54 protein-coding genes (2 of these 54 only partly in view) are annotated in these 57,671 nt (G+C 34.6%); 48 read left to right on the top strand and 6 right to left on the bottom strand.

What is annotated here, in order from left to right; all coding sequences use genetic code 11:
- From ACXR6G_RS07035 to ACXR6G_RS07010, 6 genes are all read left to right on the top strand, one after another.
- Positions 1-2,212: the 3' portion of a glucosamine-6-phosphate isomerase gene (locus ACXR6G_RS07035; RefSeq protein WP_458360705.1), read on the top strand. Its footprint begins 116 nt before the window's first position; only the last 2,212 of its 2,328 coding nucleotides appear in the window; the start codon falls outside the window, past its left edge; the stop codon is at positions 2,210-2,212.
- Between the two features lie 95 nt (positions 2,213-2,307).
- Complete coding sequence (locus ACXR6G_RS07030) at positions 2,308-2,949, top strand: carbohydrate-binding family 9-like protein (protein WP_458360704.1); 642 nt, start codon at positions 2,308-2,310, stop codon at positions 2,947-2,949.
- Positions 2,950-2,951: 2 nt separating this feature from the next.
- On the top strand, positions 2,952-3,602 hold the full coding sequence (locus ACXR6G_RS07025) for a tetratricopeptide repeat protein (protein ID WP_458360703.1): 651 nt from the start codon (positions 2,952-2,954) through the stop codon (positions 3,600-3,602).
- A 598-nt stretch (positions 3,603-4,200) separates the two neighbouring features.
- A complete protein-coding gene (gene hcp / locus ACXR6G_RS07020; RefSeq protein ID WP_458360702.1) occupies positions 4,201-5,841 on the top strand; it encodes a hydroxylamine reductase in 1,641 nt (546 codons plus the stop codon).
- Positions 5,842-5,852: 11 nt separating this feature from the next.
- Positions 5,853-6,032, top strand: coding sequence for a (2Fe-2S)-binding protein (locus ACXR6G_RS07015; RefSeq protein ID WP_458360701.1), 180 nt, complete (start codon positions 5,853-5,855; stop codon positions 6,030-6,032).
- A gap of 162 nt (positions 6,033-6,194) precedes the next feature.
- Positions 6,195-6,797, top strand: coding sequence for a hypothetical protein (locus ACXR6G_RS07010; RefSeq protein WP_458360700.1), 603 nt, complete (start codon positions 6,195-6,197; stop codon positions 6,795-6,797).
- Positions 6,798-6,952: 155 nt separating this feature from the next.
- Here ACXR6G_RS07010 and ACXR6G_RS07005 read toward each other — a convergent pair whose 3' ends face one another.
- Positions 6,953-7,270 carry a winged helix-turn-helix transcriptional regulator gene (locus ACXR6G_RS07005; protein ID WP_458360699.1) on the bottom strand — a complete coding sequence of 106 codons (318 nt, stop codon included), beginning with the start codon at positions 7,268-7,270 and terminating at the stop codon, positions 6,953-6,955.
- A gap of 162 nt (positions 7,271-7,432) precedes the next feature.
- Here ACXR6G_RS07005 and ACXR6G_RS07000 point away from each other — a divergent pair, with 162 nt between their 5' ends.
- The 4 genes from ACXR6G_RS07000 to ACXR6G_RS06985 all read left to right on the top strand — a co-directional run bounded on the left by ACXR6G_RS07000 (position 7,433) and on the right by ACXR6G_RS06985 (position 13,137).
- Complete coding sequence (locus ACXR6G_RS07000) at positions 7,433-8,035, top strand: NAD(P)H-dependent oxidoreductase (protein WP_458360698.1); 603 nt, start codon at positions 7,433-7,435, stop codon at positions 8,033-8,035.
- A gap of 1,360 nt (positions 8,036-9,395) precedes the next feature.
- Positions 9,396-10,952, top strand: coding sequence for an acyl-CoA carboxylase subunit beta (locus tag ACXR6G_RS06995; protein ID WP_458360697.1), 1,557 nt, complete (start codon positions 9,396-9,398; stop codon positions 10,950-10,952).
- Positions 10,953-10,991: 39 nt separating this feature from the next.
- Complete coding sequence (locus tag ACXR6G_RS06990) at positions 10,992-11,180, top strand: hypothetical protein (RefSeq protein ID WP_458360696.1); 189 nt, start codon at positions 10,992-10,994, stop codon at positions 11,178-11,180.
- 52 nt (positions 11,181-11,232) lie between these two features.
- Positions 11,233-13,137 carry a pyruvate carboxylase subunit B gene (locus tag ACXR6G_RS06985; protein ID WP_458360695.1) on the top strand — a complete coding sequence of 635 codons (1,905 nt, stop codon included), beginning with the start codon at positions 11,233-11,235 and terminating at the stop codon, positions 13,135-13,137.
- A gap of 105 nt (positions 13,138-13,242) precedes the next feature.
- Here the strand turns inward: ACXR6G_RS06985 and ACXR6G_RS06980 are convergent, their stop codons facing one another.
- Positions 13,243-13,683, bottom strand: coding sequence for a hypothetical protein (locus ACXR6G_RS06980; protein WP_458360694.1), 441 nt, complete (start codon positions 13,681-13,683; stop codon positions 13,243-13,245).
- 829 nt (positions 13,684-14,512) lie between these two features.
- Between ACXR6G_RS06980 and ACXR6G_RS06975 the strand changes: the two genes are divergently transcribed.
- The 11 genes from ACXR6G_RS06975 to ACXR6G_RS06925 all read left to right on the top strand — a co-directional run bounded on the left by ACXR6G_RS06975 (position 14,513) and on the right by ACXR6G_RS06925 (position 22,629).
- A complete protein-coding gene (locus ACXR6G_RS06975; RefSeq protein ID WP_458360693.1) occupies positions 14,513-15,580 on the top strand; it encodes a right-handed parallel beta-helix repeat-containing protein in 1,068 nt (355 codons plus the stop codon).
- A gap of 83 nt (positions 15,581-15,663) precedes the next feature.
- Positions 15,664-16,242 (top strand): DUF4255 domain-containing protein, encoded by a 579-nt coding sequence (locus ACXR6G_RS06970; protein ID WP_458360692.1) that lies wholly within the window; start codon positions 15,664-15,666, stop codon positions 16,240-16,242.
- A 145-nt stretch (positions 16,243-16,387) separates the two neighbouring features.
- Positions 16,388-16,735, top strand: a complete 348-nt coding sequence (locus ACXR6G_RS06965; RefSeq protein WP_458360691.1) for a hypothetical protein — start codon at positions 16,388-16,390, stop codon at positions 16,733-16,735.
- Positions 16,736-17,125, top strand: coding sequence for a hypothetical protein (locus tag ACXR6G_RS06960; RefSeq protein WP_458360690.1), 390 nt, complete (start codon positions 16,736-16,738; stop codon positions 17,123-17,125).
- Positions 17,126-17,157: 32 nt separating this feature from the next.
- Positions 17,158-18,420 (top strand): PD-(D/E)XK nuclease family protein, encoded by a 1,263-nt coding sequence (locus ACXR6G_RS06955; protein WP_458360689.1) that lies wholly within the window; start codon positions 17,158-17,160, stop codon positions 18,418-18,420.
- Positions 18,421-18,606: 186 nt separating this feature from the next.
- Entirely contained in the window at positions 18,607-19,020 is a 414-nt protein-coding gene (locus tag ACXR6G_RS06950) for a hypothetical protein (protein ID WP_458360688.1), read from the top strand.
- A 341-nt stretch (positions 19,021-19,361) separates the two neighbouring features.
- Positions 19,362-19,841 carry a hypothetical protein gene (locus ACXR6G_RS06945; RefSeq protein WP_458360687.1) on the top strand — a complete coding sequence of 160 codons (480 nt, stop codon included), beginning with the start codon at positions 19,362-19,364 and terminating at the stop codon, positions 19,839-19,841.
- A 77-nt stretch (positions 19,842-19,918) separates the two neighbouring features.
- Entirely contained in the window at positions 19,919-20,671 is a 753-nt protein-coding gene (locus ACXR6G_RS06940; RefSeq protein WP_458360686.1) for a uracil-DNA glycosylase family protein, read from the top strand.
- 267 nt (positions 20,672-20,938) lie between these two features.
- Positions 20,939-21,508, top strand: a complete 570-nt coding sequence (locus ACXR6G_RS06935; protein ID WP_458360685.1) for a hypothetical protein — start codon at positions 20,939-20,941, stop codon at positions 21,506-21,508.
- Between the two features lie 48 nt (positions 21,509-21,556).
- Complete coding sequence (locus ACXR6G_RS06930) at positions 21,557-21,811, top strand: hypothetical protein (protein ID WP_458360684.1); 255 nt, start codon at positions 21,557-21,559, stop codon at positions 21,809-21,811.
- 44 nt (positions 21,812-21,855) lie between these two features.
- Positions 21,856-22,629 (top strand): metallophosphoesterase, encoded by a 774-nt coding sequence (locus tag ACXR6G_RS06925; protein ID WP_458360683.1) that lies wholly within the window; start codon positions 21,856-21,858, stop codon positions 22,627-22,629.
- Positions 22,630-23,137: 508 nt separating this feature from the next.
- On the opposite strand, the gene ACXR6G_RS06920 is transcribed toward ACXR6G_RS06925, so the two are convergent.
- Positions 23,138-24,349 (bottom strand): site-specific integrase, encoded by a 1,212-nt coding sequence (locus tag ACXR6G_RS06920; protein ID WP_458360682.1) that lies wholly within the window; start codon positions 24,347-24,349, stop codon positions 23,138-23,140.
- A gap of 831 nt (positions 24,350-25,180) precedes the next feature.
- Between ACXR6G_RS06920 and ACXR6G_RS06915 the strand changes: the two genes are divergently transcribed.
- Together ACXR6G_RS06915 and ACXR6G_RS06910 are read left to right on the top strand one after the other, a co-directional pair.
- Positions 25,181-29,080, top strand: a complete 3,900-nt coding sequence (locus tag ACXR6G_RS06915) for an NACHT domain-containing protein (RefSeq protein ID WP_458360681.1) — start codon at positions 25,181-25,183, stop codon at positions 29,078-29,080.
- A 24-nt stretch (positions 29,081-29,104) separates the two neighbouring features.
- Complete coding sequence (locus tag ACXR6G_RS06910; RefSeq protein WP_458360680.1) at positions 29,105-29,311, top strand: hypothetical protein; 207 nt, start codon at positions 29,105-29,107, stop codon at positions 29,309-29,311.
- A 99-nt stretch (positions 29,312-29,410) separates the two neighbouring features.
- On the opposite strand, the gene ACXR6G_RS06905 is transcribed toward ACXR6G_RS06910, so the two are convergent.
- The gene (locus ACXR6G_RS06905) at positions 29,411-29,611 is read right to left on the bottom strand and encodes a hypothetical protein (protein ID WP_458360679.1); all 201 of its coding nucleotides are present in this window, start codon (positions 29,609-29,611) and stop codon (positions 29,411-29,413) included.
- A gap of 107 nt (positions 29,612-29,718) precedes the next feature.
- Positions 29,719-29,868: a zinc ribbon-containing protein gene (locus ACXR6G_RS06900; RefSeq protein WP_458360851.1), complete on the bottom strand. Its 150-nt coding sequence runs from the start codon at positions 29,866-29,868 to the stop codon at positions 29,719-29,721.
- Positions 29,869-30,723: 855 nt separating this feature from the next.
- Between ACXR6G_RS06900 and ACXR6G_RS06895 the strand changes: the two genes are divergently transcribed.
- From ACXR6G_RS06895 to ACXR6G_RS06775, 25 genes are all read left to right on the top strand, one after another.
- Positions 30,724-31,293 carry a Crp/Fnr family transcriptional regulator gene (locus ACXR6G_RS06895; protein WP_458360678.1) on the top strand — a complete coding sequence of 190 codons (570 nt, stop codon included), beginning with the start codon at positions 30,724-30,726 and terminating at the stop codon, positions 31,291-31,293.
- A gap of 104 nt (positions 31,294-31,397) precedes the next feature.
- The gene (locus ACXR6G_RS06890) at positions 31,398-31,958 is read left to right on the top strand and encodes a Crp/Fnr family transcriptional regulator (RefSeq protein WP_458360677.1); all 561 of its coding nucleotides are present in this window, start codon (positions 31,398-31,400) and stop codon (positions 31,956-31,958) included.
- A gap of 97 nt (positions 31,959-32,055) precedes the next feature.
- Complete coding sequence (locus tag ACXR6G_RS06885; RefSeq protein ID WP_458360676.1) at positions 32,056-32,232, top strand: hypothetical protein; 177 nt, start codon at positions 32,056-32,058, stop codon at positions 32,230-32,232.
- A gap of 76 nt (positions 32,233-32,308) precedes the next feature.
- Positions 32,309-33,037, top strand: coding sequence for an NAD-dependent epimerase/dehydratase family protein (locus tag ACXR6G_RS06880; RefSeq protein WP_458360675.1), 729 nt, complete (start codon positions 32,309-32,311; stop codon positions 33,035-33,037).
- Between the two features lie 386 nt (positions 33,038-33,423).
- Positions 33,424-34,014 carry an HD domain-containing protein gene (locus tag ACXR6G_RS06875; RefSeq protein ID WP_458360674.1) on the top strand — a complete coding sequence of 197 codons (591 nt, stop codon included), beginning with the start codon at positions 33,424-33,426 and terminating at the stop codon, positions 34,012-34,014.
- Between the two features lie 799 nt (positions 34,015-34,813).
- Positions 34,814-35,377, top strand: a complete 564-nt coding sequence (locus ACXR6G_RS06870; RefSeq protein WP_458360673.1) for an RNA polymerase sigma factor — start codon at positions 34,814-34,816, stop codon at positions 35,375-35,377.
- Positions 35,374-36,231: a FecR family protein gene (locus tag ACXR6G_RS06865; protein ID WP_458360672.1), complete on the top strand. Its 858-nt coding sequence runs from the start codon at positions 35,374-35,376 to the stop codon at positions 36,229-36,231. Before ACXR6G_RS06870 ends, ACXR6G_RS06865 begins: the two co-directional genes overlap by 4 nt.
- A 196-nt stretch (positions 36,232-36,427) precedes the next feature.
- Positions 36,428-38,821 carry a TonB-dependent receptor gene (locus ACXR6G_RS06860; RefSeq protein ID WP_458360671.1) on the top strand — a complete coding sequence of 798 codons (2,394 nt, stop codon included), beginning with the start codon at positions 36,428-36,430 and terminating at the stop codon, positions 38,819-38,821.
- Positions 38,822-39,000: 179 nt separating this feature from the next.
- Entirely contained in the window at positions 39,001-39,561 is a 561-nt protein-coding gene (locus tag ACXR6G_RS06855) for a hypothetical protein (protein ID WP_458360670.1), read from the top strand.
- A 245-nt stretch (positions 39,562-39,806) separates the two neighbouring features.
- Positions 39,807-40,379 (top strand): helix-turn-helix domain-containing protein, encoded by a 573-nt coding sequence (locus ACXR6G_RS06850; protein ID WP_458360669.1) that lies wholly within the window; start codon positions 39,807-39,809, stop codon positions 40,377-40,379.
- A gap of 95 nt (positions 40,380-40,474) precedes the next feature.
- Entirely contained in the window at positions 40,475-40,843 is a 369-nt protein-coding gene (locus tag ACXR6G_RS06845) for an HYC_CC_PP family protein (protein WP_458360668.1), read from the top strand.
- Between the two features lie 99 nt (positions 40,844-40,942).
- Entirely contained in the window at positions 40,943-44,740 is a 3,798-nt protein-coding gene (locus ACXR6G_RS06840; RefSeq protein ID WP_458360667.1) for an efflux RND transporter permease subunit, read from the top strand.
- Between the two features lie 12 nt (positions 44,741-44,752).
- Positions 44,753-46,000 carry a TolC family protein gene (locus ACXR6G_RS06835; RefSeq protein ID WP_458360666.1) on the top strand — a complete coding sequence of 416 codons (1,248 nt, stop codon included), beginning with the start codon at positions 44,753-44,755 and terminating at the stop codon, positions 45,998-46,000.
- Between the two features lie 67 nt (positions 46,001-46,067).
- Positions 46,068-47,873: an efflux RND transporter periplasmic adaptor subunit gene (locus ACXR6G_RS06830; protein ID WP_458360665.1), complete on the top strand. Its 1,806-nt coding sequence runs from the start codon at positions 46,068-46,070 to the stop codon at positions 47,871-47,873.
- A 285-nt stretch (positions 47,874-48,158) separates the two neighbouring features.
- Entirely contained in the window at positions 48,159-48,686 is a 528-nt protein-coding gene (locus ACXR6G_RS06825) for a hypothetical protein (protein ID WP_458360664.1), read from the top strand.
- Between the two features lie 10 nt (positions 48,687-48,696).
- Positions 48,697-49,005: a hypothetical protein gene (locus ACXR6G_RS06820; RefSeq protein ID WP_458360663.1), complete on the top strand. Its 309-nt coding sequence runs from the start codon at positions 48,697-48,699 to the stop codon at positions 49,003-49,005.
- Between the two features lie 162 nt (positions 49,006-49,167).
- A complete protein-coding gene (locus ACXR6G_RS06815; protein WP_458360662.1) occupies positions 49,168-51,633 on the top strand; it encodes a copper-transporting P-type ATPase in 2,466 nt (821 codons plus the stop codon).
- A 110-nt stretch (positions 51,634-51,743) separates the two neighbouring features.
- The gene (locus tag ACXR6G_RS06810; protein WP_458360661.1) at positions 51,744-52,262 is read left to right on the top strand and encodes a DUF2231 domain-containing protein; all 519 of its coding nucleotides are present in this window, start codon (positions 51,744-51,746) and stop codon (positions 52,260-52,262) included.
- Between the two features lie 17 nt (positions 52,263-52,279).
- Positions 52,280-52,744 carry a hypothetical protein gene (locus ACXR6G_RS06805; protein WP_458360660.1) on the top strand — a complete coding sequence of 155 codons (465 nt, stop codon included), beginning with the start codon at positions 52,280-52,282 and terminating at the stop codon, positions 52,742-52,744.
- A gap of 5 nt (positions 52,745-52,749) precedes the next feature.
- Positions 52,750-53,208: a heavy-metal-associated domain-containing protein gene (locus tag ACXR6G_RS06800; protein WP_458360659.1), complete on the top strand. Its 459-nt coding sequence runs from the start codon at positions 52,750-52,752 to the stop codon at positions 53,206-53,208.
- A gap of 37 nt (positions 53,209-53,245) precedes the next feature.
- Positions 53,246-53,614: a heavy-metal-associated domain-containing protein gene (locus ACXR6G_RS06795; RefSeq protein ID WP_458360658.1), complete on the top strand. Its 369-nt coding sequence runs from the start codon at positions 53,246-53,248 to the stop codon at positions 53,612-53,614.
- 223 nt (positions 53,615-53,837) lie between these two features.
- Positions 53,838-54,062 (top strand): helix-turn-helix domain-containing protein, encoded by a 225-nt coding sequence (locus ACXR6G_RS06790; protein ID WP_458360657.1) that lies wholly within the window; start codon positions 53,838-53,840, stop codon positions 54,060-54,062.
- Between the two features lie 294 nt (positions 54,063-54,356).
- A complete protein-coding gene (locus tag ACXR6G_RS06785; RefSeq protein WP_458360656.1) occupies positions 54,357-54,728 on the top strand; it encodes a hypothetical protein in 372 nt (123 codons plus the stop codon).
- Between the two features lie 1,412 nt (positions 54,729-56,140).
- A complete protein-coding gene (locus ACXR6G_RS06780) occupies positions 56,141-56,518 on the top strand; it encodes a hypothetical protein (RefSeq protein ID WP_458360655.1) in 378 nt (125 codons plus the stop codon).
- 17 nt (positions 56,519-56,535) lie between these two features.
- Complete coding sequence (locus tag ACXR6G_RS06775; protein ID WP_458360654.1) at positions 56,536-56,670, top strand: hypothetical protein; 135 nt, start codon at positions 56,536-56,538, stop codon at positions 56,668-56,670.
- A 144-nt stretch (positions 56,671-56,814) separates the two neighbouring features.
- Here ACXR6G_RS06775 and ACXR6G_RS06770 read toward each other — a convergent pair whose 3' ends face one another.
- Positions 56,815-57,671, bottom strand: partial view of a site-specific integrase gene (locus ACXR6G_RS06770; RefSeq protein ID WP_458360653.1) — the 3' portion only. It continues 361 nt past the right edge of the window; 857 of the gene's 1,218 nt are visible here — the last part of the coding sequence; its start codon lies off the right edge, out of view; it ends in the stop codon at positions 56,815-56,817.

The raw sequence follows: 57,671 nt of genomic DNA, 5'->3' as shown, positions 1-57,671 counted from the left end.
AATGGCTTCACTTCGTTTTTTGGAGTGGGCAGAGCAAAATCCTCAGGGAGTTATCAGTTTACCTACAGGGAAAACACCTGAGTATTTCATTAAATACACGCAGTACCTTTTAGAGAACTGGAATAATAATAAAGGACTTGATATCCGTAGTAAGTATGGTTTGGGCAGTATGGCTAAACCAGATCTTCGTGGATTGGAATTCGTTCAAATTGACGAGTTTTATCCAATTGATCCTGCTCAGCACAATAGTTTTTACAACTATGTAATGAACTATTATATCAAAGGTTTTGGTCTTGAGAAAGATAATTCTTTATTGATCAACTCTAACGAGATTCCATTGGTTGATAATAAGCACTTCTTAGAAGTTTTCCCAGATTACAATATCGATTTATCCTTACGTTACCGCGATCCGAAGAGTGTTGTTGAGGAGATGCAGCAAAAATCAATCTTTATGGTTGATAACTGGTGTACAGGTTATGAGCAGCAAATTCGCGAAAAAGGTGGCATCGGATTCTTCTTAGGTGGAATTGGACCCGATGGTCATATTGCCTTTAATACACGTGGTTCTGACCACTATTCAACCACACGTTTGACTAAGACGAATTTCGAAACTCAAGCTGTAGCTGCTGGAGACTTAGGAGGTATCGAAGTTTCAAGAACTCGTTTGGTTATTACCATCGGTTTGGATACAATTACGCATAACCCAGATGCAGTATCTATCATTTTTGCTGCAGGTGAGGCTAAGGCTGATATCGTAAAAGGCTCATTGGAAAGTGAACCAGATGCTATTTATCCAGCAAGTGTATTACAACGTCAAAAAAACAGTCGTTTTTACTTAACGACAGGAGCCGCTTGTAAATTAACTGATAGTGTAAACCGTTATTATAAGTCAGGCGATTGGTCGCACACCAAGACTGAGAAGTCGATTATCGATCTGTGTAACAAATCGAATACCTATGGTCATCACCTAACTCTTGAAGATTTAAAGGCTGATCCATATACAAGTCAAATTCCTAATCTAAATGAAGGAACAGTTCAAACTGTTGTTGAATCGATTAAAGGAAAACTTGACAAGGGAATGAAGCCTGATGAAAATGAAACAGTTTATCATACAGGACCTCATCATGATGATATCATGTTGGGAATTATGCCATACACGAATCGTCAAATGCGTTCGGCAAGTAACGATATTCACTTCTCGGTTCTGACTTCAGGTTTTACAGCAGTAACCAATCGTTTTGTAATTGATGTTTTAAAGGAATGTCAAGATTTCATTGTAGATGGAAAGATTGAAATGTTGAATTATCCTGACTTTTTTGTAGAAGGATACAATAAGAAATGGGATAAGGATGTTTATCATTTCTTGAATTCAGTTGCAGATCGTAATACCAGTGGAAAACGAAGAGGTTTATGTCACCGTTTGATTCGTGCCATTGTTGACACATGGAAAGTTACTGATAAGGAAAACCTTGATGTGACTATAGAGAGTATTATCAATGATCTTGAGTCTTGTTACGATGGAGGAAAAAATTCTCCTGAAGTTCAGAAGATGAAGGGAATGATTCGTGAGTTCGAAGAAGAGCTAGTTTGGGCTCATTTTGGAACGCCTGTTAAGAATGTTCACCATTTACGATTGGGATTCTATAAGGGAGATGTATTTACTGAAAGCCCAGAAAAGAATCGTGATATGCTTCCTGTTCTTGAAGAATTTAGAAAGCATAAGCCTACGACCATTAGTTTGGCGATGGATCCTGAAGGTTCTGGACCAGATACTCACTATAAGGTACTACAAGCCATTGCAGGTGCTGTTAAAGAGTGGAAAGAAGAGGAAGATCTTTCGAAATTACGTATTATTGGTTACAGAAATGTTTGGTTCAAATACCATCCTGCTGAAGCTGATACCATTGTACCGGTTTCATTGAATGCTTTAGATGTTCTTGAGAATTCATTTACGGAATCGTATATGAGTCAGGTCAACGCATCCTTCCCAAGTTATGAGTACGATGGGAAATTTAATGAGTTGACACAGAAGGTTTGGGTCGATCAGTTGAAACAAATTCAGATGCTATTGGGTAAGAACTTCTTCTACGAGAATAATCATCCTTTGGTTCGTGCCACACACGGACTTGTATATATGAAAGAAATGTCTGCTGACGAGTTTGTAGCTATGGCTCAAGACTTGGAAAAAGCAGTTGAAGAGAATCCGTTTTAGATCCACACTCTAAAATGGAATGGGGTTGGAGGATTTGGTTCCTTCAACCCTTTTTTTACTTTTACAAATTGATTTTTATCTATTCAATACTTACTATGAACACATATAGCGTAAGACAAATAGCATCCAATCAACTTATTCTTGATGGAAACACAATGAATCCTATATGGGATAAGGCGAATATAACGGATGATTTTTCATTCCCATGGGAGGATAAAACACCACCTAAAACGAGCTTTAGAGCCTTGTACGATAATGACTATTTTTATTTTAGGTTCGATGTCGAGGACGATCATGTTTTAACCCATGTAAAGGATAATCATAAAATGGAAGTGGTCGATTCTGATCGTGTTGAGATCTTTTTCAGACAAGATGAAAAATTGAATCCTTATTATTGTCTGGAGATGGATGCCCGAGGACGTGTATTGGATTATGTAACCCGATACTATCGTGACTTTGATTACGAGTGGCAGTGGCCTGGAACTGATAATCTCGACGTAAAAGCTTCAGAGAACAAAGACGGCTATGTGGTAGAAGGATCGATTCGTTTAAGTTCATTAAAAGAATTGGGCTTATTGAAAAATAACGTTTTAGAAGCTGGTCTGTATCGTGGCTATTGTATGCAACTTCCAAATCCAGAAGCAGAATTAAGATGGATCTCGTGGGTGAATCCTTCAGTTAAGGAGCCCGATTTTCATATTCCATCATCGTTTGGGATCTTGAAATTGGTAGATTAATTTTGACCTTTTGTAGTGGACTTATATATGCTCAAGACAAAACCGTTGAGAATGATTTGTTATGGAAATTTGTTAAGAGTAATTTGAGATTCCCAATTAAATCTCAAATCGAAAAACATGAGGGAACCCTTGTTGGTGGTATTATTTTTAAAGAAGGGAAATCAAAATTTATTCTGCTCAATTCTTCAGAGAAAAGCTTGAATTTGGAATTCAAAAGAGTAATGGCCCGTATGATGAAGAAATTTCAGATTTCGGGAGTCGATACGCTTTTATTTCATGTGGAATATAAGCATACCGACCATAATTACCTGGTTGACTTGACCAATAAGCCTGACATGATTCAGAAGCCAATAATTATGAAGTCAAGAGGGAAAATTGGTAACTCCTCAAAGAAAAGAGTCAGTTCTAACCCTGTGGATTATGAAAAGTCCAAATTAGTAAAGCTTAGAAAGTATGTTGATAAGGAGAAATACAAGAAAGCTGTAAGTCTTGTAAATAGTATGATCAGAAGGAATCCTTATGTGCCAGAATTCTATCACCTAAGAGCCTTGTGTTATTCCAATCTTGGTAGACAAGCAGAAGGTGGAAAACGATTCAATCGAATGATTACACTCCTAAAGTATAAAGGATATAAAGAGGATTTTGTAAATTAAATTGATTTGTAATGACTTAGAAGATCCATTATGCCTTTAGCCTATATGAATATTCATAAGACTTAATATCTGGAGAATTCTATTTCTTCACTAAAGGTATTTGATCAAAAAAGATACGATTAAGTTGAGTAAATAGCTTTTACCAACCAGGACTTAAAGTTTGCTGCCATTTTGGGAGCAAGCTTTTTTTTTGCCCCATTCGTTTCAATCTAATTATTGAAATGATGATAAGTCACTTTTGCGGACACAACAAGGGGAGGGCCGGATTGAAAAAAACAGGCTAGTTTTATTTCTGATATTGAAGGTTGATGGAAGTATCTGTTTGTGCAGTTAAGTTTAATTAAATCAAATACGAATAGCATTACAAGCTGTTTAAACGATAAATGGGGCTGTGTGATTCGTTAATTAAGTCTTAACTTACTAACTCTGTTTAATATTGGGCAATTAAACGACCCGAAAATCAGCAAGATAACTCAATTATTGACCTTTACTTCAGATTGAAATTGTAGAATCAAATTATTGAGTATTTATCTTTTATTACGAGCACTCTATTATCATAATATTGTTTTAATTTATTAATATTAAAAAAAATTGGGATATGGCTATGTTTTGTAATCAATGTCAGGAGACAGCTAAAAATACTGGCTGCACAATAAAAGGCGTATGTGGTAAAACTGAAATCACTTCTAACCTTCAAGATTTACTAATGTATTCTTGTCAGGGGCTTTCTTTTGTAGCAATTGAAGCTCGAAAAAAAGGTATTAATACCAATGTAATGGACAAGCATATCACAAACTGTTTGTTTATTACTATCACCAATGCCAATTTTGATGATCTTGCTATCATTAAAGAGATAAGAAAAAGCAATAAATTACGTGATGAATTAAAAGGAAAAGTTCAGCTGAATGAAGATCATTCATCAATCAGTTGGGCAGCAGGTAGCGATGATGAATTGAACAAGAAAGCACTAGAGGTTAGTATTCTTAGCTATGATAAAAATGAAGATTTAAGAGCTTTAAAACAGTATATTTTGTTCGGATTAAGAGGAATCTCAGCCTATTGCGAGCATGCCTTTAATCTTGATTTTGAAGAACAGGATATTTATAATTTCATGCAGAAAGCCTTAGTATCTTTAACAAAAGATTTAAGTGCCGATGAATTGCTTGATATCCTAATGGAAACAGGTAAAAATGGGGTAGCGGTAATGGCTTTATTGGATAAGGCAAACACAGAAACATTTGGTATACCTGAAATATCTAATGTAAATATTGGAGTAGGTACAAATCCTGGAATTTTGGTGAGCGGGCACGATTTAAAAGATATCGAGCAATTATTAATTCAAACCGAAGGTAAGGGGATTGATATTTACACCCATTCGGAAATGCTACCGTCGCATTCCTATCCGAATTTAAAAAAATACAAGCATCTGGTTGGTAACTACGGAGGTTCATGGTACAAGCAATTAACCGATTTTGAAAGCTTTAACGGACCTGTTCTGTTTACCACAAATTGTCTTGTTCCACCTAAAAAAACGACTACATATAACGATAGAGTATTTACAACAGGCGCAGCAGGAATGCCTGAGTGGAAGGCTATTGATAAGAAATTGGCAAACGGACATAAAGATTTTTCTGAAATTATTGACTTGGCAGCAAAATGTCCACCTCCAACCGAAATTGAAACAGGTGAATTAACCATTGGTTTCTCTCATAATCAGGTATTACCGCTTGCAGGTAAAATTTTAGATGCTGTAAATTCGGGAGCTATTAAAAGATTAGTGGTAATGTCGGGATGCGATGCCAGACAAAAATCGCGGGAATATTATACCGAATTCGCAAAAAATCTTCCAAAAGATACAGTAATACTTACTTCGGGTTGTGCAAAATATCGTTACAATAAACTTGGTCTTGGCGATATTGGTGGAATACCTCGAGTTTTAGACGCAGGACAGTGTAACGATAGTTATTCGTGGGCATTTGTGGCATTAAAATTAAAAGAAGTATTGAATTTAGATGATATCAACCAGCTGCCTATCACTTTTAATATTGCATGGTACGAGCAAAAGGCCATTATTGTTCATCTTTCGCTATTATATTTAGGTGTTAAAAATATGCACGTAGGACCAACTTTACCTGGTTTTATAACTCCAAATATTCTAAAAATAATTCAGGATAAATTTGGTGTACAAACCGTTCAAACAGTTGAGGAAGATTTAAAATTATTCGAGTTAGACTATTAAATTGATTTAAAATGGAAGAAGATATTTTAATTTGTTCCTGTATGGATTTATACAAAAATGAACTGGTGAAAGTCATAAAAGAAAAAGACTTGAAAACAGTTGAAGAAGTTGGTGATGAAACTCAAGCAGGCACTATTTGTGGAGAATGTGTAGATGATATACAAGCAATTCTTGACGATCTTAATGCATAGTGTTGCTATAAATTATTAAAGCAAGACGCCTTCCAATTGGGAGGCGTTTTTTATTTTGCCTAGTGTCTCGTCCTGAAATAGATTGAATACAAGTGAACTAGCTTGCTGAACAATGACTTAACTTTAATTGGAACTCGTATTGTTGAACTAAAAAGATATGTGATGGGACGTTTAAGTAATAGAATAAGTTCATCAGGATTAATCCTGGATATTTCATCAATGAGAAACTTTGCTAGACAGCTAATTGGGAAAGGGAAGGGCTATGATGACTTGTTGAGATTTTTAGTAGCAAACGACTATTATTACGATGAAGATCTTCCTCTTCCAAAAATGAAGGATATTCAGGAGCAATTGAATATTCCCTACACAAAATTGAGAAAACAATTACTGAAGATTTACAATGAGCTCATTGAAGCTTCTTATGAAGACGGTTTCAATTTTAAAGAGCTGGAGTATTTCTTTAGTATGAGCTATTTCGATGAATATATGTCTTTCACCATAAGGAATCTTCCAGTAGCTCCGAGAGTTGGTGAAAATATAGAGATCCCTTTCTTTAAAGAAAAATTAGGAACGAGAAATTTTTATGTAGAATCAATTGAGCACGAATTGGGCGATGGAAAACAATGCATACATGTTCGTTTAAAAAATGGAAGGTATAATAGATTTTGGGATATAAGGAAAGGAGAAGCTGATTTAAATCAGGGAACTCCTTTTGTTGTGATATCTTATGATTTTAATTTAAATCCAGGTCCAGATCATTTATAATGTATTTTGACTGTTCAATGGTTTTAAAGCTAGCTACAATGCTCATTTATGGCTTTGGAACTACTGAGTTAGGTGTGAATTCAAGTTCTATCCATCAGACCATCAATGTTACGATTAACAATGTCATAGGTTTATTCGGAACATGGATCATGTTTTCATGACTGATCAACTTGATTAGTCATTTCTATGTTATCTAGTGTGTTAGCGGCATGGATTCCCCACTTTTCTATTGCATCTAAAAGAGGAGATAGGCTTTTGCCAAATTCAGTTAAAGAATACTCGACTTTAAGTGGGGGTTTTGACGTAAAAACCTTCCTCTTGATTAAGCCATCTTCTTCCAATTGTTTTAACTGCAGACTTAGTGTGCGCTCAGTAACCAAGGGAATCATCTTTCTCAATTCATTGTACCGTTTGGCATCATCTTGCAGATGAACCAATATGACTGTTTTCCATTTGCCCCCAATAAATTTCATAGTGAGACTTGTACAGCAGGGATAAACTTTATCTTGAATCTTATACATGGTTTTGTGAGTGTTTTGATATAAACTAATACTATCCTTTTTGACCGTTATTGCAAATGTATATAACTATACTTAGATTTGCAACTATAATTTTTATAGTAATATAATAAGCTAATGATGAGTTTTTTAGAATTAATGCAGGGTCGTTACACAACGAAGAAATACAATCCATCAAAATTGGTATCTGAAGATAAGATTGCCCAATTAAAAGAGATTTTACAATTAAGTCCATCTTCAATTAATAGTCAACCCTGGAGATTTACTTTTGTTTCAGATAAAAAAACCAAAACAGCTTTAGCAGAAGCGTCTTATTTTAATGCAAACAAAGTTCTGGATGCCAGTCATATAGTCGTGTTTAGCATTCTTGATGATATCAGTGTATTTGAAAATCAAATGCAGGAAAATTTACCTGAAGCAGCTTTAGGATATTACAATCAGTTTTTGAAACCTAAAAAAGAGGAAGAAATAAAAGCCTGGATGTCTCACCAAGTCTATTTATCACTTGGCTTCTTTTTGAGTGCAAGCGCCAGTATGAAAATAGATTCAACATCAATGGAGGGAATTATCCCAGAGGAGTATGCTTCAATCCTAAACCTTGATAAGGAAAAGCCATTGTTTGCAGTAGCTATTGGTTATAGAGATACTGATGATGGAAATCAAATGCCACAAACACCCAAATCAAGATTAGAATATAATAAAGTGATAAAATCTATCTAGTCTTTTGGAATAGTATATTATTGATATATTAACTCAAAATTAAGAAAAAGCTGTAATCTAGAGATTACAGCTTTTTCTTGTTTGGTACAAAGGCATCCTCTCCTTTGGCTGCAGCAAAAAGTTAGGCATGGGCTTCCAAAATCCTATTGGCTGTTCCATTGTATTCAAACCTCATCCTTTTTACTTTTTTCTAAACAGGTTACACAGCCAACAGGCATTTGTTCTTTGTACTTGCTGCTGCGCCCCTGTCATGTTTTTTGATCTACAACATGTGTTATTTACTGAAGTTTATCGAATCAAAGAAGAAGTAGAAAAAGAAATGGTGTGATTCGTGACTGAAATGTCGAAATTCTAATGAAAACCTATCGTGTTAGATAAATAGTTGATATATAAAACGAATCCCCTTAATATCTAAAAGCTTACATTTTAGATTGCTGAGCGAGAGGGGGAGCCTTTTTAATATGTGATAAGTCTTGATTTATTATTGCTTATAGATGTGTGCTTATTTGTGTTCGCCTGAGAGTTCACCTATAGGTAGGGTGTTAAAATCACATTAAATTAGAACGACTAGCTTTTGGTACTATCATCGAACTTCAATTGAAGCATAAAACGTAAAATTGATTTTACTGATGATGTCATCTTTCCTTCACCTGCGAAAAGATGAATGTATTTGGCATTTAATAAAGAAAAAAATCTCTATATGTATGTTACCTTACTAAGGAATCCAACTAAACTTTACCTTGTGCTCTAAATCTTTTTTTTGCTAGCCATAATTCGTGATTTTTTAATCAAGCTGCTAAATTATTCGCTTCATCCTTATAAGCTAATAGACACACTGGAGTGATTCTTATATGTATAAAATATCAATCATTAGCAATTTAATATTAATGAGTAACTATACTGATTTAATCGGTAGTTTGTTGGTTCTTAGTTGCTGTTCGAATGAAATATTAGAAGGAGAATTATTTGTATATATTCTTTCCATGATAGAATATGATATCGGAAAATCTTTACTATGGGTGTTTTCACCCATTTGCTATATGTTGTATAGTATTTCTTGTAAAATTTTGATCTTATATGATAAATGTCATCTATTGCAGCTTAATAGGCTGTAAGATAGGGTGATGTGTGAATGTAGCTATTGGGGTAAATTGATATACAAACGTTTACGTAGATAAGGTGCTGTTTTTAAACAGTTTCTTATCTATAATGAAAGTATTATATTCGTCCATCAATAATGAAAAAATTCTTTAAACTAGATTAGAATTTAATCAATCAGGTTTTAAATTGAATAGCAATTGAAGTAAATTAGAAATTCCTTGAGATTTTCGTAGCAAATTACTTGAAAAAAAATATAAAGATGAAGGTATCTGAAAAGTTAGATCTCTTAAAGAAAAAAAGAGAAGAAGTTAAAAAGATGGGCGGAGAAGCTCGTATTGCTAAGCAACATGACAAGGGGAAGCTTTCAGCACGAGAAAGAATAAACTTGCTTTTTGACGAAGGAAGTTTTAGAGAATTGGATATGTTTGTGGAACATCGTTGCGTAAACTTTGGTTTTGAAACAACAGAAATTCCTGCTGATGGCGTAATTACGGGTCATGGTTTAGTCAATGGACGATCAATATTTGCTTACTCTCAGGACTTTACTTCTCGAGGAGGTTCTTTAGGTGAAATGCATGCTGCTAAAATCTGTAAGATAATGGATTTGGCAGTAAGTGCTGGATCTCCTATTGTAGGACTTAATGATTCTGGTGGAGCGCGTGTAGAAGAGGGTGTTGATGCACTAAAAGGATATGGAGACATATTTATGCGTAATTCAAGAGCATCCGGAGTAATCCCACAGATTTCTGCTATAATGGGGCCTTGTGCCGGTGGTGCCGTATATTCTCCAGCAATGACTGACTTTGTATATATGGTTAAAAAGCAAAGTCACATGTTTATTACTTCTCCTTATGTAATTAAAACTGTAACAGGTGAAGAAACTACTTTTGAAGAACTTGGTGGAGCTATGGCTCACAATACCAAAAGTGGTAATGCACATTTTGCCTGTGATTCAGACGAAGAAACAATTGAGTCTATTCGCGATATTTTAAGTTATTTACCTAATAATAATTTAGAAGGAACGCCTCAAATACAAATGGGAGACGATCCTGAGCGTGTTTGCGAGGAACTGGATACAATAATTCCAGATGATCCTAAAACACCTTACGATATGAAAGGTGTCCTTGAATCAGTTCTTGATCAAGGGGAGTTTTATGAAGTACACGAACTCTATGCAGAGAATGCTATTGTCGGTTTTGGTCGTTTAGACAATCAATCGGTGGGTATTATCGCAAATCAACCAATGATTCAGGCGGGTTGTTTAGATATTGATGCTTCTGATAAAATCAGTCGTTTTGTTCGTACTTGTGATGCTTTTAATATTCCATTGATCACATTTGTTGATGTTCCAGGATACCTTCCAGGCGTTCAACAAGAACTTGGTGGAATTATTCGTCATGGTGCGAAATTACTATGGAGTTATGCTGAAGCAACGGTTCCTAAATTTACTGTGGTAACACGTAAAGATTATGGTGGAGCTTATTTGGCAATGTGTTCTAAGCCATTAGGAGCTGATATGGTATTTGCATGGCCAACTGCCGAAATTGCAGTAATGGGTGCTAAGGGAGCTGTAGAAGTTATTTCTTCTTACAAAAAAGAAATTGCTGCAGCTGATGATAGACAAGCTAAAACTAATGAGAAAATTAAGGAATACGAAGATGCATTTAGCGTACCTTATTTGGCAGCTCAGCGTGGACATATCGACGATGTCATTCTTCCTAGCGAAACTCGTGCAAGATTGATTGATGCATTGAGAGCTATGCATACAAAAGCAGAGGTTTTACCAGCTAAGAAGCACGGAAATATTCCATTGTAAAAAAGACTTTTAACAAATTAATTATTAATACCAATAATTATGACACGAGAAGAAAAGATTAAAAAAGCAGCTATAATAGCAGTTGCTCACCATATAGCCTTAGAGAAAGCTGAAGCATTAAAAGTTGAAAGTTCTACTAATGGTTCTTGGGCACGTACTGGCATTAAAATGATGATGACCAAACGTAAGATGATACAGCTACGTGGTCGAAGTCTACGAAGTGCATAATTCATTTTTCCTGTAAACTGGGAAAAGTATTAATTCAAAAAAATATAATATAATGATATACGATAAGCACGGGGTTTTACAAATGACCCAAGTAAATTACGACACTGATCGTCCGAAAGCTGCAAATCCAATTAAAATTAATGACGTAAGTTTACGTGATGGTCACCAGTCGCTTTTCGCTACACGAGGTCGTACAGAAGATATGCTACCTGTTGCAGAAATGATTGACGACGCAGGCTATCATTCTGTTGAGACATGGGGTGGTGCTACTTTTGATACCATGCACCGTTTCTTGGGTGAAGATCCATGGGAGCGTTTGAGAGTCTTAAAAAAGCATATGCCTAAAACACCATTCTCTATGCTTCTTCGTGGGCAGAATGTGGTAGGATACCGTAACTATGCTGATGATGTCGTTCAAGCTTTTGTTCAGAGATCAATCGATAATGGTATGGATATCTTCCGTTGTTTCGATGCATTGAATGATTTCAGAAATTTCGAAACTGCAGCTAAGGTTATTAAGGATAACGGTAAACACTTGCAAGGTGTTGTATGTTATACGCTTAACGAGCCTCGTTTAGGTGGAGAAGTCTATAATATGGACTATTACCTTAATAAGGTAAAAGACCTTATCGCATTTGGTGTAGATTCAGTTTGTATCAAGGATATGGCTGGATTGGTAGCTCCTTATGATATTTATAATTTAGTACGTGAAATCAAGAAGTTTACTGATACACCAATTAACCTACATACTCACTTTACTTCTGGTATGGGTGACTTAGCTATTTTTAAAGCTATAGAGGCAGGTGTTGATATTGTTGATACATGTATCGGGCCTTATGCTTACCGTACTTCTCATCCTGCTGTTGAGCCAATGATTATGTCATTATTAGGCACAAACCGTGACTCGGGAATGGACATTAAGAAGATTAATGCGATTGCTGGTGAAATGGAGAAATACATTCCTAAATATAAGCACTTAGACAATAGCCCTAAGTATGCTACTACTGATATTAATGTATTATTACACCAAACACCAGGTGGAATGCTTTCTAACTTAGTAAATCAGTTGAAAGCTATGGATGCATTGGATAAATTACCAGAAGTATATCGTTTACTTCCTAAAGTTCGTAAAGATCTAGGTAATATTCCATTGGTAACTCCAACGTCTCAAATTGTTGGTGTACAAACAGTAAACAATGTATTATTCGATTCTTATGAAGGAGAATATGCACAAATTACTAAAGAAGTAAAAGACCTTTGTTACGGGTTGTATGGTAAAACGACTCATCCAATTAATCCTGAGGTTCAAAAGAAAGCTCTTAAGGGTTATCCTCGAGGAGAAGAGCCTATTACAGTTCGTCCAGGATCTATTCTTGAGCCAGAGATGGACGCTGTTAAAACTGAATTCGGAGATCTTGCCAAAGATATTGATGACGAAGTTTTATGCGCACTTTATCCTATTACAGGAAAACGCTTCTTGAAATGGAAATACGGTTTGGAAGAAGTACCAGCAGATGTCAAAGCTAAAACTATGGCAGAGGTTGAAAAAGAAGAAGAGCTTGTAAGAAAAGCCCTTTCTGGAGAACTTACTTCTAAAGGAAAAGGTAGCGGTCGTGAGCTTGAAGTTACTGTTGATGGCGAAACCTTTACTGTAGAAATCAATGATCCTAACGCTTCTTCTGCACCTCAATTTAAAGGTCGTAAGAAAAAGGACGCTTCAAAAGACGAATTTGCCACAGGAAGCCTTGTTGCACCAATTCCAGGTATGGTTATTGAGTACAAAGTAAAAGTTGGTGATGAAGTAGAAGTTGGAGATGCACTAGTCGTACTTGAAGCAATGAAGATGATGAATAGTCTTGATGCTAAAACAGCAGGTACTGTAAAAGAGATTAAATGTGAAACTGGCGATTCTGTTGCTAAAGGCGATTTGCTTTTAGTAATTGAGCCAAAAGCCTAATGACTATTTAATAATTGAGTTTTGACTACCCCCTGGATTTATCCCCAGGGGGTATTTTTTTGCTTTATTTTAAGTTCCCAAATGTAGACTCCAAATCTGATTGAGTTAAGCCCCAAACATATAAAATAAATATATTTCAAGCATCGTTTTCAATAAAAACAGGACGGAGAGGGAGTTTTCTGTATGTGTAAAGAAAGTGACTTCATACAGACCAGGAGCTTGAACAGTTGTGAGTACATGAAGGGTTTTTAAGGCATTGCTTAAACGATCCATATTTTTCTCTTCATTGATAAGCTCTTTAAGCCTGTTCAGGGCAAGGTTTTTAATATGAAGTGTCTTTTCGATCAATTCCCCTTCTCTCATTAGTCCAATCTCTCTGAATTTGATACCTTTCTCTGCGATTTCATCTTCCTTTAGTTTGAATCTTTCTAGAAGTGGCAGATTAGAACGGTAGTCGTCTCTCCATTTAGAAAGGGTAACGCGCGTAACCTTAGTGGCTTTACTGGTCTTATAAATATTGTAATCGTTCATTCGAAGGACTTCCATAACCTTAGTGATTTTCTCCTGAGAGTACCCCTTTAATCTTTCTGTGGCTTTCCTTTTCGTTTGTTTTATTCCTTAAAATTAAGGCGTTATCAGATTGATCTTCATTTATTATAAACTGAAAAACGTTTATAATATTAATGAGTACATTTTTCTTTTGCAGCATCATAAATGTCCTAATGGTCTCTTAGTGATTTTTGATTGTTTCCAAATCTGTTACATCGAATCATCTTGAGTAATTTATGTGTCTTGATTTTACTCAAATATTTTTATTAAAGTCCTTCAAAATTTTGGTCAAAAATCATTCAGTAAGTAAGTCTATAAACTTCAGACTTTTTAAAGAAAGAAAAAGATTATTCATCTATTATTTATACCATTTAATAAAAAGGAAGAATTGTTTTTAGCATAGTATTTTTTTTTATTAATAAAAATAGAAGAGTTATGATATTGGTTGTGAGTTACTAATGTTGTAACTTATGATTTCTAATTGGTGTTTGTGTGTAAGCTGATGGTAATCAGTTATCCTCTTCTCATAATTCTTTGTACATAAACTCCATTGTTTATTAATCTCAGCTTCCTTTAAATGTGGGTAAGCAGGCGAAGCTTTGCCAACCGCAGTATATTTTTCACTCCTCATTTGGTAATTGGACTTCAGACGAAATAGAAAAGATCAATTAACGAGTGTTGATCGAAAAATAAATAGTTGTTTTCCCACTAAAACGAATCTCATCTGAAATCCATTTTTTAATGGTATTTATTGTCTAGTATGGTCCTTAAAAGGGAGCATAATACTTAACGGAGAATTGTAATCTCACCTAAAAAACAGAAGAAAATGATTGAAACAAGAAAAATGTCGTATCAAAAAAAGATTATTAAACTTTTTATTTTTTTAGTTGGGATTTTTTTGATCGGTTGCAGTGGTGACGATGGTAAAGATGGCATGGATGGTCTCAATGGTCTCAATGGTAACACCGGTCCTGCTGCAGTCCTAATTGTGCCAGATGAAATCGAGGATATACAAGAAGCCATTGATTTAATATCAACTAATGGCGGAGGAACGGTCTACATTAGAGCCGGAGAATATGCGCTAAGCAAAGGGATTCATATTAAGAATTCCAATATCACCATTTCTGGTGAGCAGGGAACCATACTCACCTTGGAAGCGGGAGTGAACCAACCTGTGATTTTAATCGGAAGCGATACTGAAACCCCATCTAACACAATTGAAAACATTAAGATTGAAAGCCTTGAGATTGATGGAAATATGGCAGCTCAGAATTCTGTGACAGACCCTAACAGGCCATGGATCCGAAACAATGGAATTGATGTTAGAGCAGTGAATGACCTTTACTTATCGGAGCTTGATATTCACCATGCCCGTAGTGGAGGTCTTGTGGTAAGTGGGAACTCCAGTATAATCTTTATCGATAAATCCTCCTTCCATCATAACTATTTTGATGGAATTGCACTGTATGCCAGTGAGGATATTCAGGTGTCCAACTTTTTTTGTTACGACAATCAAGCAGCTGGTTTAAGTCTGGATAATGATCTTAAATATGTCATGTTTTCTACAGGTTCCATAAGGAATAATGGTGATGTTGGAATATTTGCCAGACATTCAAAAGAACTGAAATTTCAAGATTTACTAATTGCAGACAATCAGAGTCATGGTTGTTTTCTTTCCCATGAATCAATGGGTACAGGTACAGGCGTAAATGGATTAATTTTTAATAGTTGTTCATTTACCTCAAATGATGGATATGGATTTTGGCTCGCTTCCCCAGCATCTGAATCGTCTAAGATTTCTACTATTGGCTGTTTATTTTCCAGCAACATTCTGGACGCTGTTAACTTAGACGTAAATGGCGAATTGTATATGACTGGCTGTATATTTCAATAGCAGAAATGACAGTCATCCGGGCTTGATGTGAAACTAACTGTAGTGTGCGAGAATATGATGAGCTAACCACAGAAAAAAATAATATGATTTATAGTGTGTTCAAATTGGTTTCTGAAAAGTTGAATGAGCATTTGAAAGGAAAGTACAATACGCCTGAGGATATGGTTGTTGTTTCTACAATGAATCAAGCTCAAAGTGTCGATATGCTTGAGGTTCATAATAAAATGGTTTTGTCACTTGTAAATGTGGAACGGGAGACAGCCATGGGAATTCGTTCAGAGCACAGCCGAATGTCTTTAGATTTGGTGAATAAAAACCGGCCTCCCTGGCATCTGAACCTAATTTTTGTAGTTGCAGCTGTATTTAGTGAGAAACAGTACTTACAATCTCTAAAAGTTCTTTCCAGTACACTTGAATTTTTCCAGGCCAGAAATGTGTTCTCTTTTACATCAGAAACTGAAAATAGAAGGGAATGGCGAATAAATATTGAGCCGGTGAATGTTAATTTACAGGAACTGACCAATTTGTGGACCGTATTGGGAGGGAGTTACTATCCCTCGATGGTGGGTAAAATAAGAATTTTGACCATTGATGCCAATGAGGTCGATTCCATGAGCAGAACAATTACTGAAACCCAGCTTGACCTGACTAAGGATGAGTAAATATGAAGTAAAAGAATTGGACAACGACTTTTTTGAAGAAGATTAACAAAATAAAACTATGCATAACCATGTGTATAGTGCATAGCACCCTACGTGATGCTACAACACCATACACTAACCGTTAGCGTCAAGTTAAATAAAACACATGATAGAAATTAAAGCGATAATAGATTGGACTAATGAAAATGCTGGATTTGTTTCAATCTTGCTTTTTTCGACTTCTATTTTATTAGCCTGGGGTACTGGGTTGTTTAAATTGTTAAAAAATAAACCAAAACTTAGAATTGAGGTAATCTCTCACAGTTCTTTTGGTTCAATCTTTGACTTGAAAAGAAGTCATGAAGGTTATCCTGTTAACAAAACAGCTTTTGCGATATATTTGCGCGTGACAAATGTTGGTAGAGCTGCATCCTCAATAGGTAAAATTAGGCTTGGGTATATAAAAAGTGATTTCTCAATAAGACCATTCATTAAAAGATTTTGGTTAAAATAAATGATTTCTAAAGAAGATTTTAGGATTGAATTTGATAATAGTGATAAGATTCAGGTTTACCCATTCTTAAAACAACGTAATCAAAATTTTCAAAATAATACTGACGTTTTCTTACCAGTGGGTAAGTCACTAAATGGAATGGTTTACTTTGAACAGAGAGAAGCATATGGTAATTTGATGCCACGTTTAAATAAAGACAATCAGACCACAAACTTGAAAATTAGAATTAAAGATTCTTTTGAAAAAACACACATCCTGAGATTTGACCTTAAGTTAGTAGAGCCAAATTATGCTTTGAAATTCAATCCATTATTTGGACAGACAGAGAGCGAATACTTTAGGACTGAAGAAAAACCAGACGCTAACACGCGTTCTTATACTAACCGTTAGGTATCAGGCAAGAAAGACTCGATATAAGTAATATGATAGAAAACAAAAATATGCAAATTGAATCATTAAATAAATCGCTGAATTTGATAAATTCAATTTCAAATGAGATTAATTTAAATTTCACTATTACCATATCTTTTTTGAATAAATTTAATATTTTATTTGAGAAAGAATATGCTTTACTTCCATATCATTTAAATCTAATAGACGAGTTACATGCTAATGAAAATGCACATAGTCGAATTTTAGCACAAATTCTCAGGTACAAAAAAAGCGATGATTACATATTTCTTCAAACATTCATCGAAAATCTTTGTGATTTTGATTTAAACATTAAGAATCCAGAAATAAGAAAAGTTGATTCTTGCGGTCGAATAGATATCCCAATTTTTGATGATGATTTTGTTTTAATTATTGAGAATAAAGTTACCGACAAAGCAGCTGACCAAAATATTGCTGAAGGAGGACAAATTGCAAGATATATTGAAAGCGTAAATGTCACTTACAATATAAATAAAGAAGACATATATGTTGTCTATACTCCTAGATTTACAAGAGAGTGTTCAGACGAATGTTGGGTAAACCAAAGTGGATACTCTTACAAAAAGGAGTTCGAGGATAGGTATTGTTCAATTTCTTATAGAGACAATATTTTAAGCTGGTTAAAAAACCAAGTGCTACCATTAGTAAAAAGCGATGAGAAATATTTTTATTCAGCGATAGTACAGTATATAGATTATTTAGAAGGTATCTATAGTCTAAGGGAGATTAATAAAGAATTTAATATGAAGTTACAAGATTTTATTAAACAAGAATTGGAATTAAATAGTTTAGAAACTGAGAAAGCTATTGATATACTTTCAGAAAAGGAAAATGAGTTAAATAATGCCTTAACGCAGATAAACAATCTCAAGATAGAGTATAAAAAAAAACAAATTGCTAAGGTTTTTGAAAATTGGAAAAAGCAATTAATAAATGACTTTCCTAATTTAGAAATTGTGAAAGACAACTTCACACTTAATGGTTATTGTATAAATTTAGGTGTAAAATTCCCATCTAAAGATTCCTATTTCTCAATACTGATTGAGTGTAATGATGCATCTAAACCTAACTTATACTATGGTATAGGTAGGCATTATGTGAGTGAGGTGAAAAATGCAGTTTCTATAGAGTTGGATGAGTCTTTTAAGAAAAGTGATAGCTGGTGGTATGGATGGAAGTATTGTTCTTTAGACAATGCATACTCATCTATTAAAATATTAATTAATAAGGTGGTTGCAAACCCGAATACCTAACAATACCTATATGTCAGCTTGCCGCAGCCGCCAAATAGCCGATCCGTTATTTGCAAGTTGGTATGGTAAAGCCTAAAAGCAAACGATGTATTAACTGTAATATAAATATCCTCTACATTTTTATAAATATCTCTTTTGATAATATTGTAATCAATTCTCGCCCTATCTAACTAAAAATGAATTCTTATGGCTATTCTATTAAAACTATTTCTAGCATTGTTTGTAATAAGAATATCTATTGTAAACTATATTAAATACTCTACATCATTTCCTATAGATTTACCAAGTGGATTAGAATTCATTGGAACCATAGGAGCTATTCTTTTCCTAATATTCTCCCTTTATGGAATAAGAAAATTTCATTGGAAGGTATTTCATTTAAAGCCTTTATCAAAAGAAGAATTCGAGGATGAATCCAAAACAAGACATACTTTAATTGGTTTAACTCTGGTAATACTTCTTATTTCCGGATTATTAGCAAATGTTTTAGCTATGTCAATTGTTTCTATGGGAGGATTAATAAATCAAATAATAGGAATTATTTCATTATGTGCAGCTTTATTCTTCATGATTGCTGGATTCATTTCTTTTGCAAAATAAAATATGGTTCCAATGTAAATGGTGACAATGCTGAGAGTATTAGTTAGATAAGTCCCTAATAAAAAGTAAACTTAATTTTCAAATTTAATTGATCATTATGAAAATGAATAAATTAGTTGTTGGGGTGTTGACCTTTTAGGATTTTTGATCCAAATCTGTCAATAGTTATGTTCAGAATTTTTTTATGAATTCAATATACGCTCGGATGAATCCAAACCTAATTACTCCTTTCTTTTGACAATAGATTTTCAGTTTATCAAACTGGCTTTCATTGATTTTAATAGAACCATTAATCTGCATTAGTATTCAAAAAAAATCAAACAATAATAAAACATTGAAATATGAACGATGACTGGAAAACAAACATTGGTAAATTCTTTGCCAAACATGGAACATTACGTTTAAAGTATTTGAACGATAAACTGTATACTGATAGTAAAGAGTATAATAAGTACCTCGAAGAATTTAATGGAATAAGGTCTGAACTAAGAGCTCATGAATACATTGGTGAAAAATCTTTTCAGACAGTGTTAAAAATTCATCTCGATAGAATTTATGAAGGACGTATTATGAATGCACCATTTGTTATAGGTCTGGAATTTCAAGACAATGGTAGTTTGTTTATGAAATACTCAACTAACTATAGTTGGAATGCTAAAATCAAAAGTATAGTGAAAAATAAAGAGGATGAGATTGAGCCTTATAGTTATCAGGAAGAAGAGCTTGATGAAGCCGAAGTGTATGAGAAAGAATATGTTTTTCAGCTCATTAATCAGAGATTGATTGGGTATGTTGAGTGTGTTAGAAATTCGAGATTATAGTAATTAATTTGTGTATATTTAACATCTTACTTTGCTCGTTGGATAATACTTATTTACAATAACTGAACTTAATACGCATGAAAAATCTAAATATCTTTGATGGAAATATTGACATAGCCCTTATTGCACTTAACCCTACTAAAGAAGCTCTAGAGAATGGTGCAGTTTTCTCAAGAGACAGAGGTTTTTGGAATGTACTCGAAAGGTCAGGTTTAACCCAAGATACAAAGCATGTCAATTTAAAAGATTTAGCAAAAGAGGTTTTTCTTGAGCACAAACACAGTAATTTGAATGTTGGTTTTGCGGATTTACTTCCACATATAGATGAGACGGATTCAAGTAAAGTTAAAGTAGAAATAGGTTATGCAAAACAACTTGCTGGCAAACTTGCAAAGCACAAAACAAAGAAGGTTGCATTGTTGGGTCAAAAGGTAGTTGATGCATTTGCAAGAGAATATCCTAATCTAAAGAATTGGAGAGCCATTAAAACCAAAGATGGGAAAAAGAAATTTGGTGTTATAGGTTCCATAAAAGTTGATGGACATGAAATGGAATTATGGGCTATGCCGTTTCCAGTAAATAATAGTATAAAAAATAAGCATAACGATTATAGAAGGCTTTTATCTGGGTTTATTGCTAAGCAAAGAGGGGAATGCGATACATGTCAATCTACTTTTGGAGCAATGGATTCTATTCAGTCTACCAATTGCATTTGTAATAAATGTAAGGAAGAAAATATTTTATGCATGACATGCAAGCAAAAAGGTTGCAGTTGTGGTAGTGCGTTTGAAAACATTTTTGATAGAACTGAAGGTGGTTTATTGCACTGAATATGATAAAGTTGACTTCTATTAGTTGTTGAAATTATAGAATTTTTAATCTGTATATATGATAGATTAATCTAAGATAGTATGGTGGAAACTAAAAACGAATGATGCTTCTAAACTAAGAACAGACTACATGAAGCAAGATAAAAAATGATTACCGAAATAGTTCCAAATATAATATTAGAGAAACTATTAAAAAAGAGTGAGGGTATTCCTCACTTTTTTTTTAATAAAGGATAAAACACTTTTACGTTCTATTTAATTGCAAAAATGAAATACATTCTAACATTCATACTAATTTCTTTAAGCACGTTTTTATGTGCACAGAGTCGATTTCCGAGAGTTGATAAAATAGAAATTGAAGACAGAGTATTACACGGACGAATTGATAAGTATCCAATAACTATTTATTTAAAATTTAATAGATACTCTAATTGCCATACTGGTGTGTATTCTCTTAAGGGATGGTACTATTATGACAAAATAAAAACAAAAATTCCTTTAACAGGACTTTACGAGTATAACGAATTAACCTTATACAACTTTCAAGATACTTCAAAAACAAATGAGTTACTCAACTTTCGAGAAATGAAAGAAAATCATTGGGAGGACATGAAGTATTATAAAAACCTTTTAGGTTACAACGAGAAATTTGTTCTTAACGACAGTGCGTTTTTTTGGACTGACAATAAAAAGACATTTGATGTTTCCTTGATAGAAGAAGATTTTACAATCAAGAAAACTCATGAATTGTTATTTCTTGATTCTACAAAGGCATTTGATTTACACAATCTAGGTAATTGGCCTTGGAATTTTCAAATTGTGGCAAAAAAGAACTAACAACTCATTCTGGAATACGAACATGATTCAAGACGATATGTAGTAGGTATGTGTGGAGCAGGACTTGAAAAAGGTTTTATAAAATTAGAATTTAATGAAAGCAATGAACTTTTAAGTTTTCAGGATTTCGTTTACGAAAGCTGCAATGGCTCAATAGAAACAGAAGAGCAGAAAATAATTTCAGATAGTTTGAAAGAGTATTACTGTGAAGATTACGGGAATGATAAATCATACATCTTGACCGTGGATTTAAAGAACGTTGAAATAAAAAAGAAAGAAACGAAGCCTAATAAATTGAACTAAACCCCAGAGGAATTAAGTTCAACAAAAGATATAATTCACAACCTATGAAGGTAAAAGATAGAAGATCATTAGTTATTGGAGATATTCACGGTGCATACAAAGCACTGCTGCAGGTTCTTGAAAGAGCTTGTTTTAATCCACAAATAGACACTCTAATAACATTAGGCGATGTAGTTGATGGTTATCCTGAAATAACTAAGTGCATCGATCTTCTCATAAATTTGCCAAATAAAATATTATTAAAAGGAAATCATGAGTTAAGTGTTGAAACAATGCTTACAAAAGGGACAATCGATTATTTTCACTTAGCTCAAGGAGGCCTTGCAAGTTTTAACGAATATAACAAAGATTCTATCTCCATTGAAAGCTCCAATAATATGTCCTCTGTTTTGTTGTCTAATCCCAATACAGAGGTTATTAATAACCATCTAAACAATTACTACAGTAATTTACAACACTATTTTATTGATGACAAAAAGAGGCTTTTTGTTCATGGGGGAATTGTTATTGATAAGACTGTATATCAGCAAAATAAACCAGAACAACTGGAAGCTATGCTCTACGATCGTGAAATGTTTGAATTAGCATTAGAGGATGATAGTGAGCCATTACAGTTTATCTATCATGAGATCTTTATTGGACATACACCAACAACTCGTTACAATAGTGAAACTCCTATTCAAGCATGTGAAGTTTATAACCTTGATACAGGAGCAGGTTTAGGCAAAAGACTAAGCATAATGGATGTAGATACAAAACAGTATTGGCAATCTGACTTATGTGCCGATTTATACCAAGAATACTCACCCCGTGGATAAATAATTAGAGCTAATTACCAGAAAAAAAATATTTTTTTCTAATTGTAGACTGGCTGCAATCCCATTGGTTATCTATACAGTAGATAAACTAAAATCATCAAACATGAGTAATTCTCTATTAGGTATGTATCTGGTATGCCTGAAATTTATAGTTCGGACACTGGTTCTCTAACTGGAGTATTGATACAACCAGCTACATCAGATTTTGACAAAGCAAGGTTAATTTTTAGTTGGATAGCATTTCATATCAGTTATTCAAAATAACGGAATATGGAATTGTGACTGAGATGATTCAGCAGAAGGTGTCTTTAAATAAATGCATATTTACGAGGGGGGGGACAAATAAGGGTGTATTTATTCATTTTAAGCGTCATAATGCCGATGTGGAAGTAGTCTACGAGTTTTTAATTGGATTCTGTTGGGACTACAATCAAAATCATTTAAACACTTCATGGGATACAACTCACCCGAGCAACATTAATGTCGCTCGGAGAATTGATGGTTTATTTTATACATATTGATACATCCCTTCAATCTTACTCATCTCATTTGAGATAAGCTTCTCGCCAGCTCTAGCGTAGTTTTCCGTCATTCTTGTGTTGGTATGTCCCATCATCTTAGAAATAGCCTTAATGTTGAGATTATTGCCTAAGGTAACAGTTGTTGCAAATGTATGTCTGGCTGAGTGAGTACTTAAGTTTTTGTTGATACCACATAGGTCTGCTATCTCCTTTAAATAAGCATTCATCTTTTGATTACTGGGTACAGGCAATAACTTTTGCTGAATCTTACAAATTGGATAATTTTTGTATTTGGTAAGAATTGCTTTTGGAACATCATAAAGGGGTATTTCAAATTCGACTTTAGTTTTTTGCCTTTTACTTTTTATCCATTGATTACCCTCTATGCCTTTTACAATGTGTTCTTGGCTAATAGATTTTACATCTGAAAAAGCTAATCCTGTAAAGCAACAAAACAGATAGAGATCTTTAATAATTTCAAGACGTTTGATTTCGAAGCTTTTCTCCATCAATTTCTTCAACTCTTCATCATTTAAATACTCTTTATCAACCTTCTCCATCTTAAACTTGATCTTTGCAAAAGGATCTGATCTCATCCATTCATTTGCAAGAGCCCAGTTCGTTATCTTCTTAAAATTCTTAAGATATTTAAAAGAGGTATTGGTTGAGCATTTTCGTTCTGTTCGAAAGTAATGTTCAAAATCAGCAATAAACTGATGGTTGACTTTATTAAGAGGTAAATCTTTTGAGTTGTATTGTATTTTAATGAAGTCTTGAGTGTGTTTTAAACAGGTTCTGTACCGCTCTACTGTGCCTTCTGCCATATCTATACCAATACGGTTTTCACATCTCTCATTATGCTTCTGAAATATGCTAATAATGCTATGATCATCATTCTCCTGATTTAAGCAGGCTTTTACATTTTTACAACTAAGATCTTCTTGAATTTCAAGATCATTAATGATTTTCAAGAGTTTATCATCCATAAAATGAATGTATCGATTGTTCTCCTTTGCTTTAAGAGAATTGCCTTTACATTTTCCTTTATTGGAATCCCAGAATTTAGAATCGATACTTCTTTTAAGAGATATATCTAATCGTTGACCATCGACGGTAATTCTTACAAAGATCGGAGATTCTCCGTTTTTGAGTTTGGTAGTTTTTCTTGCAAAGAATAAAATAGAAGTAGTTTGTCTCATTTTTACTAGTTTTTAAGTGTTTTAAAACGATTTTCAAAACTAGCAAACGAGTGGTTTTTTGATGGAGCAAAAGGGTGTATCGTAGTGTATTAGAACCTGAGTGAGGTGTAGCGTTTTCAAGCTTTCTAATCTACACCTTACGCAACACCATTTTATTGTAGGTTTAGGTGTTTAATTGCGTTGGTACTAAATGAAGAAAGCCTTGTAAACGTTAGGTTTACAAGGCTTTTCTTTCTGTTGCATTTCTGCATGGCGGAGAGAGAGGGAGTTTCTTGTATGTGTTAAATGAGTTGATTTATAGTTGTTTATAATGATGTGATTATTTGTGTTCACTTGAGAGTTCACCAATGTTTTGAAAAAACGGTCTTATTAGAAACGATTCAAACAGCGATACAACATCCCCGATATATCATGTCTGCCTCACCTAAGAAGTTAGTTGAGGCCTATTCACAGGAAAAATATTTCAGAAGATTCTCACCTGTTCTAAATACCTTCATGGTCTATGCCAATGACATCGCTAATCACGAGCTTACCACCATTATATCAAAACATCCTCTCTAAGAGCCGAAGAAATAGGAGAGAAGGCTTTTGTAACATTCTGCATAAGATTGTCTATGAGCAAGCCTAGCCAGTTAACCTTACTAAGGAATGCCATCACTCAACTAATCTCATAGTAGAGCACTGTATGAAAAAAGATTCATTTGATCATATTCAAAGAATATTAAATTTGAATATATTGTAATCAATTGCCTAGATATTCATTCAGCTTGTTTTTGTTATTTTGTTAACTTTGAATAATACTGAAAACATCCATTCAAAGAACTAATATTTATGGCAAAGGATAAGCAAAATCTTCCTCAACGAAACATTACCCAAACTGGTGATAAGTCTGTTTACGCCGAGAATATAAATAATCTGCATATACACAATCATCCTCAAAAATCTATACAGGATTTGAATTCGAACTTACTGTATGCCTCAGTTGCTTTAAGTTCTTACAACAATGAATTTGGAAATAAAGTACATATTACTCGAAAGGAAACAGACGATCTCTTTGACTGGATAAATAAAGATTTGGAAGAAAATGAAACTCCTATAGCCATTTTAGCAGGAAATGCAGGATACGGTAAATCTGTAGTGCTACGAGATTTATTTGATAAGTTATCAGTAGCTGATATTCCTGTCTTGGGAATAAAAGCAGATCGTTTAAAGGTAAATAAGATAAGTGAATTAGCTGGAGAGTTACAACTGGATGGTAATATAAATGATGTATTCAAAACACTATGTAATAATAATCGAAGAACGGTTCTTTTGGTCGATCAGATTGATGCCTTATCTCAATCATTATCTTCCAACCGTGATCCAATAAATACATACGATAGTTTGATTTCCAGACTTAGTTTGATTCCAAATATTCGAATCGTTATTTCAACAAGAATTTATGATTTGGAATACGATCCCTTATTACAGGAGTATCGAAAAAACAAAATCTTTCGAATGTCAGGATTATCAGAAAGTGAAGTGATCAATGTTTTGAATAGTCTACAAATTGAGGTTGGTAATATATCTAATAACTTGAAAAAATTCCTTCAAGTTCCTCTACATTTGAAACTGTTTTGTCAAATTGGGAATCCAAACGATTTTAAAGGTTCGTTAAACTTACAAGCGTTGTATGATTCTCTTTGGGAAGATTACATCTTGGTAAAGCCCGAGCAAGAAAAAATTAATTCTGAAAAGTGTCAGGAATTAATTACAAGTTTGGCTAGTGAAATGTACCAAGAACAAAGAATTTTTAGTTACCGCAAACAATATCTCAGGAAGTTCAAAAAAGAATTGGATTATCTATCTCACCAGGAATTGATTATTAATAATGATAATAACAAAATCCAATTTGCTCATCAATCATTTTTCGATTATGCTTATGCAAGAACCTTCATAGAGCAAAACTTAAGTATATCTGAGGAAATAAATAAACAACACCAAGGATTATTCATTAGATCCAAAATAAAACAGGTATTTGCTTATTTAAGAGAATTCAATCCGGAAATTTACATCAATGAATTGAAGATCATTCTTTTTAATGGGAGTACACGTTTTCATATCAAATTATTGCTGATAAACGATTTGGGATTTTACGCTGAGCCATTGGCAGAAGAAAAAGTGTTTTTAAAAGAAAGTTTAGTTCATGATCAAACACTTTTTAGAATTTTTCTGGAATCATGTTTTAGTATTAATTGGTTTTCTTATATCAATGGTCATATTGGGTTATCTCATTATTATACCGAAAATAATGAAGAATTCATAAATACAATATATTCTCTTTGTCATCGACTAATAAAAATAAATCCTATTCCAATTGTTGATTTCCTGAAATCAATTCCAGATAGTTTCGAAAATAAAAACCTAGTGATTGGTCGAACACTTACTTCACTTGAATCAAATGATATCTCCCATGGTGTCGAACTTTTCAATAGCACTAAGCAGAATTGGAACGAATTTGAATACTATCATTTTCTGGATTTAGCGATGAATGATTATCCGGAATTAGTAATGAGTGAATTACAGAAAAAGCTTGAATCTCATCTTAAAAACAATAAAATACAAAATGATGAATATGTTCCTGGAGGTTATGATAGTGAAAAACTCTATGAAGATCTCTATAAAAAACACCCGGATTTAGCCATTTCTTTCTTTATAGATGCAATTACACAAATAGCATTTCATTCGAAATATACATTCTTAGATGATAATTCTAAATTGCACAAGAGCAATGCATATTTCAGGTATACACCTTTCAAGGAAGAACATTATAAAACGCATGAGAAAATATATGATTATGTTATAGAATATTTAGGTGGAAATTCTTATGATTGTGTTCAAGAATTGGTTTCTCCTCTAGTGAATAGTCCTTATGTTATTCTAATAAATCTTGCCTTATCTGCTATAATAAAGTATCCACTAAATTTTATGGTCACGATTAAGCAATGGTTTTTCTCACAGGGGTTCTTTATCAATTATTTAGATGGTGATCAACTTCACGAGTATTATATCCTTGAATTATTAAAAGTTTCATATCCTCTCTTTTCTTTTGAAGAACAAGAATCTCTAAACAAACTAATTCTTAACGCAATTCCTAAAAGAGAGAAAACCACAAGATGGCAAACAAAAGGTGTTTCTAAATATGGTTATACAAGAATTGGCTCAAATTCCTATCGCTTAATATCATCTATTCCTGAAGGGTATAGACAGAAATCCAATTCATTAAAAAGAACTTATCAGGAGCAGTTCCGTAAATATGGGGTGCTTGAAAATGAAGTTCCTAAAGGTGTTCAGGCTTGTATAGTAGGTTCTCCTCTCGCTGATCATAGTTATCAGAGAATGTCTCTAAAGGATTGGAAAAATTCGTTCAAAACTTACATCGATGATTTTAATAAAGATTGGAATAAAGGTAGTAAACTAGAACATTGTAGGTCTTTTGAAAGTCATGTTTCGAAAGATCCTGAAAAATTTATTCCCTTAATTGAAGATATCCTAAATGATAGATCGATCATCCCAGACTATTTTGTCTATGGATTAAATGGATTGAAAAATGCAAAATACGATCCTTTGTATATCGGAAAACTATTAATCAATTTTATAAAGTCAAGACGAAATGATTTAGACAGCATGTGTTTGCAATCTTTAATCTGGACAACACAATATCTTATTGCAGAAGGAAAGCTTTATCCTGGAATAATCAATTTTTTAAAAGATTTGGCATTGAATTATGAAGATGGAAAAATGCTGAATGATGACCCCGTTAATGATGGAATAAACCGTGTTCGTGGTGGTGCTGCATATACTTTAGTTGAGGCATACAAGTTAAAACAATTCGAAGAAGATATTTTTTCAACTTTGGAACAAGTTGCGGATACAGCAGCAGTACATACTCGGGCAGCAATCATATACAAGCAAGCCCTATTAAATAATCTGGATGCGGACCGCAATCTGGATCTGTTTTTAAAATTAATGCACGACTATCACCCCTTACTTTTAAAAATAACCTTGCATGACCTACACCCTTTGATTTATCTTATAAGTGTTGATTTCCAAAAATTAATTCCTTTTTTCAAAAAAGCAATTACAATTAAAGAATCGTATGTTCCAATCAGTCATGCCCTTTTAATTGCATGGTTCCGTAACTATCTAGGAAGTGAGGAGTTGTTGACTGAGATTTTGAATAAGAGTATAGAGGCTAAAAAAACAGTCATGAAAATTTGTTTTAATGCCATTAAAGAAGGGAGTTTTAAAGAAAAATCATGGCGATTAATTAAGCAATATATCAATGAGACGGATAAAGAATTAGGTAAAACATATGAATTTGGTTTTGTACAATTAAAAAAGGCAAACACAGATCCAAATATTAATTTTATTAATGAGTATCTAAAATCTCCAATAAGCCAGTATCGTAAAAGAAATTTCTACAATTATTTATTAAGTCTGACGAAATCTTATCCGGAACAATGTATCCAATGGTCTTTAAACAATAATTATCTTCCTCCACTAAACATTCAGGAAAGAGCCATACAAAATGAACCTTTGCAAGTAGTAATACAGGCCTATAATGCCATTCGTGATTTTTCTAAAAAGGATCCAATATTGGAGAAAGCAATGGATGCATTCGATGAGATGCTGAAAATAAAAGAGTATAGAGGTACAGCTATCGACGTTTTACAGCAATTAGATGATTAAATAACTATAAAATAATATCTAAATATGAATTATATTTTAGAAAACAAAGAATGGATTTTTAGCGGTATTGGTGTGTTAATCATTTCCTTGGTCATTAGTTTGATCTTATATTTTTCGAAAAAAAAGAAGCAAAATAAAACAAAGGGCAATATTAGAATGAGGAATGTCAATCAATATGGAGAAAAGTCACAATATATTGAAAAAATAGACGGAGATATTAATATTAATTAGGAGATATGACGTTATTTCCTTTGGCTGCTATATAATGGTCAAGGTTTTGTAATCAAATTAAAAGCCACTAGAAAATGGCTTTTAATTATTAAGGTTAATCTATCTTGTATGACAAGCTACACAACAATGTGCACAGCCATCGGCCTTACTATAATAATTCTTTGCTGCTGATACAGCAGATGAACAATTTGAAAATATACCTAAATCAATTTTATTTGAAGGCATCCAATTGCACCCCTCTTTATGCACTTCATGATCTCCATTGGGCTGTTCATTTCTATTTACGTAATATCTTGGCATTTTTATAAAATTAACCATTCTTGACCAAGTTTAAGGTCCAGTCAAATTACCTTAAAAATCAACATGAAGTAATTAAATACTTCATGTTGCAATGGGCTTTTGTAAAATTACGGTCTGTAATTAGTACCGTCACATTTTGGACAAGGAGGTAGTTTGTCGCTATTATTATCCAACACAACTTTTTGCCCACACTTTGTACAAGTATAAGTACCTGTCCCTGGCTTTTCACCTGTTTTTGACATATCATTTAAATTTATGGTTTCACTAAATAAAGTAGCTTACTTCAAGCAATTGTGATTTCTTTTTTACTTTCAGCCAAAAATGATATTTTTGTGTCGCTAAAAACAAAAGTCTTAAATGGCTAAACAGCAGACCGACACAATTTCTTCGGTCTGCTGTCTCTTTCCAAATACTCTGCCACAAATCAAAAACAATATGTCATAATTTCGTATAATTGTTAAGCGATACCTATTTGGGGCTTAATGTATAATTAATGCTGATATTAAATAGTGTCATCATTTCTATTATTGTCATGTTTTACATATTTGTCCTGACATACTGTCTTTATGTAAACTGTTAATATATCTATATCTCTTATATGTAGCTATATAAGTCATATTTGGAATATAGGGGGAGAGAGAGTTTCTTTCTAGTACCAAACATCTTCAAGGTATACGCCAACGATATCACTAAGGAGATGCTCAACGCCAATCATCAGCTCGTTGAAAGCTTACCACCACTATATCAAAATATCCTCTCTAAAAGTTGTAAGAATAGTAAAGAGGGCTTTTATAATATCTTAATGAGAAATGTCTATGAGCACGTATATCCAAAAAATCTAACTGAAGAGTGGTATCGTATTACAAATACTCTCTTTAGACAATGTGAAAATGAAATGACGATTAATTTACTATTTTGTGACGAGTATATTTGGTTATTATTCTCGCAGGTTCAATTTGAAAAACATAGATTTAAAGTTTTGTGGTATGCAAAATTGAAAGAAGAAGTATATTGTCGTAAAGGAGAGTGTTGATGTACAGCGCTCTAGGTGGTTGTTGAAAGAGTGATAGCTTGTGGATTTCCACGTTCCTAACATTTAAAATATTATTATCATGCATTCAACCTTAATTGAACACATTAAAAAGTTTGTTGACTTAGACGAAAATGAAGAAAGAATACTCATTAGTTACACTAAATCACATTCGTTTCGAAAAAAGGAGAATTTACTCTCAAATGGGCAAGTATGTAGGTCATTATATTTTGTAGAAAAAGGTTGCTTGAGAATGTTTTATATTAACTCAAAATCAACAGAACAAATTACTCAATTTGCCCTTGATGGTTGGTGGCTTACTGACTTTTTTAGTTTTATGGACAACAAGCCTTCTGAGTATTATATTCAAACAATAGAACCCTCAAAAGTAATATCAATAGACATTCAAGTGTTTGACAACTTACTAAAGGAATTACCACAATTAGAACGATATTTTAGAATAATCATGCAGAAAAACTTAGCAGCTTCTCAGTTGCGCACAAAGTATTTGTATGAGATGTCTAAAGAAGAATTTTACCATCACTTTAGTACTTCCTTTCCTGAGTTCGTACAGCGAGTACCTCAATATATGGTTGCCTCTTACCTTGGACTTACACCTGAATATGTCAGCGAATTGCGTAAAAAGAAATAGCAAGGTGCTTTCTTAAACCAGTTTATTTTTTTTGACTTTGAGCTTAAATACATTTGTATTGTAGAATTAGAAACCTAATTCATTATCAATAATAAAAATGTAGAATGGAAACTTCAAAGTTGGTTCAACATATAAAAAGGTCTGTCAAGCTAAGTAAGTATGAACAAGCCATTTTAGACAATTATACGATACGTACGAGCCTTAAACAGTATGAACTTTTGATTAAAGAAGGCGAAATATGCAATTCGTTATATTTTGTTGGGCAAGGTTGTTTAAGGATGTTTTTTACACAGAATAAAACAGATGAACTAACCACACAGTTCGCCATAGAAGGTTGGTGGCTTACAGACTACTTTAGTTTTATTGACAATAAGCCTACAGAGTATTCTATACAAACTCTGGAACAATCCGAAATTATCTCAATTGACAAATTGAAATATCATGAATTGCTAAATGAAATCCCTCAGCTTCATGATTATTTTGGAATTATTATGCAAAGAAATGTTGCAGCCTCGCAATTGAGAATTAAGTATTTGTTTGGAATGAGTTCGGAACAATTGTTTCACCATTTCACATCATCATTCCCAGAATTTGTGAACCGAGTTCCTCTATCTATGATTTATTCATACTTGGGTATTTCTCCTGAAATTGAATTCAAGAATTAAGAACATATTTGATTTCTTAAACCAGTTTAATTTTTCTGAGATTTATAGGGGGTAGATTTGTAGTGTATAATTAAAAATCAAATAAAACTTTAAAAATATGGAAGCTAAGGAACAAGTATTAAAAGCAATGAAAAAGGATGGAACACCTTTAAATGCTGGCAAAATAGTTGAACTAACAGGTCTTGACCGAAAAGTAGTAGACAAAGCAATGACTCAATTAAAAAAAGAGGAAGCAATTGTATCTCCCAAACGGTGTTATTGGCAACCTAAGTAACCTATTCGGTGAGTTAATTAATAATAAAACGAGAGTAAATTAATCTTTGAGATATTTCAGAATAAAAAACAAAACTATGACAAAAACAATATTTTTAGCAGGAGCTACAGGTGCAATAGGTCAGGTTCTTTCACGCTTACTAGTTGCAAACGGATGGAAAGTGTATGGAACAACTCGTTCAAAAGAGAAAGTTTCACTACTTCAAAAAATTGGTGTAGAACCAGTTGTTGTAGATGTTTATAATGCCGAACTATTAAAAGAGATTCTTGCCGATATTAAACCCGATGTTGTTCTTCACCAATTAACCGACCTTCCTTATGCACTAGATGCAGAAAAAATGACCGCAGCATTAGTTAGTAATGCACGTTTAAGAACGGAGGGAACAAAGAATTTAGTGGATGCAGCTGTAAATGCAGGATGCAAGCGAATTATTGCGCAAAGTATTTCATTTGTTTATGATGAAGGACGCACTCCACACTTAGAAGAAGATGCATTATTACCTCTTACACACCCAGTCTATGGCGAAACAGCAGAAGGTGTTAGGATTTTAGAACAACAAGTAATTGAATCGGGAATTGAAGGACTTGTACTTCGCTATGGACTTCTTTATGGACCAAAAACTGGATTTGATGCGCCAATTGCTCCAGCCTCTGTGCATGTTGAAGCAGCTGCAAAGGCTGCAGAAATTGCAGTTACTAAGGGACTGACGGGTATTTATAATGTAGCAGAAGCAGATGAATCACTTTCTAGCAAAAAAGCAATTAACACTTTTGGATGGAATGCTGATTGGAGAGTAAATAGCTAAGTCTGTTTATATAGAAGATTCTTTAAAAATAGAAGCCACAAATTCTGTAATTGAATTTGTGGCTTTATAATTGAATTTCGGTTATAATTTAAGAATAGTCCACCCGGTTTACCCCCACACAAAAAAACAAAATAAATTTGTTCTTCGTTGCAAGGTTTGTTCTGACTGAAAAGGAATAATATTAAATTTGTTAATATAAGTAAGAGAATGACTTTAAATTTTGAACACCAGCATACAATATTTTGTATATTATCATGGCAGTTTCAGTGCATATACTAACTGTCCGTGTCCCAAAAAGTGGGTGCACGGACAGGGAAACTCACGCACTCTGCCACGCTACATACAATTCTCCGTTGGCAACAATATAAATAAAACCAAGCATCGATATGAAAAGTGATGATTTATTAAAACAAATAGAGTTTATTAAAGAAATTGATAAGATAAAATATATTCAAAGACGGACGAAATTGTTTAATAGCGACCGACATGAAAATGATGCTGAACACAGTTGGCATTTAGCAATGATGGCAATTGTCTTAAGCGAATATTCTGATGCAAAAATTGATTTGCAAAAAGTCATGAAAATGGTATTAATTCACGATATAGTTGAAATAGATGCTGGTGACACCTTTTTATACGACCAAAATAAAAATCACGAGAATACCGAGGAAGAACTGAAATCTGCCAAACGGATTTTTGGTATTCTACCCGAAAAGCAAGCTGCAGAATTTATTGAAATATGGACTGAATTTGAAGATGGTATTTCTAATGAGGCGAAATTTGCAAAATCAATGGACAGACTTGAACCTTTATTGCAGAATAAATCAAATAATGGTGGGACGTGGAAAGAATTTGGAGTTAAATATCAAACTGTTTACGAAAAGAAAAAAGTAATAAAAAAAGGATCGGCAGAATTATGGAAGTATGCTGAAAAACTTATTGAAGATAGTGTTGAAAAAGGTATTTTAAAGAAGTAAATACTGTTGCTAATAAAGGCTCATATGCAATAGAGGTCGTAGTTGGGAGCTTGGCTCCTCGACGATTCTTTATCGGTCTTGCCGACCGAAGTAGAATCACCTTCGAATCCGCTACTACAGATAGCCTAAACGTTAATTTCAATAATCAATGATTTTTTTTTAGTGTGGACGAATCAGTTGATGTTGAAATGTTTTAAAGCCCGTAAGTTGTTAGTATATAGGGCTTGGTGCTTTGGGTTGGGCTCTGTTGGGACTACTACTTCAAAACGTCACATTTAATAAATCCTCAAAGCTATCACTTTGAGGATTTATTATTTTAGATCAATACTATTATGACTTAAGAAAGCAAAACGGCAACAAAAGCGGCAATACATAAAAACAACAAAGCCGTAATTCGTTATGAATTACGGCTTTTCAAAGAAAACTAATTAATTATACTATTTAATGTTGGATTAAGTAGGATAAATGATCGGGGTAGAATACTAGTTAAGATCTGGATAAACACCCCTTAAGAACCCTTTAGAATAACCCTGTTATTCCGTTTTGTTCTCTGTATGTGCCTATTAATCTATTGATATTTTTTTTTATTGTTGTCTTTTTGAACAGATTTATTCGAATTGCTAAATTGTGGAGATTTTCAAATTAATCATAGGGTAAATCCACATCAGTTCGGTATACATGTAATAGCTGCAATTAAAGTATTGCATCAGGAATTACAGATGGCCCTAAGATGTTTTATATAAATCTTTTAAGTAAATTACATGTGTACTTCTAATGACCTATTTTAAATCGAATTATTTTGACAGAGAAAGAATTCAAGCAGTTTTTTGATGAAAATTTTGACGGACTTCGTAGTTATTTATACTACAGGTCGGGTAATTTGGAATTGGCCACAGATTTGGCTCAGGACACATTGCTTGAACTCTGGGAGAAACAGACGAAAAACGAAGGAAAAAAAACGGTCGGATTTGCCTATAAAATTGCCAGTGACCTTTTTATTAGCCGATATAGAAAGAGTCTTGTTGAGGCCAAATACATCAACTCATTGGAATTTGAATTTACAGAGATGTCTCCTGAAAAGGTCCTGGAATTTAAAGAACTGAAAGAGAAATATGAGCAAACATTAGCCGAAATGGACGAAAGACAACGGGTGGTTTTTCTTATGAGCCGCTTAGAAGGTCTGAAATATCGAGAAATTGCTGAACGATTGGATATCAGTATAAAGACCGTTGAGAAAAGGATGACTGGGGCACTTTTCACATTTAAAGAAGTTCTAAAAGTACTTTATTATTTTCTGGTTTTTTCAAGTTCTTTTGAAAGTCTAAAACTCGTTGGTAATTACATTAAAATGCACGTAGGATGAGAAAGAGCAATGCAAACTTTAAAAATTTAGATAACGATTCAAGTGAATTGTTTTCGATGCTTCGGGTACCTTGGTCTAAAGCCAAAAGTGAAGTATGGGAAGACACGCTTGTTAAAATGAAGCCCCGTTCAGTTATTCCATTGAAACCTCGTTCTCTGTTTTGGCAAGTATCTGTTGCTGCTGCTGTTGTAATCACATTCGGACTTGGCTTATTTATGAAAACCTATACAACAACCGTTCAAACATTAACAGCACAACACTTAAGCACTCAATTACCCGATGGTTCAAGCGTTGATTTAAATGCAGGTAGCGAAATTTCATATCACCCCTATTGGTGGATGCTAAACCGAAAAGTAAATTTGAAAGGAGAAGCATTTTTTGAAGTAGAAAGAGGAAGTAAATTTAGGGTTGAATCTTCTGTTGGAATTACTGAAGTCCTTGGAACAAGCTTTAATATTTTTGCTCGTAATGAACGTTATGAAGTCATATGTTTTACCGGAGAAGTGAGAGTACAGGCTGTTTCAACTTCAAACAGTGTTATTTTACATCCAAAAGAAAAAGCGATACTTAGAACAGGTCAACTTGAAGTTGATGAAGTGACTAATGTTGAAGATACAAGGGCATGGTTGTCAAATAAAATTGTTTTTACTTCGGTTTTGCTAAAAGAGGTATTCCAGGAAATTGAACGCCAATACTCAGTAAAAATTACTGTGCCCAAAGGACTTACTCAAGTATATACGGGTAGCTTCGACAAAAATGAATCTTTAGACAATATTCTTAAAATAATTTGTCGCCCTTTTGAGCTTAGCGTTCAGAAGAGTTCTGCTACTGAATATCGAATCGGTAAAAAGTAAAAGTTCAATTGATTCATAATTTTACCAAGTATCAAATTTAAACAGATAGGCAAACTTTTGTACTGCCGATTTAGATATGAATAAATGGACCTTTAATAAAATATCAGTTCTAAGGAAGAAATATTTGATCTTCCTTTTTTTCCTTTTTTTGGGGAGTGTTTCACATGCGCAAGGAATTGATATTCACGCAAACAACATGGCTTTAAACAAGTTGTTGATCGAAATTCGCGATACCTACAATTTGAATCTGTCCTTTAATGATCAGGAGCTTTCTAATTACAAAATCACCTTACACCAACATTTTGATACACCTGGAGATGCCTTTCTTTTTTTAACAAAGAACTTACCCATCTCGTTTGAAAAAACAGGTAATGTATATCTCTTTTATCCCAGAAATACAGTTGAGTCTTCATCGGTAAATTATCGATTATCGGGTAGGATACATGATGATGAAAGTGGCGAAAGTTTGCCTTATACCCATGTTGTTATCAATCAGATGGGAGGTCTTTCTGATGAACAAGGTAACTTTAACTTTACTTCTGCCATTGATAGTATGTTTCATCTGAAAATTTCATATCTCGGTTACCAGAAACTCGACACAATAGTTTCGCATGGAAGCAATTATAGATTTGATCTTTCTGCTGGGAATGTCAATCTGAATGAGGTTATTGTATCAGCTAATCCAATTTCCTATTCTCAACAAGTGGGGACTCAGGCTGGTCTTATGCGAATAAACCATAAAGTTGCCTTACTAATTCCTGGGAATGGTGACAATTCTGTTTTTAATTTACTACGACTGCAACCCGGAATTATGGCTGCAGGTGATCAATCAAACGATTTAATTATATGGGGAAGTTATGCAGGGCAGAGTCAGGTGAATTTTGATGGGATGACCTTGTTTGGACTCAAAAATTATAACGATAATATCAGTGCGGTAAACCCCTATATGGCCAAAGATATTCGGGTACACAAAGGAGGATTCGACGCCCAACTTGGCGAGCGTGTTGGCGGTATTGTAGACATTACAGGAATAGATGGAAGTAAGCAAAGATCAGGAATGAATTTCAACCTGAATAACATGACGATGAACGTACTCGCAAAAACACCCATCGGGCCAAAAATGTCTGTTGTTGCGGCATACCGACAAACCTATTACAACCTTTATTCCCCTAACGATGTAAAATCGAAGGATGCTAATGAAACTCATTTTAACGGTAATAGCATTCTGACAAATCCGGATTATAATTTTCGTGATGGCAATCTGAAATTCTCAGGACAAACCGAAAAGGGCAATACCTATCACATCAGTAGTTTTTGGGGCCAGGATCATTTCTCCTATTCCATAGAACAAGCACATCGAAATACAGTTATCGAACAAAAATTGGATGAAAAGAATCGACGCTATGGAATTGGTGCTATGTATACCATGCTTTGGGAAGGAAAAGGAAGTTCATCCTTTAATATAGCTTATTCTGGTCTTCAAGCTGAAGTTAGTGATGTCCAAAATAGCTCTCAATCGATGATGGGGCATAGTATGCACAGCAAAAATGAACAGACTCAAAACGATATCACCGAACTAAAGGCCCACCTCTCCGGAAATTTGAGGATATCGCCAAAGCAGGTAATTGATTATGGTGCTGGATTAATCAGAAATACAACTCTTTTAACAGATAATACATTAGCCGAAAAACAATTACAAGATAATGAGCATGGAGCACAAGTGATGGCTTATTTGCAAAATCGTTATTCACCTACTAACCAAATCGATCTTAGTTATGGAATACGAACAGATTATTCATTAGAGCTTAAAAAAATATATCTGCAACCTCGCCTGAACATGTCGTTTAAGCCTTCTTCTGAAGTACAATTTAACGCATCGTGGGGACTTTACAATCAATTTATAGTTTACGATTCGGAGATTGATCAATATGACAATTACCAATATAGATGGATGATTAGTAATGGAGCAGATATTCCGGTTATTTCTTCCCAGCATTTAATTGTTGGAGGAGTCTATCGTCAAAATGGATTTAGTTTTAGTGTGGAAGGGTTTTATAAAAATACAAAAGATATTTCACGCTTGGTTCAGAACGGAACTCTCAATACACGATATCAAGGGAAAAATAAAACAAAAGGGATCGATGTATTTCTGAAGAAAGACTATAAGGGGCATGCAGCATGGATCTCCTATTCGCTTGCACAATCCTTAGAATGGTTTCCTTACTTTCAGGATTCTCAATACCAAAATGCGCTTCAAGATCAACGTCATGAATTTAAAATTTCGGGTTTATTTAACTTATCCCCCTTTTACTTATCGGCCAACTATGTTTATGGCTCAGGCTATTTACAAAACACCAATATATCATCAACAGATCATCCCTATAAAAGATTCGATATTTCAGGAGTTTACCGCTTTCCCTTAAAAAATATAAAGCTTGAAACCGGTTTTTCGATACTAAACCTCTTCAATACTAAAAACATAAAATACTCTAACCTGACCCAAATTCCTGAAGAAGGAGATGAACTTGTCAGCATTTACTCAGAGGCGGTTCCATTTACCCCTTCAGTTTTTATGAATATTACTTTTTAATTTAAAAGTATAAACAACTAAATTTGGGAGTTATAGCCATTCTGATTTTATTTTTTTAAAATACTTCAAAAAAACCATAGGGTATATTCATTCGATTTCGGTATACAATCAAACAAGATAATCACGAAGAAACAAGTGATATAGATTTGAAAATAATTGTATATAATAAAATCAAAAAAATGAAAAATTTAAAATTAGTTTTGAGCTTAGCTGTAATGGCAGTATTGGGTTTTACTTCATGCGAGGATTCTGATACCTCTCCATCTAATTCAATTGAGGGAACATATGTTGGCACCCTTACAATCAAAGATGGGTTGAAAAGTACGTCTAATAATATATCTGACGCAAGCCAGGATGGAACAGCTGTTGTAAGCGATTTGGGTAATGGGCAGGTCAGAATTCATTGTTTTGGAAGTGAATTGGATACAACATTCGTTATGAATTATTATGAGAACAACGATAGTATCATGCTGTGTCATGATGACGCTGCTTTCGAAGATATGTATGGCCATATGATGGGAAGTGGTAGTTCAAACGGTGGCATGATGGGAAGTGGAACAATGATGGGTGGAACAAGCACTGGCCACTCAGAATGGATGAACCACATGAATGAAGAACATTCTACTGATGATTTACACTTTGGAGGTTTTAATATGAGAAACCAGACATTCGATTACACCATTAAAGGGAAAATCAGAGATCATCAATTCCAGGGATCAAGAGAGCAAACAGACATGTAATTCAAGGGATTAATTTATAACAAGAAACCACTCTTAAATTTATCAAGGGTGGTTTTTTTTATTTTGATTCATAAATCAAATTTGGATCAGAATGACAATTGATGAATCGAAAACTTAAATTATTCTATTATTAATGTCAACTTGTCTAAATTGTTTTTCTTATTTTGTTTCTTTCGAAATTCATTACGAAATACCTTTTTGTAGAAAATTTATATAAATGGTATAATACATTTTAAATTTACTGAATGAAACAATTTAGAATTAACATTAAAAATATGGTGTGTCCTAGATGCATCATGGCTGTTAAAACTGTTCTGGAGAAACTAAACCTTCATTATATTGAAGTGGAATTAGGTTCTGTTATTTTGCAAAATGCCATAAATGAAGATGAAACCTTAAAGCTTAAAATGGCATTAGAGGAGATTGGCTTTGAGCTTTTGAACGACAAAAAAGCGCAATTGATCGAACAAATCAAAAACGAGATTATCAAAATTGTTCATCATCAAGATCAGCCTGAACAGATGGGCCATTTAACGGTGCATCTTCCTAAAATAATAGGGCATAGTTATTCTTCATTAAGCAAACTATTTTCCGATATTGAAGGAACAACAATAGAAAAGTATCTAATTCTTCAAAAAATAGAGAAAGCGAAGGAATTACTTTTCTACGAAGAATTCAGTATTAGTGAAATTGCTTATCAATTAAATTACAGTTCTAGTCAGCATTTTTCCAAGCAATTTAAATCCATAACTGGGTTGACACCTAGCGAGTTCAGTAGTAATAAAAAAATAGGGAGAAATCCAATTAATGAGATTTGAAATTCTCCAACTCTTGAAATTGTGCACATCTTTTTAAAAATTATACACACCTCTTGTGTAAACTATTTTTAAATTTGTCTTATAAATTATCTCAAATGCTAAAAAGATTCAGTCATACATTATTAGCTCTGGTGATATTTGTTGCAACAACAGGTATGACCATCTCCACGCATTATTGCGGTGGTAATGTAAAAGATGTATCTTTTTTATCCGCAGCAAAAGTTTGTTGCGATATTCCTAACGGGTGTTGTCAAGATGACGCTTTTACTGTCAAAATTGAGGATGACTTTTCAATATCTTCATATTCTTTTGATTTCAATCAATTGGAAATTGTATTGCCAATTTTAATTGAACTTATTAAGGTAGAAGCTCCAATTAAGGCTAAAGTATATTTTCTAAGGAATACTATTCCACCACCCAAAATTCAAACTGTACTTTCTAGTTTGCAGACTTATTTGCTGTGATTTAATACTCAATCTGATCTATATGTTAACTTGGTTTATCTATCTTGTTAGTGTATTTATGTAATTTGTAGTTGAGTAATAAATCATAATTGAATAACTATGCTGAATAAATTTATCCGCTTTTTCTTAGAGAATAAGCTGGTCACTTTCCTGGTACTTACTATTTTCATTTCATGGGGTATCGTAACATCTCCCTTTGGATGGGAGACTGGCATTTTGCCAAATGATCCGGTACCTGTTGATGCCATTCCCGATATTGGTGAAAACCAACAAATCGTTTATACCGAATGGCCAGGGCGTTCGCCTCAAGATATCGAAGATCAAATATCATATCCTTTAACAACCTCATTACTTGGGATACCAGGAGTGAAAACCATTCGAAGCAATTCCATCTTTGGCTTATCGAGTATCTATATCATTTTTGATGAGGAAATTGAGTTCTATTGGAGTCGTACTCGAATACTAGAAAAACTCAATTCGCTTCAATCAGGAACCTTACCATCTGATGTTTCGCCAGCTTTAGGGCCCGATGCGACTGCTTTGGGGCAGATTTACTGGTATACGCTCGAAGGGCGTGATAAGGATGGGAATCCGGCTGGAGGCTGGGACCCTCATGAGTTGAGAAGTCTTCAGGACTTTCAGGTTCGTTATGCTTTAACAGCTGCAAAAGGCGTTGCTGAAGTCGCTTCAATTGGCGGTTTTGTAAAGGAATATCAAATTGATATAGACCCTCATGCCATGCGAGCTCATGGGGTGAACGTGGCACAAATAATGGCTGCTGTAAAAAACAGTAACCTCGATGTTGGTGCTCGTACCCTTGAGTTCAACCGTGTCGAATACCTAGTGAGAGCCTTAGGTTATATCAAAAATCTTGAGGATCTTGAAAAAGCTGTTGTTACAGTTCGTGATAATGTGCCGATACGATTGAAAGATGTGGCCAAAATTAATTTTGGTCCGGCAACCCGTCGAGGCGGTTTGGATAAGGGTGGAGCAGAAGCCGTTGGTGGTGTCGTTGTTGCTCGTTATGGAGCCAACCCCTTAGAAGCGATTGATAATTTAAAAGCAAAAATTGCAGAGATTACTCCCGGTTTACCATCTAAAACATTAGAAGATGGAACTGTTTCCAAAGTAACGATAGTACCTTTCTACGATCGTGCAGGTCTTATTAAAGAAACGCTAGGAACCCTTGAAGAGGCAATATCATTAGAACTGCTCATCAGTATTTTGGTTGTGATCGTCTTAGTAATGAATCTTAGAGCTTCATTTTTAATCTCCTCTTTATTACCACTTGGGGTTTTAATTACTTTCATTACCATGCGTCAGTTTGGTGTCGATGCTAATATTGTAGCACTTTCGGGTATTGCAATTGCAATTGGGGTTATGGTTGATGTGGGCATCGTGTTCACCGAGAATATTATTAGGCATATCGACATGGCAAAGAATGTTGGAGCCAAAGGGAAGCAATTACTGAATGTGGTTTACGAAGGTACAGTTGAGGTTGCAGGTGCAGTTATTACAGCGCTTACGACTACCATTGTCAGTTTTCTACCTGTATTTGCCATGGAGGCTGCCGAAGGAAAACTCTTCAGACCTCTTGCTTTTACCAAGACGTTTACCATGCTTGCAGCTTTGCTGATTGGTTTAATTATTATTCCGACACTGGCTCACCTGATCTTTTCTATACGAGTAGATAAGAATAAGTATAAGAAAATATGGAGCATCTTTTTGATTGCGGCCGGTTTGCTGATTTCAGTGTTTTCGGGTTATTATATTGCCATTGTAATTTCTGCCTATGGCTTGAATAATTTAATGTCTGATAGATGGCCTGAAACCAAAAGGTTCTGGATAAATATCATCAACATTGCTATTACAATCGTTGTGATTGTATTCTTCCTGACAAAGGCATGGATGCCTATGGGTGCACAATACAGCATGTTTGTCAATTTCATGTTCGTTATCCTTATTGTTGCAATCATCTTAGGATTGATGTCAAGCTTTGTGTATTTCTATTCAAGAATTTTGACCTGGTGTTTAAATAACAAATGGAAGTTTTTAAGCCTGCCAATTTTGATTGTCCTATTTGGAATCACCAGCTGGCAGGGATTCGATAAGATGTTTGGTTTTGCACCTAATTTTGTAAAAGAAACAGCTCTTTACGAGAATTTAGACGAAAGTTTACCTGGTATTGGGAAAGAGTTTATGCCTTCTTTGGATGAGGGTTCTTTCCTACTGATGCCTACAACCATGCCTCATTCAGGTATAGCAGAAAATTTGGAAGTAATTCGCATCCTTGATAAAAAACTAAACAACATTCCAGAAGTAGAAACTGCAGTCGGGAAATGGGGACGTGTGAATTCAGCACTTGATCCAGCACCAACGTCCATGTACGAGAATGTGATCAATTACAAATCGGAGTACATTTTAAATGAAGATGGACATCGCATGCGTTTCAAAGTGAACCGTGATGATGCTTTTATTCTAGTAGATGGTTCGGTTTATAATCCTAAAGACGACGGATTCCGTTCAGTTGCTAAGGAAAATTTAGTTGTTGATAAAAATGGTGAATACTTCCGTCAGTGGCGAGATAAAATCAAATCACCCAATGATATTTGGGATGAAATTATCAGTAAAGCAACGATTCCTGGTCTGACTTCAGCTCCAAAGCTACAACCCATTCAAACTCGATTGGTGATGCTACAAACAGGAATGAGAGCACCAATGGGAATTAAAGTTTTTGGACCTGATTTGGAAAGTATTGAAAAGGTAGGCTTTGAATTAGAGAAACAGCTTAAGCAAGTAGAAGGTGTAAATGGCATGTCTGTTTTTGCAGATAGAGTGGTTGGAAAACCTTATCTGGAAATGGAAATTAACCGTGATGCCATTGCTCGCTATGGTTTATCCATTAAAAATCTGCAAGCGGTTATCAGTTCAGCTATTGGCGGTATGAAACTGACTTCAACAGTTGAAGGTCGTGAGCGTTTTCCTGTGAGATTGAGATATGCACGTGAATATCGCGACAATCCTGAGGCTCTTAAAAGGATTCTGATTCCAACTCCTACAGGCGTTCAAATACCATTGGGTGATTTGGTCACCCTCCATTATACGCGTGGCCCGCAGATGATTAAATCTGAGAATACCTTTTTAGTGGGCTATGTAATCTTCGATAAAAAAGAAGGATTTGCTGAGATTGATGTCGTAGAAAATGCTCAGGCCTATCTGAATAAAAAGCTTGAGGCAGGTGAGTTTGTTTTGCCAGCAGGTGTGAGTTATATTTTTACTGGGAATTATGAGAACCAGATTAGAGCCACAAAACGTTTAATGATTGTGGTACCTATCTCGTTAATCATTATTTTCTTGATTCTGTATTTTCAATTTAAATCGGTTATTTCGACTTCGTTGATCTTTACAGGAATTATCGTTGCGCTCTCAGGAGGGTTTATCATGCTTTGGCTATATGGACAAACATGGTTCTTAGATTTTTCTTTGGCTGGGATGAATTTTAGAGATTTATTCCAAGTGCAGACTATTAATTTGAGTGTCGCCGTTTGGGTCGGTTTCATTGCGCTCTTTGGTGTAGCTACCGATGATGGAGTATTGATCAGTACTTATATCAAGCAATTACAGGATAAGAAACCTGCTAAAACTGTAACAGAAGTAAGAGAACTGATTATCGAAGCGGGGTCAAAAAGAGTACGTCCAGCCATTATGACGACTGCAACGACCATTATTGCTCTGCTGCCTGTATTAACATCCACAGGAAAAGGTTCGGATATCATGATACCTATGGCGATTCCATTATTTGGCGGTATGACCATTGAGGTATTAACCATGTTGGTGGTTCCTGTACTTTATAGTATGTGGCAAGAGAAAAAAGTTAAGAAGCAAGATTCCATATAAACGACTAAAAAAATGAACATACAAAAAAAATATATATCGATCTTTTTCTATCTGTTTCTATTGATCGCGATTCCTATCTCAGGATTTGGACAAAGCGAGCTTGGGAGCTATTTAGAAGAGGCTGCAGAAAATAATCCTGGACTTAAAGCTAAGTTCAACGATTATTTGGCAGCACTAGAGCGTGCACCTCAGGTAAAGGCATTACCTGATCCACAAGTGGCATTTGCCTATTTTATAAAACCTGTTGAAACAAGAATGGGACCTCAGGAGTTTAAATTTTCTGCTTCTCAAATGTTTCCTTGGTTTGGAACTTTAAAGGCGAAAGAAAATAGTGCCATTCAAGCTGCTAAGGCAAAGTACGAAGCTTTCGAAGAAGCCAAAGCCAAACTCTTTCACGAGATACGAACGACTTATTACAATCTGTATTTTAACAAAAAAGCCATTGTTATTAGTCTCGAAAACATAGATATTCTTCAGTCTTTTAGGAAGATGTCGGAGATTAAGCTCGAGGCAGGATTGGTTTCGGCTCTCGATGGTTATCGTATTGAGATTGAAATGGGTGATCTGGAAAATCAGTTGGCCTTGCTAAAAGACAAGCAGTATGTTCTTGAAGTGATGTTTCATAATTTACTAAATGTTGAGGCGAAAAAAGAAATTTTGCTTCCAGATGATTTATGGGATTCAGATATCGCATTGAGCAAAGAAGCGATTCTCGATTCCATTCAAAGTAACAACCATCAACTCTTAAGTTTAAACTTTCAGCAACAAGCCTTAAGTTTTAGAAAAGAAGTGGCTAAGAAAGCTGGTAAGCCCAATATTAATATAGGTTTTGATTATGTCTTGACTGGTAAGGGCGATATGAATCTGGCTGGAACCGATGCCTTTGTTTTTCCAAAAATTGGATTAACGATTCCTCTTTATCGAAATAAGTATAAGGCTATGGTAAAAGAAGTGGTCTATTTAGAAACAGCTAAAGCTCTTGAACAAGATAACAAAAGCAATATTCTTGAGAGTCTCTTTGAAAAGGGTTGGAAAGACTACCGTGATGGTGAAAGACGAATTCATCTCTTTCACTCACAACTCGAATTGGCCAGGAAAGCCTTACACTTATTAGAAACGAATTATGCGACCGGAAATAAGAATTTCGAGGAAATTCTAAGAATGGAACGCAAAGTTTTAAAGTTCAATCTGCAACTTGAAAAATCTAAAGCTGATAAGCAAGCTGCTATTTCATTTATCTCTTACCTAATGGGTAAGTAGTTATAAACCTTGAGCGAAATCAAAAGGTAGTGATAAATGATATGACAAATCTAAAAATATAAATACGATGAAAAGTATAATCCAGAATATTAAAGATAATTACAAATTAGTTTTGGGGGTTCTAGTTCTAGGCTTGTTTCTAGGATGGTTAATCTCAGGTAACTCTGATGATGTTAATACTTCAGAACAGGGGATTGAAAATCATGAAGGTCATAATCATGAGAGTGCTGATCCACAAACCTGGACTTGTTCGATGCACCCACAAATAAAGCAGGATAAACCCGGACAATGCCCCATATGTGCGATGGATTTAATTCCATTAAAAAGCATGCAATCGGGTGGTGATGATGTGGATCCCAATGAGATTGTGATGTCTGAATCTGCTGCTAAGTTAGCTGAGATTCAAACTCTGATTGTGAAAAGAGGAAAGCCTGTGAAAACGATTAATCTGCAAGGAAAAGTACAGGTCGATGAGCGTAATATTTCAGAATTAACAGCTCGCTTTGGCGGTCGTATAGAAAAGCTCTTTGTCAACTTTACAGGTCAAAATGTTCGTAAAGGGGAAAAATTAGCTAGCATTTATTCTCCTAGCTTATTAAGTGCCCAACGTGAGCTGCTCGAAGCTATTTCTTTTAAAGAAAGTCGTCCGGGGCTGTATATAGCTGCCAAAGGCAAATTAAAACTTTGGGACTTAACTGATGAGCAAATTACAGCTATTGAGCTAAAAGGAGAACCTCAGGTTTATTTTGATATTCTTTCACCTATTACTGGAACCGTAAGCATGCGACATGTAGCCATTGGGGATTATATAAAAGAGGGTAAACCCTTATTTAAAGTGGTTGATTTATCTAAAGTGTGGGTGATGTTTGATGCTTACGAAAGTGATTTGCCTTGGATTAAATTAGGTGATCAGGTTAATTTTAGTCTTCAGGCGAATCCGAGCAAAAACTATTCTGCAAAGGTGACATATATCGATCCCTTTATCAACGGGAAAACACGTGTGGCAAAAGTACGTATCGAAGTATCGAATAAGGATCAAGTGTTGAAACCTGAGATGTTTGCACAAGCTGTTCTTGAATCTGACATAGCTGAAAATAGCAGTGAAATCTTGGTACCTAAATCAGCAGTTTTATGGACAGGGAAACGATCAGTGGTGTATGTGAAAGTTCAAGATCGCGAATCGCCTTCATTTCTTTATCGTAAAGTGGTGTTAGGCCCTGAAGCCGGATCGTTTTATGTGATTTCAGAAGGTTTGGAGGAAGGTGAGGAAATCGTAATGAACGGGGTATTTAAAATTGATGCTGCCGCTCAGTTGATTGGCTTGCAAAGTATGATGAACCCTGATGGTGGAGCTGCTCCTGCAGGTCACAATCATGGAGATATGGCAACTGACCAATCCAAGAATAAGATGGAGAGCTTTGATGTGGATAAAAAATTCAAAAAACAATTGACTGCTTTCTATAAGGCTTATTTGCCATTAACCGAAGCTTTTGTAAAATCCGATTCTAAACAAGTGAAGAGTGTCTCTGAGAACGTGTTGAAGGAATTAGGAACAATTGATATGGGACTTCTTAAAGGTGAAGCTCACATGGGGTGGATGAAAGATTTAAAAATGTTGGAATCCGACCTCAAGACTATGATTAAGCTGACTGATATTCAGAAACAACGCGCTGCCTTTGCATCTTTTAATCTGGTATTATATAAAAGTATCAAATCATTTGGTCTGGATAAAGTGACAACCTACTACCAGTTTTGTCCAATGGCGAATGGGGATAAAGGTGCCTATTGGTTCAGTAATTCTAAGGACATCCAAAATCCATATTTTGGAGAAGCCATGTTGGGTTGTGGTGAAGTGAAAGAAACGATTAAGTAGATTTTAATAAAGGAAGGAGTGAATGCTCCTTCCGATACTGTAATCTTAAAATCGATTGCAGGGTTCTTGAATTTAAATGGAAGAACATTAATCATTGGTGTTGATGATAATATTCTGGGATATGAGATTTGTACTGTTGTAATTAAACCCTCTAAACAACCCATTTAGTTATATGTGGGCAATTGTACCATTTTTATCTAAGAACAGGAGCTGTAATTAATCTTCTCATCACTAGTATGATAGTTAGGTGTTTAACGTTAAATCAAATTATTTAAAATTAAGATTATGAAAACTTTTCTGATAATTTTCACGTTTCTGCTTTTTTTTAGTTCTACAAGTTATGCTCAAATAGAGTACGAGGGAACAATTAATTCAAAGTACAAATCGATACAACTCGATGATGGCTCTTTTAAATACGTAAAATACGATAAAAAGGAGCAAACCATTTTAATTTTCAATATGGACAATTCCCTTTGGCGAAAAGTTCAGCTTCCATTACCCAAAAGCCACTTACTTGATGAGGTAAAGAATATATCTCAACATACTTTTAATAAAAATGATGATGTTGAAATCGTGTATTCTTGTGTTGTTTATACTGCACCACAGAATTATGAAGATCCTTCAGAGGGATTTGGTACCACGAACTTTACACTCAATGTTATTACTGAAACAGGTGAATCTCTATTGAAAGTAGACAATAGCAATGAAATGGAGATCATTCATACGGATAAGCAGTCTAAGATGTTAGTGTACAAACATATTAGTCATGGCTTCGATACTAGTGATGAAACTCTGATCTATAATCTACCCTAATTGAAGGAAAATGTGTCAAAAGATCAAATATTTTGAATTCAAAGCAAGTGGTGAACTCTCTGCAATAGAAATTGAATCGCTTTATTCATTTTTCGATGAGGTTGCTGAGGTTTCAGGTATTTTATGTATTCAGAGTAAAATTCAACTCGCTTACAATACCAACGAAATTAGCGAAACGGAAATCATCCAATTTATCACTGATCTGGGAATTGTAAAAAAAGGACCAGAGCTTGCTGAAAGTATCGGGACACGTTTGGTTAATGGCTGGCAGAAAATGCTGTTTAAATTGAATAGATCCATGGGTGAATTTTTCAAATAATCTCGTTTATTGATTATTCGTTACTCAGATCAAGATTGCATTTGAAAAAGGAAATATTCAAAATAATTTATTCAATATGGAAGGTGGAGGTTTCATCTTTCGAGGAGCGAAGTGACAGGTCTATATGAAGTTAGTTGCAGTTGATAATTTAAAATTCTCATCATGAATAAACATAAGAAATCACGTCAGAATTGCTGTGCCGAAAATGCTGTGCATGGTGAAAATACACATCAACTTTATCATTGCCCTATGAAATGTGAGGGGGATAAAATGTATGACAAGCAAGGCCAATGTCCAGTTTGTAATATGCATCTGGTACCTGTGAGTGAAATAAAAACACAGGATATTCGAGATCATATTGATCATCATCACAAGCTTAGTCATAAAATTCCTTCAACTAATAATGGAGAATACTTTTGTCCTATGCATTGCGAAGGTGACAAAATGTATAAGCAATCAGGTGACTGTCCCATTTGTGGGATGCATCTTAAAAAAGTGGCAACAACAAAGGCTCAAAATGAGGTTTATACTTGCCCAATGCACCCTGAGATAAAGCAAAATAAACCAGGTGACTGCACTAAATGTGGTATGAGTTTGGTTTTGGAAATCGGAATTCCGACCTCTGATGAAGATCTTGCATATAGAAAAATGACAAGGAAGTTCTGGATTGCCCTGTTTTTTAGTATCCCAGTTTTCGTAATAGCAATGTCAGAATTTTTCAGTTTTCTTAAGCTTGATAGTGTCGCATCAAAACAAGTTTGGGGATGGATAGAATTTCTTCTGGCAACACCTGTGGTATTTTATTCAAGCTGGGAGTTTTTTATTCGCGGTTGGAATTCGATTCGCAAATGGACGCCCAATATGTGGACTTTGATATCCATTGGGGTAGGTAGTGCTTATGTCTTTAGTATTATTGCTCTTCTTACTCCAGATATTTTCCCAAGCCAATTTAAAGATGTACAGGGCAATGTACACTTGTATTTTGAAGCTGCTGCAGTCATATTGACTTTGGTCTTGCTTGGGCAAATGCTTGAATTGAAAGCACACAGTAAAACCAACTCAGCAATAAAAGCCCTTCTGAACTTGTCTCCACCAATAGCACGCAGAATTAAAAATGGGGATGAAGAGGAAATTCCACTTGAAGAAGTTGAGGTAGGTGATATTTTAAGAGTAAAGCCTGGTGAAAAAATACCGGTTGATGGAATCATAACATTGGGTTCTGCTATAATTGATGAAAGCATGATAACTGGAGAACCCATTCCTGCTGAAAAATCAAAAAGTGATAAAGTTACTGGTGGTACAATTAACGGTAAGACTTCTTTTGATTTAGTAGCAGAGAAAGTAGGAGCGGATACCTTGTTGTCTCAGATTATTGGAATGGTGAATGAAGCCAGTCGTTCACGAGCACCAATACAAAAGCTTGCTGATGTAGTAGCGAAGTACTTTGTGATAATAGTCATTGCGATATCATTAATCACCTTCATTATTTGGGCGGTATGGGGACCTGATCCTGCATATGTTTATGCATTTATAAATGCAGTCTCAGTACTTATTATAGCTTGTCCCTGTGCGTTAGGTTTAGCAACGCCAGTATCTATAATGGTAGGAACAGGTCGGGGCGCTCAATCAGGTGTTTTAATGAAAAATGCAAGGTCAATTGAAGAAATGAATAAGGTCGATATTCTTCTTGTAGATAAAACAGGAACGATAACTGAAGGGAAACCCTCTTTAAAATCTTATCAGTCCTTCAATAAATTGACAGATTACGAAATTCTTCAATTTGCAGCATCTATTGATGCATATAGCGAACATCCAGTTGCAGAATCTATTGTAAAAGCAGCCAAAAAAGATGGGATTGAACTTTTACAGATTGATAGCTTCGAATCAGTTACTGGCAAAGGCGTAAAGGCCAAATATAACGGGCTTGGTATAGGACTGGGAAACATACGCCTCATAAAGGATTTTGGGCTTTATCTAACTGATGAGCAGGAGAATATGGCAAGTCAAAAACAATTGGCTGGTCAAACGGTAATGTATTTGGTTCTGGATAATAAAGTGGAAGGCATTATTAGCGTTTCGGATAAGATTAAGCCTACTTCAATTGATGCGATTAAAAAGTTGCAGAAAATGAACGTGAAAGTGGTGATGCTAACGGGTGACAATGAAAACACGGCTAATTCTGTTGCAAAAGAGATGAATCTGGACGGCTATCAAGCAGAATGTTTGCCAGAGGATAAATTCAATAAAGTAAAAGAACTGCAAGAACAAGGTCATATTGTGGCTATGGCTGGTGATGGTATAAACGATGCTCCTGCACTTGAGCAGGCAAATGTTGGTATTGCTATGGGAACAGGTACTGATATTGCTATGCAAAGTGCTGAAATCACCCTCGTGAAAGGAGATCTTAATGGCATTGTTCGATCAAGGGAGTTAAGTATTACTGTGATGCGTAATATTAAGCAAAACTTATTCTTCGCCTTTGTTTATAATGCATTAGGTATTCCGATTGCGGCTGGTATTTTATACCCATTTTTTGGAATCTTGTTAAGTCCTTTAATTGCTGCGGCTGCTATGAGTTTCAGCTCTGTTTCTGTTATCGCAAATGCTTTAAGACTGCGAAAATCATAAGTGATAATTCTAGAATAAAAACAATTAATTGAAAATAGTAAATTTTTCAAAACTTTTTAATTCGCTTGAGTATAATTATCAAGTATATTTTAATCATAAACATCTAAGATATGATACCATTACATCCAATGTTCGTTCATTTCCCGATTGCATTATTTTTTAGTGCCACTGCCTTTGCAATCTTGTCAGTTATATTTAATAGAAAAAGAGATCTATTTCTGGAACTTACAATATGGAATCTTTTTTTTGGTATCATAGGTGCCACATTTGCAATTATATCGGGTCTTAATGAGGAAGGTGCTCTTGCCCATAACGAGACAATTCATTCTCTAATGGAAATTCATAAGTTACTTGGGTTTGTTTTTTCAGGAGTATATATCCTCATAGTATTTTGGTTAGTTGTTAGGAGATCTAAAATGAAGTCTTTGGAACTTAAAGGAATCGTAGTGCTTCTTGTTCTTTCATCAGGAATCTTAGCATATTCAGCCCATCTAGGTGGTAAAATGGTTTATGAGCATGGAGCAGGTGTTTTGCCAATGGAAGAAATACTAAATTCCAAACCTCATGACCACGACCATAAGCATGATCATAATGAAGAACATAAAAATCATGATAACCACAATCATTGAAAATGGGAGAATGAACCATGAAGAAACCAAATCGTAAAAAACAAGAAAAAAATACGGCCCCAAAAAAGAGCGAAATTAAAGGCTTAATAATACTAGGTTTAATAGTATTCCTTGCTGCCATAATTGTATACGCTCCGGGGTTGAATAATTCTAATAATGATGACCAAATTATTTATGTCTCATTTGAAGGGGAAATCATTCCGGATAGTATGGTTTGTATGTTAGGAGGAGATATAAAGACCAAACCAACATTGCCAATTGAAATTAACAGTAAAACCTATTGGGGGTGTTGTCAAAATTGTTTAGGCAAACTACAGAGAAACGAGAACAATGCCTTATACGCATTAGACCCTCTTTCTGGGGAAAGTGTTAACAAAGCTGATGCCATTATCCGACAGGATCCTCAGAATAACAAAAGAGTATTCTTCTTTAAGTCAAATGAAACTTATAATCAATATTTAAAAACAATTAATAAAAAGTGAAAATTATGTACAGAAAAATCTTAAGTCTAATCTGTTTTTCCTTATTAGGAATAACGTTAAGTGTAGCTCAAGACGTAACTGAATCTTTTAAGGTTTCAGGGAATTGTGGAATGTGTGAAAAACGAATTGAACAAGCTGCCGAATCGGTAGATGGGGTTACAAGTGTGAATTGGAATAAAGACTCCAAGGAAATGCAAGTGGTCTTCGATGCTTCGAAAATAAACGTTATGAAAGTACATATGGCTATTGCAAAAGCAGGTCATGATACTGAAATGCACAAAGCAATGGATGAGGTGTATAACGAACTTCCAGGTTGTTGTAAATATAGTCGGGTTGATCTTCCTCAAGATGATGAAAATAAAGGGCATAAACATTCTGGGAATTCACACAAAGGAGGAAAATCACATGATTCTCATTCTGGTTGTGGTCATTCTAGCGATCAAAAGAGTGGTTCAGGGTGCTAGTATTTTTAAATAATTATTAACAATTAAAATAAACATTATGAGATTAAAATTATTAAGTCTAATCGGTCTGTTTTTAGTGAGTGGTCTTAGTTTATCTGCTCAAGAAATAAACAAAAAATTTAAAGTATTTGGTAATTGTGGAATGTGCGAGAGCCGAATTGAAAAAGCTGCCTTAGCAGTAGATGGGGTTACATTAGCAGACTGGAATAAAGAGACGAAAATGATCGAAGTGGCTTTTGATAGTTCTAAAACAGACATTCATAAAGTACATATGGCTATTGCCAAAGCAGGTCATGATACCGAAATGCATAAAGCTAAAGATGAAACTTACAACAAGTTAGCCGGATGTTGTCAATACGATCGTTCTGTGCCTAAAATGAAAGGACACGAAGGTCACCAACATTAGCATTTAATCTTAGGGTTCGTCTGGGGATTGACGAACCTTAAGGTGAAATATTGCTGTGTAGGAGCTTAAGTCAGTTGATAGAGGGAGATGAAGTTTTGAGAATTCTCAGCTTTCAAGACTTCCGAGATGTAGCAATTCAAGATATTTGAATATCAGTTATTTAGATAAGCAATCTTCTGGTCCTTCAATATTGAAAATTATTAAAACAAGAATTTGCCTTAAAATGGGAAAAGTAAGAAGAGATTTGGGGATACAGATTAGGAAATTAAGGATGTCGAAAAAGTTGACACAATCTAAATTGGCTGAACTTTTGGGTTGTAATCAAGAATACATATCTAAGCTAGAAAATGGATTAGTGAATACTACAATTGAATACCTTATTCACATTGCTAATGTGCTAGATCAAGATTTGAATTGTAATTTTATAACGAAGAGCGATGATTTGTAGTCCATAAAATAAGACGTTCTCTCCTTGAGCTGCTGCAAAAAAAGATCTGCTAGGCTTAATGAAAAGCCACCTGAAGATTCATCCATTTTTAATTGATCACTCTCTCTCCTAATACTTTACTCGATACCTTGAAGACCTAGATCAGTATTTGCTATAATATTGATATTTCTGTGTTATCATGTCCTCTTAATTTATAATTGTTTTTGGTAGGGTGTGAGTGGAGTGATTAAAACACAATACCTTTTAATTGAAGCTAATCGTTATTAATGCTTAAGTAAACGAAATTGAAATAGTATGACATGGCCTGTTAGTAAAATAATCCATCGTAAATGGGGATCGACTGAAGAAACATTAAAAGATGTTCTTCAAAAAGAAGGTTTTACCATTCAAAAACGATTATTGTTTTCAAAAGAATCAACTGAGAAATTTGGGATCCAAGCAGAAATTTGGATGCTTGCTTCCCATGATTATTCTCAGCATTATTTGGATATATCCCATAATAATCAGGGCATTTGGAAACTAAAGATGATCCAGCTTCAAAATAATCTAATTGTTATAGAGGCAGACAAATCAGATGTCTCAATTTTTATAAATACGAATCTTAACCAAAAGGATTTACACAAAAATATCGACGAAAAATTAATTAAAATCATATTAAAAATATAGCGTCATATTCATACATCCATTTCATCTCAAGTTTAACATCCTTTCTACTAAGGAAATATGGTATTCTCTCCTCGGGCTGCTGCAAAAAGTTCGCCTGGGGTTTCCAAAATCCTATTGGCTGCTCCACTGTTTCTAAACCTCATCCTTTCTACTTTTTATCTAAAGAGATTTCACAGCCAACAGGCATTTGTTACCTAAAGTTGCAAAAGCAAACCTGTCATACTTTTCGCGCTTCACCCTTCGTCGTTCACAGCAATTCCCAGCTCTTTTGTCTCGTGGTTGTTTATTATGCTTAGGCGTTTTGTTAGAATAGGGTAGGTGTTCGTAAATCAGATTCTTTTATAATGCAAAATCCACCAGTCAAAAGCGCCTCCATTGCTCATTTTAGGCTCGCCTGCTAGGTCGGCCGCTATCGGTTTTTGTCATCTTTTTTGAGAGGCCACGGACAGAACTTACGCTTCGTAAAATATTGCTATCTCCACCACTGCTAATCTATCTTCGTATACGATAATTTATAGATTTCCATTTCCTAAAAGGAGATCCCACCGCATATTTTAACTCCATCGCAAGCTCTTTACCTACACACCTAGGCCAAGGGCAATTGCTTTCCCAATATGTTTCATGATTCTAATTCTAAATGATAGGGATGAAACATTGCCTGACTTGCCCTCCACCCAGTTACAACACCCCAACCTCAAAAAAGTCGCCAAAAACCGCTGGCTGTCAATCACAAGTAGCTTGTTTTATTTGCAAGTCACGGCCTCCCACTCGCAGGCGGCTCGCGTCTTTTATGAAACCTCAGCTTAATAACCACCAACTAAACCCCACCACCACCCATTTTTAATGCAGGCTTTAAAAACAAAAAAAAAGAAATATTGTAGATTGTATTTGCAGTGTAGAAACAGTTTTTCCCTTTAACCTTTAATTTATTTATCCTTGTTTCCTTGATCGGGAATATTTTCCTCCTACCTGATAAACAAGGTATTTCCTTGTCAGTAGCAGTGGATTACTTTTGCCTACACACTAGCTTTTTATCGCTTTCAGCGAGTCAAGGTCGGGGCCTTCGGTTTTATCCGATTTTTGATTTGTGTCTATTTCTTAGGGGATAAAAAATCCGATAAAAACCTTGACTGGGCAGCCCGCATCGCGGTAATTTAAAAAGATGTTTAACAGTTAGAAGGAAAAGATCTGTAGGTAATTTTAGCCGTTGATGATTTCTAAAGCAATTAATATAGTGAGATAGGGGCGTTTTTATTTGTTTCTATTAATTGTAATTCATGTTCACAGAATAAACTTTAAAGAGGGGTATGCAAGATGTGTTTTTGTTCCACAAAAACGCTTGTGCCTTCCAGCAGGGATTTTTCATCGGAGATGAAAAACTTGATTCTGCGAAGGCCAATAAATGAAAAGATATGAGACCTAAAACAGCAGATAGTGATAAATTGGGTGAAGGGGTTCGAATTCGTTTGACGGAACTGGAAAAGAGATTGCTACTGAAAAGGTCTCAGAGGGAAGGCTATCGAACCATCAGTGATTTTTTCAGGGCAAAGCTGGTCAAGAAAAGGGAGATTCGGAAAATCGAAGTGAGTGAGGAGTTTGTGAAGATTACCAAAAAGCTAGACTATGAGCTCAATAAGATTGGTGTGAACCTCAATCAGGTCTCTAGAAATATCAACTCCCAACAGGTTTATCAATTCACTGTTTCAGATCGAGACGTTTTCAAAAAGGTTTTACAAGAGCTTCGAAACTGTTTTTCTGTTTTGCAGAATTATATGGATATCATAGAATAAAGATAAAAGCCCTTACCATGGTCATTGTGATCCATCAAACTACCAGTACCGAGAATGCATTTCTTTATAATGAGAAGAAAGTGGAGGAGAAGCATGCTACCTATTTCCATAGCCGAAATACCAAAGCCATTAATCCCTTTTTTAAGAACTGAATTCAAGTTGCAAATGCAACATTTATATTAATTATGACATAATTATGAACTTAAAGTTATTTCCGATTTTTCTCTTGAGCTAGGCAAGGGCTCCAAAAAAATCAGAATAACTTTGCTAATATACTTTAGTAAGGCGCTATCATTTTATCGAAGCTTTCTCTTAAGTTTGCTCATGTCTTTACTAACTTTTTCATTAACGACTTTTGAATAGATCTGAGTGGTTCGAATATTCTTATGGCCAAGCATTGAACTGATAGATTCGATTGGGACACCATTGGCAAGCGTAATTGTAGTAGCAAAAGTATGTCTGGCGATATGAAAGGTTAAATTTTTATCAATTGACGCTAGATCGGCCAATTCTTTTAAATAAGCATTTAGTTTTTGGTTACTAAAACTTGGGAATATATGATCTTCCGATTTTTTTGCTGGATGATCAACATATTTTTTTATTAAGTTGTGAGCCTGTGGAAGTATCGGGATATTTGATGGCGTTTTGGTTTTTTCACGTTCCAGTAAAATCCATAGATTACCATCTATTCCGATTCGTATATTTTCTTTTGTAAGGTTTGAAACGTCTATATAAGCAAGACCCGTATAGCAAGAGAAAACAAAGATATCTCTCACAACACCTAGGCGAGGGAAAGATAATTTTAAGTTTTCAAGTTTCTGTAATTCTTCTTTAGTTAGATATTCTCTTTTTACTTCTATTAATTTGGTTTGATATTTAGCAAATGGATCTTTATCCAACCACTCATTTCTGATGGCTAGATTGATTACTTTGCGCATATTTTTCAAATATTTATAGGTGCTGTTATTATTGCATTTTCTAACTGTTTTGAAGTAATGTTCAAAGTCAATAATAAAAGAATATTTGAGGCGTGATAATGGAATGTCATTTAGCTTGTATTGATGCTTTAGAAACCTCCTAACATGATCAAGTGTTGTGATGTATCTTTTTACAGTTGCAACAGCATATGTAATACCTTGCAATTCTTCCATTT

Source organism: Ancylomarina sp. YFZ004 (assembly GCF_054254355.1).
The sequence above is the reverse complement of the archived record's forward strand: the minus strand, read 5'-3'. Positions and strand labels throughout refer to the sequence as shown.

Bases quoted from the DNA above. Each gene is read 5' to 3' on its own strand.
- ACXR6G_RS07030 (WP_458360704.1), top strand. From the start codon at position 2,308: ATGAACACATATAGCGTAAGACAAATAGCATCCAATCAACTTATTCTT.
- hcp (WP_458360702.1), top strand. From the start codon at position 4,201: ATGGCTATGTTTTGTAATCAATGTCAGGAGACAGCTAAAAATACTGGC.
- ACXR6G_RS07015 (WP_458360701.1), top strand. From the start codon at position 5,853: ATGGAAGAAGATATTTTAATTTGTTCCTGTATGGATTTATACAAAAAT.
- ACXR6G_RS07010 (WP_458360700.1), top strand. From the start codon at position 6,195: ATGGGACGTTTAAGTAATAGAATAAGTTCATCAGGATTAATCCTGGAT.
- ACXR6G_RS07005 (WP_458360699.1), bottom strand. From the start codon at position 7,270: ATGAAATTTATTGGGGGCAAATGGAAAACAGTCATATTGGTTCATCTG.
- ACXR6G_RS07000 (WP_458360698.1), top strand. From the start codon at position 7,433: ATGATGAGTTTTTTAGAATTAATGCAGGGTCGTTACACAACGAAGAAA.
- ACXR6G_RS06995 (WP_458360697.1), top strand. From the start codon at position 9,396: ATGAAGGTATCTGAAAAGTTAGATCTCTTAAAGAAAAAAAGAGAAGAA.
- ACXR6G_RS06990 (WP_458360696.1), top strand. From the start codon at position 10,992: ATGACACGAGAAGAAAAGATTAAAAAAGCAGCTATAATAGCAGTTGCT.
- ACXR6G_RS06985 (WP_458360695.1), top strand. From the start codon at position 11,233: ATGATATACGATAAGCACGGGGTTTTACAAATGACCCAAGTAAATTAC.
- ACXR6G_RS06980 (WP_458360694.1), bottom strand. From the start codon at position 13,683: ATGGAAGTCCTTCGAATGAACGATTACAATATTTATAAGACCAGTAAA.
- ACXR6G_RS06975 (WP_458360693.1), top strand. From the start codon at position 14,513: ATGATTGAAACAAGAAAAATGTCGTATCAAAAAAAGATTATTAAACTT.
- ACXR6G_RS06970 (WP_458360692.1), top strand. From the start codon at position 15,664: ATGATTTATAGTGTGTTCAAATTGGTTTCTGAAAAGTTGAATGAGCAT.
- ACXR6G_RS06965 (WP_458360691.1), top strand. From the start codon at position 16,388: ATGATAGAAATTAAAGCGATAATAGATTGGACTAATGAAAATGCTGGA.
- ACXR6G_RS06960 (WP_458360690.1), top strand. From the start codon at position 16,736: ATGATTTCTAAAGAAGATTTTAGGATTGAATTTGATAATAGTGATAAG.
- ACXR6G_RS06955 (WP_458360689.1), top strand. From the start codon at position 17,158: ATGATAGAAAACAAAAATATGCAAATTGAATCATTAAATAAATCGCTG.
- ACXR6G_RS06950 (WP_458360688.1), top strand. From the start codon at position 18,607: ATGGCTATTCTATTAAAACTATTTCTAGCATTGTTTGTAATAAGAATA.
- ACXR6G_RS06945 (WP_458360687.1), top strand. From the start codon at position 19,362: ATGAACGATGACTGGAAAACAAACATTGGTAAATTCTTTGCCAAACAT.
- ACXR6G_RS06940 (WP_458360686.1), top strand. From the start codon at position 19,919: ATGAAAAATCTAAATATCTTTGATGGAAATATTGACATAGCCCTTATT.
- ACXR6G_RS06935 (WP_458360685.1), top strand. From the start codon at position 20,939: ATGAAATACATTCTAACATTCATACTAATTTCTTTAAGCACGTTTTTA.
- ACXR6G_RS06930 (WP_458360684.1), top strand. From the start codon at position 21,557: ATGTGTGGAGCAGGACTTGAAAAAGGTTTTATAAAATTAGAATTTAAT.
- ACXR6G_RS06925 (WP_458360683.1), top strand. From the start codon at position 21,856: ATGAAGGTAAAAGATAGAAGATCATTAGTTATTGGAGATATTCACGGT.
- ACXR6G_RS06920 (WP_458360682.1), bottom strand. From the start codon at position 24,349: ATGAGACAAACTACTTCTATTTTATTCTTTGCAAGAAAAACTACCAAA.
- ACXR6G_RS06915 (WP_458360681.1), top strand. From the start codon at position 25,181: ATGGCAAAGGATAAGCAAAATCTTCCTCAACGAAACATTACCCAAACT.
- ACXR6G_RS06910 (WP_458360680.1), top strand. From the start codon at position 29,105: ATGAATTATATTTTAGAAAACAAAGAATGGATTTTTAGCGGTATTGGT.
- ACXR6G_RS06905 (WP_458360679.1), bottom strand. From the start codon at position 29,611: ATGCCAAGATATTACGTAAATAGAAATGAACAGCCCAATGGAGATCAT.
- ACXR6G_RS06895 (WP_458360678.1), top strand. From the start codon at position 30,724: ATGCATTCAACCTTAATTGAACACATTAAAAAGTTTGTTGACTTAGAC.
- ACXR6G_RS06890 (WP_458360677.1), top strand. From the start codon at position 31,398: ATGGAAACTTCAAAGTTGGTTCAACATATAAAAAGGTCTGTCAAGCTA.
- ACXR6G_RS06885 (WP_458360676.1), top strand. From the start codon at position 32,056: ATGGAAGCTAAGGAACAAGTATTAAAAGCAATGAAAAAGGATGGAACA.
- ACXR6G_RS06880 (WP_458360675.1), top strand. From the start codon at position 32,309: ATGACAAAAACAATATTTTTAGCAGGAGCTACAGGTGCAATAGGTCAG.
- ACXR6G_RS06875 (WP_458360674.1), top strand. From the start codon at position 33,424: ATGAAAAGTGATGATTTATTAAAACAAATAGAGTTTATTAAAGAAATT.
- ACXR6G_RS06865 (WP_458360672.1), top strand. From the start codon at position 35,374: ATGAGAAAGAGCAATGCAAACTTTAAAAATTTAGATAACGATTCAAGT.
- ACXR6G_RS06860 (WP_458360671.1), top strand. From the start codon at position 36,428: ATGGCTTTAAACAAGTTGTTGATCGAAATTCGCGATACCTACAATTTG.
- ACXR6G_RS06855 (WP_458360670.1), top strand. From the start codon at position 39,001: ATGAAAAATTTAAAATTAGTTTTGAGCTTAGCTGTAATGGCAGTATTG.
- ACXR6G_RS06850 (WP_458360669.1), top strand. From the start codon at position 39,807: ATGAAACAATTTAGAATTAACATTAAAAATATGGTGTGTCCTAGATGC.
- ACXR6G_RS06845 (WP_458360668.1), top strand. From the start codon at position 40,475: ATGCTAAAAAGATTCAGTCATACATTATTAGCTCTGGTGATATTTGTT.
- ACXR6G_RS06840 (WP_458360667.1), top strand. From the start codon at position 40,943: ATGCTGAATAAATTTATCCGCTTTTTCTTAGAGAATAAGCTGGTCACT.
- ACXR6G_RS06835 (WP_458360666.1), top strand. From the start codon at position 44,753: ATGAACATACAAAAAAAATATATATCGATCTTTTTCTATCTGTTTCTA.
- ACXR6G_RS06830 (WP_458360665.1), top strand. From the start codon at position 46,068: ATGAAAAGTATAATCCAGAATATTAAAGATAATTACAAATTAGTTTTG.
- ACXR6G_RS06825 (WP_458360664.1), top strand. From the start codon at position 48,159: ATGAAAACTTTTCTGATAATTTTCACGTTTCTGCTTTTTTTTAGTTCT.
- ACXR6G_RS06820 (WP_458360663.1), top strand. From the start codon at position 48,697: ATGTGTCAAAAGATCAAATATTTTGAATTCAAAGCAAGTGGTGAACTC.
- ACXR6G_RS06815 (WP_458360662.1), top strand. From the start codon at position 49,168: ATGAATAAACATAAGAAATCACGTCAGAATTGCTGTGCCGAAAATGCT.
- ACXR6G_RS06810 (WP_458360661.1), top strand. From the start codon at position 51,744: ATGATACCATTACATCCAATGTTCGTTCATTTCCCGATTGCATTATTT.
- ACXR6G_RS06805 (WP_458360660.1), top strand. From the start codon at position 52,280: ATGAAGAAACCAAATCGTAAAAAACAAGAAAAAAATACGGCCCCAAAA.
- ACXR6G_RS06800 (WP_458360659.1), top strand. From the start codon at position 52,750: ATGTACAGAAAAATCTTAAGTCTAATCTGTTTTTCCTTATTAGGAATA.
- ACXR6G_RS06795 (WP_458360658.1), top strand. From the start codon at position 53,246: ATGAGATTAAAATTATTAAGTCTAATCGGTCTGTTTTTAGTGAGTGGT.
- ACXR6G_RS06790 (WP_458360657.1), top strand. From the start codon at position 53,838: ATGGGAAAAGTAAGAAGAGATTTGGGGATACAGATTAGGAAATTAAGG.
- ACXR6G_RS06785 (WP_458360656.1), top strand. From the start codon at position 54,357: ATGACATGGCCTGTTAGTAAAATAATCCATCGTAAATGGGGATCGACT.
- ACXR6G_RS06780 (WP_458360655.1), top strand. From the start codon at position 56,141: ATGAGACCTAAAACAGCAGATAGTGATAAATTGGGTGAAGGGGTTCGA.
- ACXR6G_RS06775 (WP_458360654.1), top strand. From the start codon at position 56,536: ATGGTCATTGTGATCCATCAAACTACCAGTACCGAGAATGCATTTCTT.